At 68.1% G+C, this 57,671-nt stretch carries 51 protein-coding genes, 4 pseudogenes and 1 other annotated feature (2 of these 56 running past the window's edge); of the genes and pseudogenes, 38 read left to right on the top strand and 17 right to left on the bottom strand.

What is annotated here, in order from left to right; genetic code table 11:
• The 4 genes and pseudogenes from BLU62_RS18455 to BLU62_RS18440 all read left to right on the top strand — a co-directional run.
• Positions 1 to 228, top strand: partial view of a phosphoglyceromutase gene (locus BLU62_RS18455; RefSeq protein WP_074851220.1) — the 3' end only. It extends 519 nt beyond the left edge of the window; only the last 228 of its 747 coding nucleotides appear in the window; the start codon falls outside the window, past its left edge; its stop codon occupies positions 226 to 228.
• Between the two features lie 103 nt (positions 229 to 331).
• Positions 332 to 652, top strand: coding sequence for a GNAT family N-acetyltransferase (locus BLU62_RS18450; RefSeq protein ID WP_074851219.1), 321 nt, complete (start codon positions 332 to 334; stop codon positions 650 to 652).
• A 139-nt stretch (positions 653 to 791) separates the two neighbouring features.
• A complete protein-coding gene (locus BLU62_RS18445) occupies positions 792 to 2,144 on the top strand; it encodes a sensor histidine kinase (protein ID WP_074853010.1) in 1,353 nt (450 codons plus the stop codon).
• A gap of 3 nt (positions 2,145 to 2,147) precedes the next feature.
• Positions 2,148 to 2,833 (top strand): annotated as a pseudogene (locus BLU62_RS18440) (winged helix-turn-helix domain-containing protein).
• 33 nt (positions 2,834 to 2,866) lie between these two features.
• Here the strand turns inward: BLU62_RS18440 and BLU62_RS18435 are convergent.
• Positions 2,867 to 3,727: a DUF3109 family protein gene (locus tag BLU62_RS18435; RefSeq protein WP_074851218.1), complete on the bottom strand. Its 861-nt coding sequence runs from the start codon at positions 3,725 to 3,727 to the stop codon at positions 2,867 to 2,869.
• A gap of 55 nt (positions 3,728 to 3,782) precedes the next feature.
• Here BLU62_RS18435 and BLU62_RS18430 point away from each other — a divergent pair, with 55 nt between their 5' ends.
• The 10 genes from BLU62_RS18430 (at position 3,783) to BLU62_RS18380 (ending at position 14,085) form a co-directional block, all read left to right on the top strand.
• Complete coding sequence (locus BLU62_RS18430) at positions 3,783 to 4,760, top strand: Ppx/GppA family phosphatase (RefSeq protein ID WP_208863646.1); 978 nt, start codon at positions 3,783 to 3,785, stop codon at positions 4,758 to 4,760.
• A gap of 136 nt (positions 4,761 to 4,896) precedes the next feature.
• Positions 4,897 to 6,567: a hypothetical protein gene (locus BLU62_RS18425; RefSeq protein ID WP_074851216.1), complete on the top strand. Its 1,671-nt coding sequence runs from the start codon at positions 4,897 to 4,899 to the stop codon at positions 6,565 to 6,567.
• Positions 6,564 to 7,472, top strand: a complete 909-nt coding sequence (locus BLU62_RS18420) for a sugar phosphate isomerase/epimerase family protein (RefSeq protein WP_074851215.1) — start codon at positions 6,564 to 6,566, stop codon at positions 7,470 to 7,472. Before BLU62_RS18425 ends, BLU62_RS18420 begins: the two co-directional genes overlap by 4 nt.
• 67 nt (positions 7,473 to 7,539) lie before the next feature.
• Positions 7,540 to 8,415, top strand: a complete 876-nt coding sequence (locus tag BLU62_RS18415; RefSeq protein WP_074853009.1) for a thioesterase family protein — start codon at positions 7,540 to 7,542, stop codon at positions 8,413 to 8,415.
• Positions 8,416 to 8,421: 6 nt separating this feature from the next.
• Positions 8,422 to 9,282, top strand: a complete 861-nt coding sequence (gene proC / locus BLU62_RS18410) for a pyrroline-5-carboxylate reductase (protein ID WP_074851214.1) — start codon at positions 8,422 to 8,424, stop codon at positions 9,280 to 9,282.
• A 188-nt stretch (positions 9,283 to 9,470) separates the two neighbouring features.
• Positions 9,471 to 9,704: a helix-turn-helix domain-containing protein gene (locus tag BLU62_RS18405; protein WP_074851213.1), complete on the top strand. Its 234-nt coding sequence runs from the start codon at positions 9,471 to 9,473 to the stop codon at positions 9,702 to 9,704.
• Positions 9,705 to 10,016: 312 nt separating this feature from the next.
• Entirely contained in the window at positions 10,017 to 10,118 is a 102-nt protein-coding gene (locus BLU62_RS18395) for a 30S ribosomal protein bS22 (RefSeq protein ID WP_003402602.1), read from the top strand.
• Between the two features lie 200 nt (positions 10,119 to 10,318).
• Positions 10,319 to 11,371 (top strand): NAD-dependent epimerase/dehydratase family protein, encoded by a 1,053-nt coding sequence (locus BLU62_RS18390; protein WP_074851211.1) that lies wholly within the window; start codon positions 10,319 to 10,321, stop codon positions 11,369 to 11,371.
• A 337-nt stretch (positions 11,372 to 11,708) separates the two neighbouring features.
• A complete protein-coding gene (locus BLU62_RS18385; RefSeq protein WP_099047870.1) occupies positions 11,709 to 12,890 on the top strand; it encodes a lysophospholipid acyltransferase family protein in 1,182 nt (393 codons plus the stop codon).
• A gap of 31 nt (positions 12,891 to 12,921) precedes the next feature.
• Positions 12,922 to 14,085, top strand: a complete 1,164-nt coding sequence (locus BLU62_RS18380) for a zinc-binding dehydrogenase (protein WP_074851210.1) — start codon at positions 12,922 to 12,924, stop codon at positions 14,083 to 14,085.
• A 7-nt stretch (positions 14,086 to 14,092) separates the two neighbouring features.
• Here the strand turns inward: BLU62_RS18380 and BLU62_RS18375 are convergent.
• Together BLU62_RS18375 and BLU62_RS18370 are read right to left on the bottom strand one after the other, a co-directional pair.
• Positions 14,093 to 16,464, bottom strand: a pseudogene (locus tag BLU62_RS18375) (transketolase-like TK C-terminal-containing protein).
• Between the two features lie 66 nt (positions 16,465 to 16,530).
• Positions 16,531 to 17,610, bottom strand: coding sequence for an HAD family hydrolase (locus BLU62_RS18370; protein WP_310950725.1), 1,080 nt, complete (start codon positions 17,608 to 17,610; stop codon positions 16,531 to 16,533).
• Positions 17,611 to 17,937: 327 nt separating this feature from the next.
• Between BLU62_RS18370 and BLU62_RS18365 the strand changes: the two genes are divergently transcribed.
• The 9 genes and pseudogenes from BLU62_RS18365 (at position 17,938) to BLU62_RS18325 (ending at position 26,262) form a co-directional block, all read left to right on the top strand.
• Positions 17,938 to 18,192 (top strand): glutaredoxin family protein, encoded by a 255-nt coding sequence (locus BLU62_RS18365; protein ID WP_074851208.1) that lies wholly within the window; start codon positions 17,938 to 17,940, stop codon positions 18,190 to 18,192.
• A 152-nt stretch (positions 18,193 to 18,344) separates the two neighbouring features.
• A complete protein-coding gene (locus BLU62_RS18360) occupies positions 18,345 to 19,172 on the top strand; it encodes a redox-sensing transcriptional repressor Rex (RefSeq protein ID WP_074853007.1) in 828 nt (275 codons plus the stop codon).
• Positions 19,169 to 20,545 (top strand): glutamyl-tRNA reductase, encoded by a 1,377-nt coding sequence (locus BLU62_RS18355; protein WP_074851207.1) that lies wholly within the window; start codon positions 19,169 to 19,171, stop codon positions 20,543 to 20,545. The genes BLU62_RS18360 and BLU62_RS18355 overlap by 4 nt, the downstream gene beginning before the upstream one ends.
• A pseudogene (hemC, locus tag BLU62_RS18350) lies at positions 20,542 to 21,485 on the top strand (hydroxymethylbilane synthase). Before BLU62_RS18355 ends, hemC begins: the two are co-directional and overlap by 4 nt.
• 49 nt (positions 21,486 to 21,534) lie before the next feature.
• Positions 21,535 to 23,217, top strand: a complete 1,683-nt coding sequence (locus tag BLU62_RS18345; RefSeq protein ID WP_074851206.1) for a bifunctional uroporphyrinogen-III C-methyltransferase/uroporphyrinogen-III synthase — start codon at positions 21,535 to 21,537, stop codon at positions 23,215 to 23,217.
• Between the two features lie 111 nt (positions 23,218 to 23,328).
• Complete coding sequence (gene hemB / locus BLU62_RS18340) at positions 23,329 to 24,306, top strand: porphobilinogen synthase (RefSeq protein ID WP_074851205.1); 978 nt, start codon at positions 23,329 to 23,331, stop codon at positions 24,304 to 24,306.
• A 65-nt stretch (positions 24,307 to 24,371) separates the two neighbouring features.
• Entirely contained in the window at positions 24,372 to 25,196 is an 825-nt protein-coding gene (locus tag BLU62_RS18335) for a hypothetical protein (RefSeq protein ID WP_074851204.1), read from the top strand.
• Positions 25,193 to 25,636, top strand: a complete 444-nt coding sequence (locus BLU62_RS18330) for a hypothetical protein (RefSeq protein ID WP_074851203.1) — start codon at positions 25,193 to 25,195, stop codon at positions 25,634 to 25,636. The genes BLU62_RS18335 and BLU62_RS18330 overlap by 4 nt, the downstream gene beginning before the upstream one ends.
• Positions 25,633 to 26,262 (top strand): DUF3093 domain-containing protein, encoded by a 630-nt coding sequence (locus tag BLU62_RS18325; protein ID WP_074851202.1) that lies wholly within the window; start codon positions 25,633 to 25,635, stop codon positions 26,260 to 26,262. The genes BLU62_RS18330 and BLU62_RS18325 overlap by 4 nt, the downstream gene beginning before the upstream one ends.
• Here BLU62_RS18325 and BLU62_RS18320 read toward each other — a convergent pair.
• The 3 genes from BLU62_RS18320 to BLU62_RS18310 form a co-directional block, all read right to left on the bottom strand.
• Entirely contained in the window at positions 26,244 to 26,963 is a 720-nt protein-coding gene (locus tag BLU62_RS18320; protein WP_074853006.1) for a hypothetical protein, read from the bottom strand. The two genes, BLU62_RS18325 and BLU62_RS18320, sit on opposite strands and share 19 nt — an antisense overlap.
• Positions 26,964 to 27,053: 90 nt before the next feature.
• Positions 27,054 to 27,968, bottom strand: a complete 915-nt coding sequence (locus BLU62_RS18315; RefSeq protein WP_074853005.1) for a manganese catalase — start codon at positions 27,966 to 27,968, stop codon at positions 27,054 to 27,056.
• A gap of 327 nt (positions 27,969 to 28,295) precedes the next feature.
• Positions 28,296 to 30,362, bottom strand: a complete 2,067-nt coding sequence (locus BLU62_RS18310) for an acyl-CoA dehydrogenase family protein (protein ID WP_074851201.1) — start codon at positions 30,360 to 30,362, stop codon at positions 28,296 to 28,298.
• A 219-nt stretch (positions 30,363 to 30,581) separates the two neighbouring features.
• Between BLU62_RS18310 and BLU62_RS18305 the strand changes: the two genes are divergently transcribed.
• The 3 genes from BLU62_RS18305 to BLU62_RS18295 all read left to right on the top strand — a co-directional run bounded on the left by BLU62_RS18305 (position 30,582) and on the right by BLU62_RS18295 (position 34,502).
• Positions 30,582 to 32,261: an AMP-binding protein gene (locus BLU62_RS18305; RefSeq protein WP_074853004.1), complete on the top strand. Its 1,680-nt coding sequence runs from the start codon at positions 30,582 to 30,584 to the stop codon at positions 32,259 to 32,261.
• A 219-nt stretch (positions 32,262 to 32,480) separates the two neighbouring features.
• Positions 32,481 to 33,179 carry a TetR family transcriptional regulator gene (locus BLU62_RS18300; RefSeq protein WP_074851200.1) on the top strand — a complete coding sequence of 233 codons (699 nt, stop codon included), beginning with the start codon at positions 32,481 to 32,483 and terminating at the stop codon, positions 33,177 to 33,179.
• 159 nt (positions 33,180 to 33,338) lie between these two features.
• Complete coding sequence (locus BLU62_RS18295) at positions 33,339 to 34,502, top strand: acyl-CoA dehydrogenase (RefSeq protein WP_074851199.1); 1,164 nt, start codon at positions 33,339 to 33,341, stop codon at positions 34,500 to 34,502.
• A 166-nt stretch (positions 34,503 to 34,668) separates the two neighbouring features.
• Here the strand turns inward: BLU62_RS18295 and BLU62_RS18290 are convergent, their stop codons facing one another.
• Complete coding sequence (locus BLU62_RS18290; protein ID WP_074853003.1) at positions 34,669 to 35,691, bottom strand: 2Fe-2S iron-sulfur cluster-binding protein; 1,023 nt, start codon at positions 35,689 to 35,691, stop codon at positions 34,669 to 34,671.
• 5 nt (positions 35,692 to 35,696) lie between these two features.
• Positions 35,697 to 36,908, bottom strand: coding sequence for a cytochrome P450 (locus BLU62_RS18285; RefSeq protein WP_074851198.1), 1,212 nt, complete (start codon positions 36,906 to 36,908; stop codon positions 35,697 to 35,699).
• A 248-nt stretch (positions 36,909 to 37,156) separates the two neighbouring features.
• Here BLU62_RS18285 and BLU62_RS18280 point away from each other — a divergent pair, with 248 nt between their 5' ends.
• Positions 37,157 to 38,092: an AraC family transcriptional regulator gene (locus BLU62_RS18280; RefSeq protein ID WP_074851197.1), complete on the top strand. Its 936-nt coding sequence runs from the start codon at positions 37,157 to 37,159 to the stop codon at positions 38,090 to 38,092.
• Between the two features lie 101 nt (positions 38,093 to 38,193).
• On the opposite strand, the pseudogene BLU62_RS18275 reads toward BLU62_RS18280, so the two are convergent.
• The 6 genes and pseudogenes from BLU62_RS18275 to BLU62_RS18245 form a co-directional block, all read right to left on the bottom strand.
• A pseudogene (locus tag BLU62_RS18275) lies at positions 38,194 to 38,580 on the bottom strand (HNH endonuclease signature motif containing protein); the annotation flags it as partial.
• Between the two features lie 4 nt (positions 38,581 to 38,584).
• Positions 38,585 to 39,885 (bottom strand): IS3 family transposase gene (locus BLU62_RS18270; protein ID WP_099047869.1). Its coding sequence is split into 2 segments (ribosomal slippage): positions 38,585 to 39,612 and positions 39,612 to 39,885, totalling 1,302 coding nucleotides; the frame shifts between segments, so codons are not numbered across the junction.
• Positions 39,482 to 39,613, bottom strand: a sequence feature (AL1L pseudoknot). (Overlaps the previous gene by 132 nt.)
• Positions 39,886 to 39,935: 50 nt before the next feature.
• Positions 39,936 to 41,249, bottom strand: coding sequence for a DUF222 domain-containing protein (locus tag BLU62_RS18260; RefSeq protein ID WP_244278244.1), 1,314 nt, complete (start codon positions 41,247 to 41,249; stop codon positions 39,936 to 39,938).
• A 93-nt stretch (positions 41,250 to 41,342) separates the two neighbouring features.
• On the bottom strand, positions 41,343 to 42,776 hold the full coding sequence (locus BLU62_RS18255; protein WP_074851194.1) for a plasmid pRiA4b ORF-3 family protein: 1,434 nt from the start codon (positions 42,774 to 42,776) through the stop codon (positions 41,343 to 41,345).
• 119 nt (positions 42,777 to 42,895) lie between these two features.
• Positions 42,896 to 43,498, bottom strand: coding sequence for a YdcF family protein (locus BLU62_RS18250; protein ID WP_074851193.1), 603 nt, complete (start codon positions 43,496 to 43,498; stop codon positions 42,896 to 42,898).
• Between the two features lie 116 nt (positions 43,499 to 43,614).
• Positions 43,615 to 45,099 (bottom strand): NAD-dependent succinate-semialdehyde dehydrogenase, encoded by a 1,485-nt coding sequence (locus BLU62_RS18245; RefSeq protein ID WP_074851192.1) that lies wholly within the window; start codon positions 45,097 to 45,099, stop codon positions 43,615 to 43,617.
• 115 nt (positions 45,100 to 45,214) lie between these two features.
• On the opposite strand from BLU62_RS18245, the gene BLU62_RS18240 reads away from it, so the two are divergent.
• The 7 genes from BLU62_RS18240 to ccsB all read left to right on the top strand — a co-directional run bounded on the left by BLU62_RS18240 (position 45,215) and on the right by ccsB (position 52,471).
• On the top strand, positions 45,215 to 46,135 hold the full coding sequence (locus BLU62_RS18240; RefSeq protein WP_244278242.1) for an SGNH/GDSL hydrolase family protein: 921 nt from the start codon (positions 45,215 to 45,217) through the stop codon (positions 46,133 to 46,135).
• Between the two features lie 97 nt (positions 46,136 to 46,232).
• The gene (gene hemL, locus BLU62_RS18235) at positions 46,233 to 47,582 is read left to right on the top strand and encodes a glutamate-1-semialdehyde 2,1-aminomutase (RefSeq protein WP_074851191.1); all 1,350 of its coding nucleotides are present in this window, start codon (positions 46,233 to 46,235) and stop codon (positions 47,580 to 47,582) included.
• On the top strand, positions 47,582 to 48,208 hold the full coding sequence (locus tag BLU62_RS18230) for a histidine phosphatase family protein (protein WP_074851190.1): 627 nt from the start codon (positions 47,582 to 47,584) through the stop codon (positions 48,206 to 48,208). The genes hemL and BLU62_RS18230 overlap by 1 nt, the downstream gene beginning before the upstream one ends.
• A gap of 19 nt (positions 48,209 to 48,227) precedes the next feature.
• Positions 48,228 to 48,821 (top strand): TlpA family protein disulfide reductase, encoded by a 594-nt coding sequence (locus BLU62_RS18225; protein ID WP_074851189.1) that lies wholly within the window; start codon positions 48,228 to 48,230, stop codon positions 48,819 to 48,821.
• On the top strand, positions 48,821 to 49,684 hold the full coding sequence (locus BLU62_RS18220; RefSeq protein WP_074851188.1) for a cytochrome c biogenesis CcdA family protein: 864 nt from the start codon (positions 48,821 to 48,823) through the stop codon (positions 49,682 to 49,684). Before BLU62_RS18225 ends, BLU62_RS18220 begins: the two co-directional genes overlap by 1 nt.
• 13 nt (positions 49,685 to 49,697) lie before the next feature.
• Positions 49,698 to 51,428, top strand: a complete 1,731-nt coding sequence (resB, locus tag BLU62_RS18215) for a cytochrome c biogenesis protein ResB (protein ID WP_074851187.1) — start codon at positions 49,698 to 49,700, stop codon at positions 51,426 to 51,428.
• A 23-nt stretch (positions 51,429 to 51,451) separates the two neighbouring features.
• A complete protein-coding gene (gene ccsB / locus BLU62_RS18210) occupies positions 51,452 to 52,471 on the top strand; it encodes a c-type cytochrome biogenesis protein CcsB (protein WP_074851186.1) in 1,020 nt (339 codons plus the stop codon).
• A gap of 105 nt (positions 52,472 to 52,576) precedes the next feature.
• Here the strand turns inward: ccsB and BLU62_RS18205 are convergent, their stop codons facing one another.
• The 3 genes from BLU62_RS18205 to BLU62_RS18195 form a co-directional block, all read right to left on the bottom strand.
• A complete protein-coding gene (locus BLU62_RS18205) occupies positions 52,577 to 53,077 on the bottom strand; it encodes a helix-turn-helix domain-containing protein (protein ID WP_074853001.1) in 501 nt (166 codons plus the stop codon).
• A gap of 133 nt (positions 53,078 to 53,210) precedes the next feature.
• Entirely contained in the window at positions 53,211 to 53,426 is a 216-nt protein-coding gene (locus BLU62_RS18200; protein WP_074851185.1) for a hypothetical protein, read from the bottom strand.
• Between the two features lie 81 nt (positions 53,427 to 53,507).
• On the bottom strand, positions 53,508 to 53,729 hold the full coding sequence (locus tag BLU62_RS18195; RefSeq protein ID WP_006435233.1) for a BldC family transcriptional regulator: 222 nt from the start codon (positions 53,727 to 53,729) through the stop codon (positions 53,508 to 53,510).
• 188 nt (positions 53,730 to 53,917) lie between these two features.
• Here BLU62_RS18195 and BLU62_RS18190 point away from each other — a divergent pair, with 188 nt between their 5' ends.
• The 4 genes in view from BLU62_RS18190 to BLU62_RS18175 are tightly spaced (at most 39 nt apart) and all read left to right on the top strand, a layout consistent with a single transcriptional unit that may run on beyond the window.
• Positions 53,918 to 54,244, top strand: coding sequence for a DUF4229 domain-containing protein (locus tag BLU62_RS18190; RefSeq protein WP_074851184.1), 327 nt, complete (start codon positions 53,918 to 53,920; stop codon positions 54,242 to 54,244).
• A gap of 25 nt (positions 54,245 to 54,269) precedes the next feature.
• Entirely contained in the window at positions 54,270 to 55,391 is a 1,122-nt protein-coding gene (cds1, locus tag BLU62_RS18185) for an L-cysteine desulfhydrase Cds1 (RefSeq protein ID WP_074851183.1), read from the top strand.
• Positions 55,392 to 55,430: 39 nt separating this feature from the next.
• Complete coding sequence (locus BLU62_RS18180) at positions 55,431 to 56,123, top strand: ABC transporter ATP-binding protein (RefSeq protein WP_074853000.1); 693 nt, start codon at positions 55,431 to 55,433, stop codon at positions 56,121 to 56,123.
• On the top strand, positions 56,120 to 57,671 hold the 5' portion of the coding sequence (locus BLU62_RS18175) for an ABC transporter permease (protein ID WP_074851182.1). 998 nt of this gene lie beyond the right edge of the window; only the first 1,552 of its 2,550 coding nucleotides appear in the window; its start codon is at positions 56,120 to 56,122; its stop codon lies beyond the right edge, outside the window. The genes BLU62_RS18180 and BLU62_RS18175 overlap by 4 nt, the downstream gene beginning before the upstream one ends.

Raw genomic sequence — 57,671 nt, 5'->3', positions numbered from 1 at the left:
GGTAAGACCGTGCTCGTCGCGGCGCACGGCAACTCGCTCCGGGCGCTCGTCAAGTACCTCGACGACATCTCCGACGAGGACATCGCGGGGCTGAACATCCCCACCGGCAACCCGCTGCGCTACGACCTCGACGACAACCTCAAGCCGCTGAATCCGGGCGGCACCTACCTCGATCCCGAGGCGGCGGCGGCCGGTGCGGCCGCCGTGGCGGCGCAGGGCCAGAAGTAGGCCTCCTCGACCGACGCGCCCGCTGTCGGCGAATCGCCGGACGGCGGGCGCGTAACATAATCGTCATAGCTTCTTTGGTGTGACGCGCGCTACATTAGACGCTATGGCGGATGTGGGCACCTTGCGGATCGACCATTCACCTGCTCAGGAACGGTATGAGGCGATTCTCGTCTCTGATGCCTTCGGCGAGGACGAAGTGGTCGGGTACCTCGACTATGTCTCGGAGCCGTACCAGATCGTGCTGACCCACACCGTGGTCCGCGAGCACTACAGCGGGCACGGCTATGCGGGACAACTCGTTCGGTACGTCCTCGAGGACATCCGGGCCAGCGGCAAGCAGGTCGTCCCGGTGTGCTCGTACGTCCAGCGTTTCATCGCTCTCCACCCGGAGTTCGCCGACATGGCGGTCCCGGTCCCTCAGTGAGTCCGGCCGGCGGCGGCATCTGAACCTGCCGACGACCTTCCGCGGCGACCGCCGGCTCTTCGGCGAACGGCACGTGAACACCTGCCGAACAGCCGCGACATATGTGCGACCGGAGTTGGTTAATCCGTAAGCTGTGCTCGTGGCCGCCGCAATCTCAGCCGCGACGATCGCTTTCGTGCTCGCGCTCATCCTCGGAGTCATGCTGGGTCGTCGCTTCGGCGGCCTCGGGTGGCCCCGACGTTTCGCGCTCGGCTCCTGGCCCGCCCGGAGGCGGGTGTCCGCGGGCTCCGAGGTCCCGAGCGAGGCCGCGCTTCCCATCCCCACCGCCGACCGTGCGCTGGCGCCCAGGGCCGTGCCGGCGTCGGCCGAGGTGCGCGATTCCGACGTCCAGTCGACGACCCCCGACGGCCGGATGACCAAGGCCGGTCTGCTGAGCATGGTCGTCCGCAACTCGTCGACCGCCGTCGCCGTGGTCGACCAGTACCGGGACGTGGTGATGTTCAACCATCGGGCCGTCGAACTCGGCATGGTGCGCGAGATGCTGCTGGCCGACCCGGTCTGGGACGCGGTCAAGGACGTCCTCGACACCGACATCGAGCGGAACTTCGAGTTCAGTCCGCCCACGTCGAGCCTCGGCTTCGTCTCCACCGGGCGTACGCCGCGCCCCACCGTCGAACACGTGCGGTGCCTGGCCAAGGTGGTGGCACAGGACGATGAACGCTACGCGGTGGTCTACGGTCTCGACGACACCGAGCACAAGCGTCTCGAGGCCACCCGGCGCGACTTCGTCGCGAACGTCTCCCACGAGCTGAAGACCCCGGTCGGCGCCATCGGCCTGCTCGCCGAGGCGCTCCTCGAATCGGCTGACGACGCCGAGTCGGTCCAGCACTTCGGTCAGCGGGTGGTCGGGGAAACCAAACGCATGGGCAAGCTGGTGAGCGAACTGCTCGCGCTGTCCCGGCTGCAGGACGGCGACACCCCCGAGTTCACCCGCATCGACGTCGACGCGCTCATCGACGAAGCCCTCTCCGCGGCGACGATCACCGCCGAGGCGGCAGCGATCGAGTTGCGGTCCGACGAGCCGATCGGTGCGGCGATCAGCGGAGACCGACTCCTGCTGCTCACCGCTCTGAACAACCTGATCGCCAACGCCATCGCGTACTCGCCCGCCGACACCGTCGTCTCGATCAGCCGCCGCATCATCCGGATCGACGGCCGTCCCATGGTGGCGATCGCCGTGACCGACCGCGGCATCGGCATCGCACGCTCCGACCAGCAGCGTGTCTTCGAGCGGTTCTTCCGCGTCGACCAGGCGCGGTCGCGGCTGACCGGCGGTACCGGTCTGGGCCTCGCGATCGTCAAACACGTGGCCGCCAACCACGGCGGCACGATCAATCTGTGGAGCGAACCGGGTACGGGCTCCACCTTCACACTGTGCATCCCCGAGGACCTGTCCGACGTGGGCTGGTCCGCCGACGACGAAGGAATCTGAGAGTTGACCCACGTGCTGATCGTCGAGGACGAGGAATCGCTGGCCGATCCGCTGGCCTTCCTACTGCGCAAGGAGGGGTTCGAGGCCAGCATCGTCAACGACGGTGCGCAGGCCCTGCCCACCTTCGAGCGCGTCAGCCCCGACATCGTGCTCCTCGACCTGATGCTCCCGGGATGTCGGGTACGGAGATCTGCAAGGCGCTGCGCGCCCGGTCGAATGTGCCGGTGATCATGGTGACCGCCCGCGACACCGAGATCGACAAGGTCGTCGGACTGGAACTCGGTGCCGACGACTATGTGACCAAGCCGTATTCGGCGCGGGAACTCATCGCCCGCATCCGGGCGGTCCTGCGACGAGGGGCCGACCCCACCGAGGAGGACCTCGACCTCGCCGTCCTCGAGGCGGGACCGGTGCGGATGGACGTCGAACGGCACACGGTGGCGGTCAACGGTGAGCCGATCACGCTGCCGCTCAAGGAGTTCGATCTCCTCGAGTACCTCATGCGCAACGCCGGCCGCGTGCTGACCCGCGGGCAGTTGATCGATCGGGTCTGGGGCGTCGACTACGTCGGCGACACCAAGACCCTCGATGTGCACGTCAAGCGCCTGCGCTCCAAGATCGAGCCGGATTCGGCCAACCCGAAGCACCTCATCACCGTGCGCGGACTCGGGTACAAACTCGAGGCCTGAGCCGGGTGCGCGGGCTTTTCCCGCGCACCCCGGTCACTCCGGCGGTTGCAGTTCGTACTTGACGTCGGTTTCCCGACGGGCCGTCGCGGCCTGGGTGGCCGGGTGGATGGCGATGAGTCCCAATCCGTTTCGGCGTCGGCAGGCGGCGGCGAGGACCTCGTAGGCCTTGGCGCCCAGGAGCTCGGTCAGTTCGGGTGCGTAGGACTCCCAGACCTGGGTCGCGCCGACGTGGGCGTCGGGGGAGCCCGAGCAGTACCACTTCAGGTCATGGCCGCCCTCGCCCCAGCCGCGGCGGTCGAACTCGGTGATCGTGGTCTGTAGGACCTGGGTGCCGTCGGGACGTTCCACCCAGTCCTGTTCACGACGCACCGGCAGCTGCCAGCACACGTCGGGCTTCACGGTGAGCGGCTCGAGGCCCTTGCGCAGGGCCATCGAGTGCAGTGCACATCCCACACCGCCGGCGAAGCCCGGGCGGTTCAGAAAGATGCACGCGCCCTTGTGAAGTCGCGTCTTCAGGGCCGGTTCGTCGTCGAGGTCGCCCTCTTCGAGATAACCCTTGGGGCCGACCGGGTTTTTGCCCGATCCCTTCTTGTAGAACTGCCAGTCCTCCGGGGTGAGCATCGAGACGCCGTGGGCGAGACGTTTGCGATCGTCGGAATCGGACAGGTAGGCGCCGTGGCTGCAGCAGCCGTCGGTCTCGCGTCCGGGCAGGATGCCCTGGCAGGCCGGGGTGCCGAAGACGCACGTCCAGTGTGAGAGCAGCCAGGTGAGGTCGGCTCTGATGAGGTGTTCGGGATCGGCCGGATCGACGAATTCGTACCATTCACGCGGAAAGTCGAGTTCGACCTCCGGGGCGGGCGTGATTCGTGGCGCGGACGGCGAGATTGCGGTCACGACTACAACGGTAGCCCGGATCGTGCCGGCACGACGCCTGCATTACCGTTGACCCGTGCGCTTAGGAGTTCTGGATGTGGGCAGCAACACTGTTCACCTCCTGGTGGTGGATGCCCATCGCGGTGGTCACCCGACGCCCATGAGTTCGACCAAGGCGGTTCTGCGTCTGGCCGAACAGATCGACGCCGACGGTCGGATGAGCGACAAGGCGGTGTCGAAGCTGATCGACTCCGTCGACGAGTTCACCCACATCGCCGGTACCTCCGGCTGCGAGCAGATGATGGCGTTCGCCACGTCGGCCGTCCGGGACGCCACCAACTCCGACGATCTGCTCGACGAGGTCGAGAGGCGCACCGGAGTCCGGATCGCGGTGCTGTCCGGGCGCGACGAGGCACGGCTCACCTCGCTTGCCGTGCGCCGCTGGCGCGGGTGGAGCGCCGGCCGCATCCTCGCCCTCGACATCGGTGGCGGTTCCCTGGAGATGTCCAACGGCGTCGACGAGGAACCCGACGTCGCGTTGTCGCTGCCGCTCGGGGCCGGGCGACTGACGCGCGAATGGCTGCCCGACGACCCGCCGGACCGGCGCCGTATCGGCGTCCTCCGCGACTGGCTCGACGCGGAGTTGCGCGCCCCCGCGAAGGAACTGCTCGCGCCCGGCGCGCCCGACCTCTGCGTCGGCACCTCGAAGACCTTCCGGAGCCTCGCCCGCCTGACCGGGGCCGCACCGTCGAGCGCCGGACCCCGCGTCCGACGCGAACTGACGACGAGCGGACTCCGCCAGTTGATCTCGTTCATCTCCCGCATGACCCGCGCCGACCGTGCCGAGCTGGAAGGAGTCAGCGCTGATCGCGCCGGTCAGCTGGTCGCCGGGGCGCTCGTGGCCGAGGCGGCAATGCGGGCGCTCCAAGTCGATACACTGGAAATCTGTCCGTGGGCTCTTCGGGAGGGCGTCATCCTGCGTCGGCTCGACGCGGAACCAGCCGACTCGTTCGAGCCCGCACAGACGACTGGCGCTCGGGGCGGCGCCGGCTGATCCGTCTCTGCGACGCCGCACCACGGGCGCGCGGGGTGGGGGAGTCGGTCGACGGTGGTCCTCGAGCGCCGAGAGGTACCCAAAGCGGATGCGCTCGACCGGCATCCGGTGACGTTCCAGGACGGAGAGCCACTTCATGTCGAATGATTCGGAACCCGAATCTCGACCCATTTCGGTATCGGAACTGCTCGCCCGCTCGCAGGCGGCCGGCGGCACGACGCCCAGCCGGCGTGACGGTCGGGGTCGACGACGCGCGGGACGCGACGGTTCGGTCTCGGTCTCCGAGCTGACCGGCGAGATCCCGAAGATCACCGACGCGTCCGCGGCGCAGGCCGACGACGAGGCCCCTTCTGCGGACTCGAGTTCGTCGACGCAGGTCCCGGAGGTCAAGGCCGCGGAGGTCAAGGTCCCAGAGGCCAAGGCCCCAGAGGTGGAATCGGCCGAGGTCCCGGAAGCCGCGACGCCGGAGACCCCGAGCAGCCCGTTCCCGCGGTCGGGAAACCCCGTCGCACGTCGCGCCGCCGACGACCGCCCGGTCGCCGACCGGCCGCGCCCGGACCGGCCGTTCGCGCCCGGAGGTCCCAACGCGAGCGGGATGCCCGGCTATGGCGTCGCGCCGCCGGCCACCCGCGACTTCAGCTCGGACGCGGTCGCCCGGCGGATGAGTCCGCCGCGCGACTCGCAGCCCGTCGACGAGGAGTCGGCGAACGCGGTCACCGGCATCATCCCGGTCGTGGACGGGCCGGGTGACGGGACCGAAGAGGGTCTTGTCGTCGTCGAGTCCGACGACGTGGTGACCTACGACCTGACCGAGGTCGACTCCGCTTCCGAACCGCGTGAGCGTCGTGACGGTGCGTTCTCCGACGTCATGGACTTCGACGCCTACCGCAACTTCGCCGACGTTGAAGGCGACGCCGACACAAGTGCGCAGCCGGTCGGCGCGAACGGACCGAAGAAGGGCGCGAAGTCGCTCGGCGGTCTCGCACGCAAGCTGTTCGCCCGCACGGGTCGTGCTCGCGGCGCCGCGGCCGCAGGCGCTGCCGCCGCGGACGCGGGGAAGGACACCGGCGCCCCTGCCGCGACGGCCGCGCCCTCGGGTCGTGCGCGGGCAGCCGCGGCACGGGCACGCGATGACGACAACCCGACCGAGATCATCGCGCCGATCGAGTCCCCGGGGGATGAGGCCGCCGACATCTTCCCGGACGAGAGCGAGACCTGGCAGGCGTCGGCCCAGTGGTACGACACCGAGGCATGGTCGGCGCCGGCCGTCGACGAAGAGGACACCGAGGCCGGCGCCGTCGCCGAGCCGGGTGCGAACGACGAGACGGTCGACCTGGTCAAGCACGAGACCGTCGCGGTCGACGAGACCGCCGATCTCGACGAGAGCCTCGGCGACGACGGCCCCGCCGACGACACGGATGGATCGTCGGCGGAGACCGCCGGCATCGCATCGGTCGCGGCGGACGCCGAGCGCGGCGAGACCCAGAAGGCCGCGGTCGCCCGGGAGGACACCGAGACGCGCGAGTCCGGCGAGCCCGAAGAAGAACAGTCGCCGGTCACCGCCTGGCTCCTGCTGTTCGCTCAGGCCGTCGTGGGGCTGGCGGTCGGCGTCGGTCTGTTCTGGGGCTTCACCGAGCTGTGGCGCTGGAACCCGTACTTCGCGCTGGTCCTCGCGGTGCTGGTGATCTTCGGGATCGTCACGCTGTCCCACGTCGTGCGACGTACCAAGGATCTGGCGACGACGCTGCTCGCATTGGGCGTCGGCCTGCTGGTGACCATCGGTCCACTGGTGTTGCTGGCCACGTGACGCCGTCCGAGTCGCCTCCGCTCCCCAGGCCGGAGATACCCATCGGTCTGTCGACCGCCTCGGTCTACCCGCAGAACACCGAGGCGGCCTTCGCCTACGCGGCGGATCTCGGCTACGACGGAGTGGAGCTGATGGTCTGGGGCGACCCGGTCAGCCAGGACATCCGGCGCGTCGGCTATCTGTCCGACCACTATCAGGTGCCGGTCCTTTCGATCCACGCCCCGTGCCTGCTGATCTCCCAGCGCGTCTGGGGCCGGGACCCGGTGGTGAAACTGGCGCGCTCCGTGCAGGCGGCCGAGGATCTCGGCGCGCCGACCGTCGTGGTGCACCCGCCGTTCCGCTGGCAGCGCGGTTACGTGTCGGCCTTCGACGACCTCGTCGGAGAGCTCGAGGACGACAGCGGGGTCGCGATAGCCGTGGAGAACATGTTCCCGATGCGCGCGGACCGCTTCTTCGGATCACGTGAACCATCCGTGCGACGACTCCAGAAGCGGGGCGGTGGGCCCGGCCTCGCCGCGTCGGCGTTCGGCAAGTCGATCGACCCCACCGACGACGGATACGCGAACTACACCCTCGACCTCTCGCACACCGCGACGGCCGGGGTCGACGCTCTGGACCTGCTCGATCGCATGGGGGCGAACCTCAACCACCTGCATCTCGCCGACGGTCACGGCGCGGCGACCGACGAACACCTCATCCCCGGAGACGGCGGGCAGCCCTGTGCGGAGGTGTGTCGCCGGATCGCGGCGAGCGACTTCGCCGGGGCCGTCGTGCTGGAGGTCACCACCGGCAGTGCGCGCACCAAGCCCGAACGCAGTGCACTGCTGGCCCGTTCGCTAGATTTTGCGCGGCAGCACCTCAAGCGGGAGCTGCACCCCGAGAGTGCCGGCCGGCGCAACAAGTGACGCGGAGATCGTCACGTTGCGGTCCTTTTCGTCCGGCGCCGGGGTCGCCGAGACGAAAGCGGGGACCATGACCAGCAAGATCACCGAGGTGCAGCTGCTGACCGAGGTGGGCCGCGGTGGTCCCGACGCCATCACCCTGCGGGCGCACATCGACGAGACCTTCACGATCGGCCCCAAGGTGCACGGCGGCAGCCTGCAGATGGTCGTCGCCAAGGCGGCGCGCACCGCGCTCACCGCTCTCACACCTCCCCCAGGTCTGGACGGCGGTGACCCGAAACTCGCCGAGGCGACCGCCGCGATGATCCCGGTGGCCATCGCCAGCGACTACCTGACCGCACCCGACGCCGCTGATGTCGATCTCGCGATCTCCGTGCGCAAACGCGGCCGGACCGTGACGGTCCTGCAGGTCGACGCCGTGCAGCAGGGGCGCACGGTCGTGTCGTCGTCGGTGACGATGGCCCGCCCGGACACGGGGACCCCGCATCACTCCGGCCCGAACGCGCTCGACGGCACGCCCGCCGAACCGCCGTCGACCGGCATCACGCTGGACGGCTCGCCGATCGCCGAGGTCAACCATCTCGGTGCGGCGATCGACCTGGTCCTCGACGCGGAGACGTTCCCGATGGTCCGCGGTGAGACCGGTGAGCCGCTCGTGCGCGGGTGGATCCGCCCCAAGGGACTCGACCCCGACGAATACTTCTCGGTCCTGGTGTGCGACATCTCGCCGCCGGTGGTCTTCAACCTCGCGATGTTCGGCTGGGCACCGACCGTGCAGCTGACCACCTATGTGCGCCGGCATCCCGCGCCGGGGTGGCTGCGCTTCGCCGCGTTGAGTACCGAGGTCGGGCCCGGGATGTTCGAGGAGGATCATCTCGTGGTGGACTCGACCGGGACAGTTGTCGCCCAGTCCCGTCAATTGGCACTCATTCCCGCAGGAAGGTAGACATTCGTGACCGAACGCATCGCCATCATCGGTGGAGGCAAGATCGGGGAGGCCCTGCTGGCAGGCCTGATCGGCGCCGGAACCCCGACGAAGGACCTCGTCGTCGCGGAGAAGCTTGAATCCCGGGCGTCCGAGATCGCCGACGAGTACGGGGTCCTGGTGACCGACGTGAAGACGGCCGCGGAATCCGCTCAGTACGTGTTCCTGGCGATCAAGCCGGACGACGTCGACTCGATCCTCCGCATCCTCGCCTCGGCGGAGGACGAGTCCGAGACCGAGCGGGTGACGGTGACCCTGGTCGCCGGTATCCCGTTGGCTCGCTACGAGAGCGCGCTGCAGGCGGGTTCCCCGGTCATCCGGGTCATGCCCAACACCCCGATGCTGGTCAACGAGGCCATGTGCGCGGTGTCGGCCGGCCGCTACGTCGAGGAGGAGCAGCTCGACGCGGTCGTCGGCCTGCTCAAGACCGTGGGTCGGGTGGCCGTGGTGCCCGAGAAGCAGATGGACGCGGTCACGGCCGTGTCCGGGTCGGGGCCGGCCTATGTCTTCCTGCTCGCGGAGGCGATGATCGACGCGGGCGTCGGCCTGGGGCTGACCCGCGCGCAGGCCTCGGAGATGGCGGTACAGACGATTCGCGGCGCCGGGATCCTGCTCAGCGATTCGGGCATGTCGCCGGTCGATCTGCGGGCCGCGGTGACCTCGCCGGGCGGCACCACCGCCGAGGCGATCCGCGAATTCGAGGCGAACGGCCTCCGGCACGCCGTCTACCAGGCCACACGCGCCTGTGCGGCTGCCAGCGCACGCGGCGGACGTCGAGTGGAAGTCGAGGGTTTGGCGTCGGGACACGCGGTCTCCGACACCCCATGAGTAGTGGTCGATGGGCCGCTAAACCCCTGCATGTTGGGGTCGAGTCACAGAAATCCCAGAAAACCCGGTCCCTCACGTCGCTTTTTTCACATCTGCCACGCTAAGCTGCTTTAAGCACGTGCGTGTCTGATGTCCGCAGGAGGGGAAGCCTGCGGCCGCGACGCGTGCACCGGAGGTATGAGTGATCAATGGCACCTGCAGACACTCCTGGTGACAGGACAGCTTCGGTGAGCAATGCGACTTCTGCGTCGCAGTTCCTCACCGTCGCCGAGGTTGCGTCGCTGATGCGCGTTTCGAAGATGACCGTTTACCGACTCGTCCACAACGGCGAACTGCCTGCGGTTCGGGTTGGACGCTCGTTCCGTGTGCATGCGAAAGCGGTGCACGACTACCTGGAGACGTCGTACTTCGACGCCGGCTAGGTTCGGTCTCGGCCGACGCGCCGATCAGCAGTTCTACCCAGCACTCCCGAGGGCGGCCACGGCGTCGCCCCGGGAGTGCTGTGTTCTGACGGGGTCTCGCGCGTGTCGACCGGTGGTCGCGAGGGCGTTTTCGGCCCCCGCGATTTCTGATCCGACACCCCGCCCGGTAGGCTCAGTGGTCGCGTACCTGGATGTACCGGTGAGCTCCTCGAGCCGGATCGTCGACGCCAGTCGATGACCACTGACGAAGCCGATCGAGTGCAGGCCAGGGTCGGTCAAGTACATCAGTGTCAATCGTGAGGAAGCGCCCCGATGGGTTCAGTTATCAAGAAGCGCCGCAAGCGCATGTCGAAGAAGAAGCACCGCAAGCTGCTGCGTCGAACCCGGGTGCAGCGTCGTAAACTCGGCAAATAAGCACTCCTTTGGCACCAGGACCCGCCTCGGCGGGTCCTTTTGCTTTTCTCGGGCCCGCCTCGGCGGGTCCTTGTGCCGGCTGTTTGTCGCGAGGTCTTTTGTCACACGAATGATCGGGTTCCCGGGCCGTTCGTCACCGATCCCGGCGATCCCGGCACCTCGGCGGGCCGAAACGGGTCGATGCCGTTAGCCTCGACCCCATGGCCGAATCCTCCTCAGTGTTGCCCCGAGTCGTCCTGGTCACGGGGGCGTCGACTTTCCTGGGGGGGTACCTGGTCGCGCGGCTCGCGGCCAATCCTCAGATCGAGCGTGTGCTGGCCGTGGACTCACGGGTGCCGCGCAAGGACCTCCTGCGCCGCATGGGGCGGGCGGAATTCCTGCGGCTGGACATCCGGCGTCCCACGATCGCGAAGGCGTTGGTGTCGTACGGGGTCGACACCGTGGTGCACGCTGCCACGTCGATCGCCGACACCGCCCCGCACTCGGCGGCCATCAAGGAGTTCAACGTCGTCGGTGCGATGCAGGTCTGTGCGGCCTGTCAGCGGACGCCGTCGGTGAAGCGTCTCGTGCTGCGGTCCACGGCGATGGTCTACGGCGCCAGTGCGCGCGACCCATCGCACTTCTCCGAGGAGACACGCGCGCGCCGTGAGCCCAAGCGGGGCTATGGCCGAGACCTCCTGGACGTGGAGGGCTACGTCCGCGGTCTCGGGCGCCGGCGCCCGGACATCGACATCACGATCGTGCGCCCCCAGGCGATGCTCGGGCCGCGGATCACCACGCGTATGGGTTCTTACCTGTCGGCGCCGGTGGTGCCCACGGTAATCGGCTTCCAGCCGCGCCTGCAGTTCCTGCACGAGGAGGACGCGCTCGCGGCGATGGAGCACGTGACCCTCGCGGGGAAGCCGGGAACCTTCAATCTGTCGGGTGAGGGAGTCGTGACGCTGACCCAGGCGATCCGCCGGATCGGGCACATCGAACTGCCCGTCCCGAGCAGTCTTCTCGCGCCGATCGCCGGTGTCTTCCAGGATCTGCGTTCGGCGAAACTCCGATCGTCCCAGACCGAGTTCCTCACCTACGGTCGCGTTCTGGACACCACCAGGATGCGTACCGAGCTGGGTTTCGTGCCGCGGTACACGACCATGGAAACACTCGATGACTTCGTCGAACGCAGCGGCGTGACGCCGGTGATCGGGACGGACGCCTGGCGGGCGTTCGAGCAGCGTGTCGTGTCCGCCGCACATCAATTGCAGTGAACTGCGAGATGAGATTGATACGAGGAGTTCGGTCCGAGGTGCGCAACGTCACTGCAACCTCTAGACTTGGACGTCAGACCCACAACGCCGGCAGGAGCAGCCACGCCACCGCGCGCGACGGGTGAGGACTTCGGGAAAATGCTGACGATCACGCGGGGACGATCGCAGTTGCTTCCGGGTTCACCGTTTCATGTCATCCACAAACGCACCGTTGCGTCTGTGGATCCGGGGGGATGGCCTGTGACGGAACGATTGCCAGTAGTTCAGGCTCCCCCGGTTCAAGCGCCGAGCAGGGGGTTTACCGAGACACGGACGATCCTGGGGACAGGGACAAGGGGTGAGCGCCTTGGCAGGTAGCGGAGCGACAGATGCACGTACCGCGAAAGTCATTCAGCTCTATGCGTCACCGTCGGGGCCGGACTCAGTGGACCGCCGCGGTGCTCGTGATTCCGGGCGACGTCGGCATCCGAGCCAGCAGGCTTCGGGGCATCGAACGAGACACGGTGCCACGCAAGGCGATTCGTTTCTCGGTCATCCCAACACCGATGGTTTCGGTCGCCCGCCCGCGCGGGTGACCCCGATCAGCAACGAGATCGCCCTGTCGGACGAGGTACTCGGTGTGGAGCACCGTGGCCCGTCGAAGTCGAGTCCGCTGTTCAGCCTCGGTGGCATCCGGAACGCGGTCGCCGACACACTGACCTCCACCGCGGGCTTCATCCGCGAGCGGATGGCCGGCGAGTACGAAGTCGACGAGTTCGGATTCGATCCCCATTTCACCGAATCGGTGTGGTTTCCGGCAGTCCGGCAGGTCTACGAGAAGTGGTTCCGCGTCGAGGTGACCGGAATCGAGAACCTGCCCCTCGAGGGCGGTGCGCTGCTCGTCGCCAACCATGCCGGCACCATCCCGGTCGACGCGATCATCACCTCTCTGGCTGTCCGCGACAACCATCCCGACAATCGCTACGTGCGACTCCTGGCCGCCGACATGGCCTTCGACTCGCCGGGTATCAGCGAGGTCGCGCGGCGCATCGGCGCCACTGTGGCCTGCACCAACGACGCCGACCGACTGCTCCGTCAGGGGGAGCTCACCGCGGTCTGGCCCGAGGGCTTCAAGGGCATCGGCAAGCTGTACAAGGATCGCTACAAGCTGCAGCGGTTCGGCCGGGGCGGCTTCGTGACGACCGCGCTGCGCAACGCGGCGCCGATCATCCCCGTGTCGATCGTCGGCTCCGAGGAGATCTACCCGATGCTCGCCGACCTCAAGCCCCTCGCCAAGGTGCTCGGCCTGCCGTACTTCCCGATCACGCCGCTGTTCCCGTGGCTGGGTCCGCTGGGCATGGTGCCGTTGCCGTCGAAGTGGCACATCCACTTCGGCCGGCCGATCGAGACGGGCTCCTACGACGAGTCGTCGGCCGACGATCCGATGGTGGTCTTCGACCTGACCGACCATGTCCGCGAAGAAATCCAGCAGACCCTCTTCCGGATGCTGAGCCGTCGGGGGAGTGTCTACTTCGGCTGACGGCAGCCCCTGCGACTGATACTCATGAGACATGCGTGCAGTCGTGTGTCGAGCCGGTGAGCTGACCGTCCAGGACGTTCCCACTCCCGTACCGGAGACCGGGCAGGTGCTCCTGCGTGTCCTGCGGGCAGGTATCTGCGGTTCCGACCTCCACGCGCGCGTGCACTGCGATGCGACGGCAGACGTGTCCGAGGAGGTCGGCTACGACGCGTTCATGCGCTCCGGCCAGTCGGTGGTCATGGGCCACGAGTTCGCCGGCGAGGTGGTGTCCTACGGTCCCGGATGCCGTAAGCGGTGGGCGCCCGGGACGCCGGTGGTGTCGGTCCCGATGATCCGCCACGGCGGCGAGGCGCACCTGACCGGGCTGACGGCATCGGCGCCGGGTGCCTACGCACAGTTCGTATTGGTCTCCGAGGACATGACCTTCGAGATCCCCGACGGTCTGTCGGTCGACCACGCCGCTCTCACCGAACCCCTGGCCGTCGCCCATCACGCGGTACGCCGCGGCGAGGTCGGCCGGCGCGACGTCGCCGTGGTGATCGGGTGCGGACCCATCGGGCTCGCGGTCATCGCGATGCTCAAGGCGTCGGGCGTGCGCACCGTCATCGCGAGCGATCTGTCCGCGGGTCGTCGGGCCCTGGCCGGGCGGGTCGGCGCCGACATCGTGGTCGACCCGGCCGTGGAATCACCGTTCGACCGGTGCGCGCGAGAGGGCAGGTACGTCACCGCCGCCCAGGACCTGCTCGGCACCGCATTCGACGCGATGCGCACCCTGCGTCGAATCCCGTTGGCGCCGTGGCCTTCCCTGTTCCGGGTCGCCGACCGGCTCGGCGCGACGCCGACCGGTCCGGTGATCTTCGAATGCGTGGGCACCCCCGGCATGATCGAGCACGTCGTGTCGAACGCGCCGTTCCGCTCACGCGTCGTCGTGGTGGGTGTGTGCATGGAACCGGACACGTTCCGTCCGGCGATGGCGCTCAACAAGGAGATCGAGCTGCGATTCGTCTTCGTCTACGATCCGGCCGAATTCCACCAGACCCTGCAGATGATCGCCGCGGGCAAGGTCGACGTCGCGCCGATGATCACCGCCACCGTCGGACTAGAGGGGGTCGCGCCGGCGTTCGACGCTCTCGGGACGGCCGCTCATCATGCGAAGGTGCTGATCGACCCGATGAGCGAGATCTCCTCGCTCTGAACCGGTTTCAGGGGGCCAGGTCGAGAGCGGCGCGGACGATCGAGCCGGTGTCGATGCCGTGGTGGCGGTACACGTCCTCGAGTGAGCCGACCTGGCCGAACCGGCTGACGCCGAGTGCCGCACCCGGCACGTTGTTGATGCCCGTCAGGAAGGCGAGCGTGTGCGGGTGCCCGTCGAGGACCGTGACCATCGGCGCCGCGCGGCCGGGCGGGAAGACCTGGTCGAGAATCCACGTCGGGTCCTCGGCGAGCCCGCGGCGTGCCTGCATAGCCCGAAGATCAGCCCGGGACTCGTCACGCACACGACGTCGGCGGCCACACCCTGCTCGGCGAGACGGTCGGCGGCAGCGAGGGTCTCGGTGACGACCGCACCCATCCCGACCAGCGTCACCTGCGGGGATTCGGTGCGGCGTAACAAATATCCACCGGCGACCACCTGACGTCGGCGGCGTTCACGGGCGGCCGGGTCGTCGGGAACCGCGGCGAGTCGCTGGTCGACCGGGCGCGTGGAGAGGCGCAGATACGACGAGGTCCCGTCGGGGCGTCCGAGTCGTCCGATGCACGACAGGAGGGTCCACTCGACGTCGATCGCGAAGGCCGGTTCGTAGCCGACGCAACCGGGTTGCTCCAGACCGATCGACGGTGTCTTGATCGATTGGTGCGCGCCGCCTTCGGCTGCGAGGGTGACACCGGACGGGGTGCCCACGAGGATCGACTGTCCGCCCGCGTAGATGCCGTAGGACCAGGGCTCGAGCGTGCGTTCCACGAAAGGGTCGTAGAGCACGCCGATCGGGAACAGCGGCTCGCCCCAACGACTCCACGTCGCGCCGAGCTCGCCGATCAGTCCCGCCAGATTCGTCTCGGCGATACCGAGTTCCATGTGCTGGCCGGTCGGACGTTCCCGCCAGTGCATGATCGTCTCCGCGTCGTCGGCGAACCAGTCGCGGCGTTCGTCCGGCGACCACACCCCGACCTTGTTCAGCCAGCCGGCGAGATTGGTCGTCGAGCTGACGTCGGGGCTCACGGTGACCACCCGGGCCGATGCCTCGGGAGCCTCCCGGGACAGGGCGAGGAGCGTACGGCCCAGTGCCGCTTGGGTTGTCGAGGTTCCCGACGGTGTCTTCCCGGTGTCGGCCGGGACGGCGGGCGGTGTGGTGGGCGCGACGGGTTCGCGCCGGAGCCGCTCGGCGACCTGCGCGCACAACCGGGCCTCGGCGGTGCCCTCGTCGAACCGCCCCCACGGGTGCGCCGCATCCAGACCGAGAGACGCCGCGAGCTCGTCGTACTGTTCGACGGTGAGCAGCGACGAGTGGTTCTGCGGGTGGCCCTCGATCGGCAGGCCGTTGCCCTTGATGGTGTAGGCGAGGATGACGGTCGGGCGGGTGTCGTCGATCTGCTCGTAGGCGCCGATCAGGGCGTCGAGGTCGTGGCCGCCGAGATTGCGGATCGCCGCGAGGAGGGTCTCGTCGTCGACACCGGCGATCAGCGTCGCGACGGCATCCGCGTCCGATCCTGATCCGGGCAGTCGCTCACGGACCTCGTCGGCGTCGCACCGCAGGAGGCGCTGATACTCCGGGTTCGGCATGTCGAGGATGCGCGTACGGAGCGCGGTGCCGCCCGGCCGCTGGAACAGTTCCTCCAGCAGGCGGCCGAATTTCACCAGGATGACCTGCCATCCGGCGGCGGCGAACATGGCCTCCAGACGTCCGGCGGCGATGTTGGGGACGACGCGGTCCAGCGACTGCCGGTTGAGGTCGACGATCCAGACGATCTCGCCGAGTTCGGCCACGGAGGGGTCGAGGATCGCCTCCCAGACCGCGCCCTCGTCGAGTTCGGCGTCACCCACGAGCGAGTACTGCCGGGCGAGGACCGTGGGGGAACGGCGGTCGGCGGCAACCGCATCGGGGCCGCCGATCGTCGTGTCGAGATAGCGGCGGGCCACCGCGCCCCAGATCGGTGCGGTCGCACCGATTCCCACCGATCCGGTCGAATAGTCCACCGCATCGGGATCTTTGGTGCGGCTCGGATACGACTGCAGTCCGCCGAATTCCCGCAGCGTCGTCAGGTACGACTCGTCGAGCCCGCCGAGCAGATAGTTGATGCCGTGCAGGACCGGTGACGCATGCGGTTTCACCGAGACCCGGTCGCCCGGCCGCAACCGGGAGAACCACAGCGACGTCATGATCGACACCATCGAGGCACACGACGCCTGGTGTCCACCGACCTTGAGTCCCGACGGATTCGGCCGAACCCGGTTGGCGTGGTGGATCATCGACGTCGCGAGCCACAACACGCGCTGCTCGAGCCTGCGGAGCGTGTCGGGTGTCCCGGTCCCGGCTGCGCTGCTTCGGAGATCGGTGAGGTTCTCGTCGGTGGTCATGGGTGGTCCTCTCCGGGATGGGGGTCTCTCCGGGTGCGGTCACCGACGCCGTGACGAGGCGACGCCTCAGCGGTGACGTAGCAGCCGTGCGGCCGCCGCGGCACCGCCACCGGCGGCTCCCAGCACGATGGCGGTACCGGCACCGTACTTCGCCGCCTTGCGTGCTGTCCGGAAGTCGTACATCTCCCACCCGCGCACCTTCGCGACGTCGCGCAGGTCGGTGTCGGGGTTGATCGCGACCGCCTTGCCGACCAGCGACAGCATCGGGACGTCGTTGTGCGAATCCGAGTACGCGGTACAGCGTTTGAGGTTCAGGCCCTCACGGATGGCGAGTGCGCGCACCGCATGGGCCTTACCGGGTCCGTGCAGGATGTCGCCGACGAGTCGTCCGGTGAACACGCCGTCGACGCTCTCGGCGACCGTGCCCAACGCGCCGGTGAGCCCGAGCCGATCGGCGATGGTCTGCGCGAGTTCGACCGGCGTGGCGGTGACCAGCCAGACCTGCTGGCCGGCGTCGAGATGACGCTGGGCGAGAGCGCGCGTCCCGGGCCAGATCTTGTCCGCGATGTAGTCGTCGAAGATCTCCTCGCCGAGTTCGACGAGCTCGGAGGTCTGCCGGCCGGCGATGAACGACAACGCCTTCTCCCGGCCCTCGGCGACGTCGCGGGCGTTCTCCTTGCCGGTGATCCGGAACTTCGCCTGGGTCCACGCGAAATCCATGATGTCGCCGTAGGTGAAGTACTTCCTGGCCGCGAGGCCGCGGGCGAAGTGCACGATCGACGCGCCCTGGACCAAGGTGTTGTCGACATCGAAGAATGCGGCGGCGGTCAGGTCCCGAGGAGCCTCGCCCGGCTCGGCGTCGGATGGTTCGCGCAGCCGCAGCGAGTCGACGGCTGCCTTCGCGCTCGCCTCACCGGCGAGAGTCTGGCGGAGTTCGTGTGCGGTCTGGCGGAATCGGCCGGTCGCGGCGCTGGCGCGCTGGGAGATCCAGGTGGTGACCCGGTTGGACTCGTCGTCCTCGGCGAGATCGTGGAGTTCGTCGTCCTCGTCGAAGTCGTCGTCGAACTCGATGCGCGCGGCCTGGGTCTCCCAGTCGTCGCCGGTGTCGAGCGGGGTGGCACCGGAGCTCTCGGGCGCCGAGGGCACGGGGGAAGCGGGCGCGGAGACATCAGGCGCAGAGACATCAGGCGCAGAGACATCGGGCGCAGAGGCATCGGGCGCAGGGACCTCTGGCGAAGGGGTGTCGGGGGCAGCAGCCGACTCGTTGTCGGGTCGCTCGTCTCCCGGGCCCGGGGTGTTGCCCACCGCCCACCTCCCACGTCTGGCGCCAGCACTGCCTGCGCGGTCCAGCCTAGCGGCCGCACACGACGATCCGCGTCGACGCCAGGCCGGTCCCGGCGTGCCCGGGCGTAGCCCTCGTCACAGCGCCGGGGTCGCGGCGTCGGGGGAGTGCGGCGCTGCGAGGATGGGGTCATGACCGTGGAACTGCTGACCCGTGAGGGATGCCACATGTGCGCGACCGCTCGTCGCGACCTGACGCGGCTCTGTGACGAGCTGGGAGTGGAGTTCACCGAGGTCGACGTCGACCGGGCCGCGGCCGACGGTCGTCCCGAGATCCGTGCGGACTTCGGCGACCGGCTTCCCGTGGTGCTGCTCGACGGTGACGAGCACAGCTACTGGGAGGTCGACGAGCCGCGGCTGCGTGCCGACCTCGGGCGCCGGGGCTGACCGGCGAGTGGGCGTCGATCCGCCATCGCGCAGAAACTGTTGCGCTTAACACAGACCCCCGAATCGTGAGGGTCCATGTGAAGAGTTTCACAGGGGGTTATATCCTCGGTGCATCGTGGTGAGTGAGTGACCGAGGGGATGTGGAGGTGAGCGTGGGCGCCGATCGTTCGAAGCCCGGCGACGCCGACCCTCCCGCGTCGGCGTTGCCGCCGCCCGCTCCCGCGGTCGCCACGGCCATCCCCGCCCCCACCGTGGCCCGTCTGGCCACCTATCTGCACGTCCTGCGGTCGTTCAGCCAGCGGGGCATCCTGGTCGCCTCCAGCGGCGAACTGGCCACCGCGGCGGGCGTGAACCCCGCGATCCTCCGCAAGGACCTCTCCTACGTCGCCGCGAACGGCGTCCGGGGGGTCGGGTATGACGTCGGACGTCTCACCGCGCGCATCTCGATGACCTTGCACACCGACAGCATCCACACGGTCGCACTGGCCGGCGCCGGCCAGCTCGGACGCGCGCTGCTCGCGCACACCGGTTTCGGCCGCGGATTCCGGGTCGCCGCGATGTTCGACGCCGATCCGGCCCTTGCCGGCACATCGTTCGAGGTCGGCGGGCCGACGATAGCCCCGCTCACCGAGATCGCGTCGGTCTGCGCCCAGGTCGAGCCGGCCGTGGCGATCGGGGTCGTGGCCACGGCCGACGAGGCCGCCCGGAGTGCCTTCGAGGCCTTCGTCACCGCCGGGGTCCGCCAGGTGCTCAACGTCACGCCGGTGGCGCTCACGACGGAGGCGGATGTCGTCGTCAGACAAGTTGATCTAGCCTTGGAACTGCAAGTGTTGACGTTCCAGGCCTCTCGTGCCACGACGCAGGCCCCGCGGAACGAGCTCAAGATCTCCTCACGCAGCGACATCGGTGCGCCTCGCGAGGTGAAGGCGGCCGACGGGCGCCGCGGAAATGCAATGGGTGAAGAAACGGTGACAGCGTGAGTGTTCTGTTGTTCGGGGTGTCGCACCGCAGTGCGCCGGTCGAGGTGCTCGAGCGGTTGACGGTCTCCGACCACGACCGTCCGAAGCTGGTCGACGAGCTGCTGTCGTCGCGGTCGATCTCCGAGGCCATGGTCGTCTCGACCTGCAACCGCGTCGAGATCTACGCGGTCGTCGACGCCTTCCACCCGGCCCTCGAGGCGGTCGGCGAGGTCCTCGGCGACCACTCGGGGATGACCGTCAACGAGATGACGCGCCACGCCTACGTCCGCTACTCCGAGGCCGCCGTCGAGCATCTGTTCACCGTCGCCGCCGGGCTCGACTCGCTCGTCGTCGGCGAGCAACAGATCCTCGGCCAGATCCGCAACTCCTACCTGAGCGCGGACGCCAACGACTCGGCCGGACGCGTCCTGCACGAGCTCGCCCAGCAGGCACTCCGCGTGGGCAAGCGGGTCCACACCGAGACCGGCATCGACCGTGCCGGCGCATCGGTCGTGTCCGTGGCCCTGCATCGCGCCAAGGCGCTTCTCACCGATCCCGCGACCGGGGCGCACCGGCTGCGCACCGCGGTGGTGGTCGGCGCCGGTGCCATGGGCGGCCTCGCGACCGCCCAGCTGGCCCGTGAGGGCGTCACCGAGATGTCGGTGGTCAATCGCACGGTCGAGAACGCCCGCCACCTGGCCGACAACATCGCCGCCAACCACGGCATCACCGTGCACGGCGTGGGCCTCGACGAGCTGCCGGCCGCGATGGCCGCCGCCGACGTCGTGGTCAGCTGTACCGGCGCGGTCGGCTCCGTGGTGAGCGTGGGTGCGGTGCATTCGGCTCTCGCCGAGCGAAACCGCAACGGCGATTCCACCCCGATGGTGATCTGCGACCTCGGGCTCCCGCGCAACGTCGATCCGGCCGCGGCCCGCCTGCCCGGCGTGCACGTCGTCGACATCGAGGGTCTGCGCGGCGACTCCGAGACCCAGGCCGCCGAGAACGACACCCTCGCGGCGCGGTCGATCGTCGCCGGCGAGCTCGCCGAGTACCTGACCCATCAGCGCCAGGCCGAGGTCACGCCGACCGTCGCGGCCCTCCGTCAGCGCGCCGCGGACGTCGTCGAAGCCGAGATCCTGCGTCTCGAGACCCGGCTCCCGGACCTCGAGAACAACCAGCGCGACGAGGTCGCCAAGACCGTCCGCCGCGTCGTCGACAAGCTGTTGCACGCACCGACGGTGCGGGTGAAGCAGCTCGCGTCGACGCCCAACGGTGACCACTACGCGGAGGCTCTGCGCGAATTGTTCGAACTCAAACCCGGTGCGGCAGAGTCGGTTTCGGCGCCCGACCGACTGGGGACCACCGATCCGGCCGGCGAGCAGGGTGACCGATGACCGACTCTCGAACCGCGCCGATCCGAATCGGTACGCGGGGTTCTCTGCTGGCCACCACCCAGTCCCAGACCATCGCCGACGCACTCACCGCCGCCGGCCACCCGGCCGAACTGGTGATCATCAAGACCGCCGGTGACGCCTCGTCGGCGCCGGTGGCTGAGATCGGCGTCGGGGTCTTCACCACCGCCATCCGCGTCGCGCTCCGCAACGACGAGGTCGACGTCGCGGTGCACTCCTACAAGGACCTCCCCACGGCCCCGAGGACGACCTCACGATCGCGGCCGTCCCGACCCGGGTGGACCCGCGAGACGCGCTGGTCAGCCGGGACGATCTGGTGCTCGGCGAACTGCCGCCGGGATCGGTGGTCGGCACCTCGGCGCCCCGCCGGGCGGCACAGCTTAAGGCATTGGGTCTCGGTTTGGAAATCCGCCCCCTACGAGGCAACCTAGATTCTCGGTTGGGCAAAGTCGCCAGCGGCGAACTCGACGCAGTCGTGGTCGCCCGCGCCGGCCTCGTGCGCATCGGACGGACCGAAGTGGTCTCCGAAGCGCTCGATCCGGTCGTCATGCTGCCGGCTCCGGCGCAGGGTGCTCTCGCTGTGGAGTGCCGCTCAGACGATGCCGAACTGGTGAGAATACTCGCCGAGTTGGACGACAAGTCCACCCGGGCGGCCATCGATGCCGAACGGGCAGTACTCACGGCCCTCGAGGCCGGGTGTACTGCGCCGGTCGGAGCGATCGCCGAGGTGGTCGAATCGATCGACGAGGACGGGCGCATCTTCGCCGAACTGTCGCTTCGTGCGGCAGTGGCGGCCGAGGACGGATCCGACGTGATCCGCGCTTCGGCGGTGGGCCCGGTCGATCGAGCCGTCGAACTCGGTAAGGATCTCGCCGCCGAACTGCTGGAGCTGGGAGCGGGCGAAATCGTCAACTCTCCCTAGCAGAGAAAGAACTGCAGCCCTCGACGCGAGGGCAGGAGAGTGCGAACCCATGAGCCGTACGAAGAAGGCAAATCCCGGACGGATCCTGTTCGTGGGGTCGGGTCCAGGCGACCCAGACCTGCTCACCGTGCGGGCACGCACCGTGATCATCAACGCGACCACGGCGTACATCGATCCCGATGTCCCGGCCGCCGTGGTGTCGCTGATCGGCAGCGCACACCGCGAAGAACCCGCACCGAACACCCGCCGGTCGACCAAGAAGGCCGACAAGACGGCGGACGACAAAGTCGACGCCGATGGCACCGATGCGGCAGACACCGCCGCGGACGCGCCCGCTCCGGAGGCCGACAAGGCCGACGAGGAGTCGGTGGTGCGTCCGGCGCTCGGTGACCCGACCGAGGTCGCCAAGACCCTCGTGGCCGCCGCCCGCAACGGTGACGACGTGGTCCGCGTCGTCGCCGGTGATCCGCTGACCACCGATTCGGTGCTCGCCGAGGTCAACGCCGTGGCCCGACACTCGGTCACCTTTGAGGTGCTGCCGGGTCTGCCCGCCGCCTCGGTCGTCCCGAGCTACGCCGGCATGCCGCTGGGGTCGACGCACACCGAGGCCGACGTGCGCGGCGAGGTCGACTGGGCCGCCCTGGCCGCGGCTCCCGGCCCGCTGGTCCTGCACGCGACCTCCGGCCACCTGGCCGAGACGGCCAGCGCGCTGACCGAGCACGGGATGGCACCGCAGACGCCTGCGGCCATCACCATCAACGGCACCACATGCGCGCAGCGCACCATCGAGGCCACGCTCGCTACGCTCAACGAGCAGGGCAACGCCCTGACCGGTCCGCTGGTCGTGACGGTCGGCAAGGTCGTCGCCTCGCGTGGCAAGCTCTCGTGGTGGGAGTCGCGCTCCCTCTACGGCTGGACCGTGCTGGTGCCGCGCACCAAGGACCAGGCCGGCGACATGAGCGATCGCCTCGTCAGTCACGGCGCGATGCCCAAGGAAGTGCCCACGATCGCCGTCGAGCCGCCGCGCAGTCCCGCGCAGATGGAGCGCGCGGTCAAGGGGCTCGTCGACGGCCGCTACCAGTGGGTGGTGTTCACCTCCACAAACTCGGTCCGCGCCGTGTGGGAGAAGTTCGCCGAGTTCGGTCTCGACGCCCGCGCCTTCTCCGGCGTGAAGATCGCCTGCGTCGGCGAGGCCACCGCGGAGAAGGTCCGGTCCTTCGGCATCAACCCCGAACTCGTGCCGTCGGGTGAGCAGAGCTCGCTGGGGCTGCTCGACGAGTTCCCGCCGTACGACGACGTCTTCGACCCGGTGAACCGAATCCTGCTGCCGCGGGCCGACATCGCCACCGAGACGCTCTCCGAGGGTCTGCGTGACCGCGGCTGGGAGATCGACGACGTGACGGCGTACCGCACCGTGCGCGCCGCACCGCCGCCCGCCGAGACCCGCGAGATGATCAAGACCGGCGGCTTCGACGCGGTCTGCTTCACCTCGAGCTCGACGGTCCGGAACCTCGTCGGCATCGCCGGAAAGCCGCACGCGCGCACCATCGTTGCGTGCATCGGGCCCAAGACCGCCGAGACCGCAACGGAATTCGGGCTGCGCGTCGACGTGCAGCCGGAGAACGCCTCGGTCCTCGAGCTGGTCGACGCGCTCGCCGAGCACGCCGCCCGGCTCCGTGCCGAGGGCGCACTGCCCCCGCCGCGCAAGAAGTCCCGTCGATCGCGTTCGTGAGCTATCCGCTCCCTGAGGCGTGAGGAGCGACAGCCGCCGGGCTGGGTGAGCGACGAAGGAGTGAATCGAAGTCGACGAGCCTCGAAGGGCCCGTGAGACGAAGGAGACGACATGGCACCGCTGATCCGTCCGCGCCGGCTGCGCACCACCGCGGCGATGCGTCGGCTGGTCGCCGAGACCACCCTCGCGCCAAGGCAACTCGTGCTGCCGATGTTCGTCGCCGACGGCATCGACGAGCCGAAGCCGATCTCGTCGATGCCCGGCGTCGTGCAGCACACTCTTGCCTCGCTGCGCGCTGCCGCGGTCGAGGCGGTCGAGGCCGGCGTCGGTGGTCTGATGCTGTTCGGTGTGCCGCGCACGGAGGACAAGGACGCGACCGGTTCGGGTGCCGACGCCGACGACGGAATCCTCAATCGGGCGCTGCGCGCGCTGACCGACGACCTCGGTGACTCGACGGTCCTCATGGCCGACACCTGCCTGGACGAGTTCACCGATCACGGTCACTGCGGTGTGGTCGACGGCAGTGGCCGCGTCGACAACGATGCGACCCTGGACCGCTACGTCTCGATGTCGCTGGCGCAGGCCCGCGCCGGCGCACAGCTCCTCGGGCCGAGCGGGATGATGGACGGCCAGGTCGCCGCCATCCGTGAGGCTCTCGACGCCGAGGGCTTCACCGACACCGGGGTTCTGGCCTACTCCGCCAAGTACGCGTCGGCTTTCTACGGGCCGTTCCGCGAGGCGGTCGGCTCGTCGTTGCAGGGGGACCGCCGGACCTACCAGCAGGACGCGGCCAACCGGATCGAGTCGCTGCGGGAGGTGCGCCTCGATCTCGAGGAGGGTGCCGACATGGTGATGGTCAAGCCCGCGATGAGCTACCTCGACATCGTGCGCGACGTCGCCGAGATGAGCGACGTCCCCGTCGCCGCCTATCAGATCAGCGGGGAGTACGCGATGATCACGGCCGCCGCCGAGCGTGGCTGGATCGACCGGGACGCGGCGATCCTCGAATCGCTGACCTCGATCCGCCGTGCGGGTGCGTCGGTCATCCTGACCTACTGGGCCACCGAGGTCGCCGACCGGCTGTCCTGAGCCCGCTCGCACGGCCTCACCGGACGCGTGCGCGGGCCGCGGGCACATCCCACTAGGCTGGTGCCATGTCCGCACCGTTCGACCCGATGCGCGCCTCGTCAGAGCCCGACGCACGGCAGCGCCCGACGATCCCGGATTCGATCTCGATCGCCGTCGAACTGTGGGTGGTGGTCGTCGTCGGACAGATCGTCGCGCTGTTCGCGCAGACCGGCACCTTCGTCGACCTCGTCCGTGATCAGGTTCGCGACAACCCCCAGCAGGGTCTCTCCGCGGACCAGGTGCAGTTCATGACGTCGTCGGGCTTCGTCATCGGCCTGCTCGCGGCGATGTCGGTGTTCCTGACCGTGATCACGGCGCTGATCGTGTGGTTCACGCGGAAGGGCTACAACTGGGCCCGCATCGTGTTGGGCGCGATGGGTGTCTACATCGTCGTCAACCTGCTCTTCTCGCTCTTCGGGAGCACCGACCCGGCCTGGGCGACGGTCCCTCTGGTCATCAGCGGTGTCGCAGCGCTCGGCGCGACCGTGCTGCTGATGCGGGGCGACTCGGAGAAGTACTGCCGACGTATGGCGGAGGAGCGCAAGCCCCGGCCCGTGCCGCCGGCCGCACCGCCCTACCCGTACGGCCAGAATCCCTACGGCCAGAATCCCTACGGAACCGATCCCTACGGGCAGAACCCGTACGGCCAGAATCCGTACGGCCACAGCCCGTCTCCGGCACCGCATGAGCCGCCACCGAACCCGTACGGATCTGCGTCACAGCCGGGTACGCGGTCCGCCGGCACACCGTATGGTGACAGTTCATCCGGCGACGCGGCCCGTGGTGGAACCCCCGACCTCCGTAAGCCCGAGACCCCCGACCCCGACAGCGAAGGACCGAAGAAGCAGTGACAAGTCCCGACCCGGCGCAGCGTCCGAAACTCGTCGTCTGGGCCTACCGGTGCTGGGTGGCGTCGGGAGCGCTCCTGGCCCTGCTCGGAATCCTCGTGGTGGTCCTGTCCGCGGTCGACGACTCCGGGTCGATGTCCTCGGCGATGCTCGGCGTGCTCATCCTGATCGTGGGAGTCGCGTACATCCTCCTGGGCAGCAAGGCGTTCACCGGTGACGTTCGCTGGCGTTCCTCGCTGTCGGCGCTGACGCTCGTCGTCGTCGCCATGCTGCTGTTCCTCAGCGTCGGACTCGGATCGCCGTTGTTCGCCCTGGCGCTGCTGGCCGCGATCGTCGGATTGTTCGGTTCGCTGCTGGCCTACCGGCCGGACTCGGAGACCTGGTACACCGGCAAGGCGCCCGAACCCAAGAAGCAGCGCGCACCGCGCAAGAAGAAGCCGTGACCGACGAGGCCTCCGCACCTGCCGGCGACGACGATCCCGTCGAGCCGGTCGAGTCCGTCGAGCCGGTGGAAGCCGAGCCTGATCCGGGCGAGGTCCTGTTCTACGAACCCGGCGGCAGCAGGTGGGTGGTCCTCATCGGGCCGGTCCTCGTCCTCGCCGTCCTCGTCATGGAGATCCTCGGTCCCGGGCAGGTGCACTGGCCGGTCCTCATCATCTTCCTGGTGGTCCTGCTCGGCTTCTCTCTCGTGCAGGTGACCGCCGCGCGTCGGCACGTCAGCGTCGAACTCACCGAGACGACGCTGCGCCAGGGCGCGGTGACGACGCCGCTCGCCGACATCGAGAAGATCTACCCGCCCAACAATTCCCCGACGCCCGAGGACTGGGAGTCGGCGTCGGCACTCGGCGAACTGCACGGGGTGCCGCGGCGTCGGAAGGGTGTGGGAGTGCGGCTGACCTCCGGCCGGCTCGCGCAGGCCTGGGCCCGTGACGTCGACCGTTTCCGCAGCGAACTCACGCAGGCACACGCCGCCGTGCGGATGGGGCTACCGCCGGCCGGCAAGAAGAGCGAGCTGCGAAAGATCGAGCCGCGCACATCCGAGACGAAGGATCAGGACACCACCGAGTGACGGCCCTTCCTGCTGTCGCGGTACGCGCGCCGGCGCAGATCTCCCAGCCATGACGGCGCGAACTCGACGCCCTCGGGGCGGTGGAGGATCGGGTCGAAGTCGATGTCGAGCCCGGTCAGCACATGGTCGAGTTCGATCCGCACCAGGGGTACGAACCGTCCGAAGCCGGCTTCCAGGATGATGACCACGGGCCGCTTGGTGCGCAGGCAGGCGGCGAGATCCTCGACATCCAGACCGGACGGCCCGGTGGGCTCGACGATGCGGGCGCGGATCCAGTACAGCTCGCCGTCGTAGCGGTAGGGCGTGAGGCTCGAGACGGCCGTCGGCGCCCAGTGTGTCGTCGGGAGCGGAACGGGCAGTCGACCGGACAGCGGAGCAGGTCCGGCGAGCAGCAGGTCCCATGCGCCGGACACGGCGCCGTCGGTGCCGTTCACCGGGGTCGGGGCGCCGGCCGGGGCGTTGGTCGGGGCCGAGGCCGGAAAACGTACGGCAACGCCGACGATGTCGGGCAGACTGCCCGGGGTGCCGATGCCCTTCGACAGACGGACCGTGACCGGACCGGACCGGAACGGCAGCGGATGGTCGCCCGAGACCGACGCCCGGCCCCCGCACAGCAGGCCGTCGGGATGGAACACGCGCGCGTGCCGCAGTGCACCGAGCCAGCGGAACGGCGTGGTGATGAGATCGGGCAGGTCAGTCATGGCACCTCCGTAGATCGGGCGACACGCCATCGGCACGGCAGGCCGCGAACCCTCGGGGTCCGCGGCCTGCCGCACATGCGACGGGCGTCTCTATCCGGTGGGATCAGGATCGACGACGTCCTTGATCTTGCCCATGACACCCTTTTCAGTGCCGAACTTCGGCTTCTGCGGGGTCCCCACGGCGCCATCGTAGGTCGCGTAGAGCTTCGGATCCGGCGGCGGACCGGATTGGCGGTCGCCGAGGGGTTGCGGATCGGCGAGGAACTTGAACTCGTGCTTCCCGTCCGGGGTGGGACCGCTCGCCCAGCCGCCCTTGTCCGAGTCCGCACCGTCCGACAGATGCCACAGCGTGCTCGCGTGCTCGCTGTACTCCTCGTCGAAGAGATCATCGGGGGCGATGGTGCCCTCGAGACCGTCCGCCTTGAGTTCCTCGATGGCCTTGAGCCACAGGTTCTGATGGAGGGTGTCGCGGGCCAGGTTGAACCGCAGCATGTCCTGCACGCCCGGGTCGTCGGTCATGTGCCACAGTCGCGCGGTCTGGACGCGGCCCTGCGCCTCGGCGGTGACGTTCGCGTGGAAGTCGGCGAGCAGGTTGCCGCTGTGCACGATGTAGCCCGCGTTCCACGGCACGCCGTTGCTGTCGGCGAGGCGCGGACCGCCACCGGAGAAGACGGCCTGGGTCGGATCGCTGCCGCCGAGGACCGCGGCGACCACGGGATCGCCGAGCGCGTTGGCGGTCGAATCGGTGGCCGGCGCGCCCTCGAGGAGGCGGGCGACCATCGTGGCGATCATCTCCACGTGACCGATCTCCTCGGTCGCGATGTCCATGATCAGGTCCTTGTACTTGCCCTTCATGCGGCAGTTCCAGCCCTGCATGAGGTACTGCATCGTCACGGTCATCTCGCCGAAGGCGCCGCCGAGCAGCTCCTGCAGCTTGCGCGCGTAAACGGGGTCGGGCTTCTCGGGTTTGACGTCGAACTGCATGTAATCGGTGTGGCGGAACATGATTCCCCTGACGGTCGTGGTGGTGAGCGCCTGCACCGGAGGCGTCGAAGATGGCGACGACCGGTCCGCGGGCAGCGTTGATCGCAGTGACCGCACGGTGTTCGGCAGGCCACTGTCGTCGAGCGTGGGTTGTTCTCGGGACGATTCGCGTCAGTGAGGGCCTTTCAACGGCCCGGTGCGAAACCGTCCGGGTCACGTCGCGGCGGGTGTTTTCACAGCGGCGTCGGGGCCAGTGTGCCCGGGTTGCGACGTTTCAAACCCGGGCATCGAAAAAGCTGCGCCCGGCCTGTGCGGAGACAGGCCGGGCGCAGTGGTCGAATCGTCGGGTCAGCCGTTCACGAGCATCGGTGCGCGCAGCAGCTCCTCGGGGACGCCGAAGGCGTCGACCAGCGACCGTGCGTGCGGACGCAGTTCCTGGCAGAGCTCGTTGACGCCACGCCGAACCGCCTTGGCCCGCTCCACCGAGATGTGCCGGTGCATCATGAACCACGAGAGGTCGGCTTCGAGTGCGGAGTAGACGAAGAGGTCGCAGACCTTGCCCAACAGTTCTGCCGCAGAACGGGAATCGCAGTTCTCGATCGCTTCGACGAAGGCTTCGAGCACCACGCGCTCGATATGGGCCTGGCCGACCTTCAGCAGGTGGTCCTGCGCATTGTTGAACACGTCGAAGGCATCGTTGTCGTCGTCGAGGGCGCGGCGCAGACGCTGCGCGCAGGTGCGGACGAGGTGGTCCTCGCGGTTGCGGAACAGCCGGATCTGCGTGCTCCGGTCGGTGAGCGCCGACTTCTCGGTGTCCTCGTCGGAACTGTCGAGCAGCGTCTGCACGACCTGGCGGACGGCGGTCTTCTCGGCCACCACATCTCGGGCCATCCCGGCGATGAAGCGGACCCAGCCGCCGGCCGAAAGGCCTTGTACGTCCTCGGAATACGACGAGAGGAGTTCCTTGGCGATCAGCTGGGTCATGATCGTGTTGTCACCCTCGAAGGTGGTGAACACGTCGATGTCGCCGCGGATGATCGAGAGCTGGTTCTCGTCGAGATAGCCTGCGCCGCCGCAGGCCTCGCGACTGACGTTGATCGCGTGCGAGGCATGCCAGGTCGCATAGGCCTTGAGGCCCGCCGCCTGCCCTTCCAGCTGGCGTTGCCGTCCGGCGTCGGAGTCGTCGGGGGCAACGGACTGGACCTCGTGCAGTTCGGACACGATCTCGTTCTGGGCGAACGCGATCGCATAAGATTTGGCGATGAGCGGCAACAGCTTTCGCTGGTGGCCCAGGTAGTCCATCACGGTGATCTCGTCGGCGGCGTCGGGTGCCTCGAACTGTTTGCGGATCAGGCCGTAGCGAGTGGCCAGGGTCAGCGCCTTGCGGCCCGCGGCGCCCGCGGTGGCCGCCACGCTCACGCGGCCGCGGATCAAGGTGCCGAGCATCGTGAAGAAGCGCCGGTTGGTGTTCTCGATCGGCGAGCTGTAGGTGCCGTCGTCGGCGACATCGGCGTAACGGTTGAGGAGGTTCTCCGCCGGGACCCGCACGTTGTCGAACATGATGCGGCCGTTGTCGACACCGGCGAGGCCGCCCTTGTGGCCACAGTCGCTGGTCGTGATGCCCGGCAGGTCGTTGCCGTCCTCGTCGCGGATCGGCACCACGAAACAGTGCACACCGCGGCCCTCCGGCTCCTCGCCGGGACCGCCGGTGACGAGCTGGGCGAAGACCGCGGCGAAGCGGGCGTGCTCGGCCGCGCCGCCGATGTAGTCCTTGCGCGACGACGGGGTGGGGGAGTGGATCACGAACTCGCGGGCGTCGCGGTCGTAGGTGGCCGTGGTCTCGATGGCCTGCACGTTGGAACCGTGGCCGGTCTCGGTCATCGCGAAACAACCCAGGACGTCCAGATTGATGATGCCCGGCACGTACTTGTCGTGGTGGCGCTTGGTGCCGAGGTTCTCCACGGCTCCGCCGAACAGGCCCCACTGGACGCCGGCCTTGACCATCAGCGACAGATCCGCGTAGCCGAGCATCTCGATCGCGGTGATCGAGGCGCCGATGTCGCCGGTGCCGCCGTGGTCGGACGCGAAGCCGTCAGAGGCAAAGCCCTGCGACGCGAGTTCGCGCATCACCTCGAGGGTGTGTGCGCGAGCCTCCTCCAGCGTGCGCGAGGGGTCGGGCAGCAGGTCGGCACGGTTCGAGCTCGCACGAACCGTCTCCCGGGTGGCGCGCCAGCGTCCGTCGAGAACGAACCGGAGATTGTCGACGAGCAGCGCCCGCTCATCGGCGGGCAGGTCGTCGTCGGCGGAGACATCGACCGGTAGAACCGGATCGTCGACGGTGGGTTTCTCGGCGATCGGGGTGTGCCCAGATGAGGTGGGACTCGACGGGGTCGGACTCTCGGTGGGAGTTGCCATGGAACCACCGTACGTAGTGCGCAGGACTTCGTCCCATATTTTGTGTCGTCCGCTACGGGCTGGGAGCGTGCACCGATCCGGTCACGGTGTCCGCGTCGAACCCCCACTTCGGAGGGTGCAGGTATTTCGATGTGATCAGTACCCTAGATCGCCGTCGCACGTATGGGCCGTCACAAACCCCCGGTCCTTGTCACACGGTCGCGAGAACACGGAGGAATGATGTCGGTCTCCACCCCCGAGGTGTCCGCGACGGGCGCGGGCCCCTCGACCACGGAATGGGGCGGGGCCAACCGCTCCGAACTGAGTCCGCTGCGCTTCCTGGAGCGGTCGTCGGCAGTGTTTCCCGACCGTCCGGCGATCCTCTACGGGCAGCGGCGACACACCTATGCGGAGTTCGCCGACCACGTGCAGCGGCTCGCCCGCGTCCTCGCCACCGAGATCGAGCCCGGTGATCGCGTCGCCTACCTGGCCCCGAACATCCCCGAGATGCTGATCGCGCACTACGCGGTGCCGCTTGCCGGTGGCGTCCTCGTCGCCCTCAACTCGCGTCTCGCCGGACCCGAGCTGGTCTACATCCTCGAACACTCCGGCGCCAAGGCCCTCTACTTCGACGCGGAGTTCCGCGGCACCGTCGCCGCGATCATCGGTGAGATCCCGAAGGTCGAGACGGTCGTCGAGATCGCCGACCCCGAGTTCGGCGTGACGCCCGGCGCCGTCGCCGACGCCGGGATCGACGGACTCGTCTCCTACGACGACCACCTGGCCGCCGCCGACGATCTCGATCCGACGCCGATCCCGTGGACGGTCGACGACGAGAACACGATCATCTCGATCAACTACACGTCGGGAACCACCGGTAAACCCAAGGGCGTCATGTACACCCACCGCGGCGCGTACCTGAACTCCTTCGGTGAGACCTTCCACAACCAGTTCACCGGGTCGTCGCGCTACCTGTGGACGCTGCCGATGTTCCACTGCAACGGCTGGTGCACGCCGTGGGCGGTCACCCACGCCGGCGCCACCCACGTCTGTCTGCGCGCGGTGCGTGCGGACGCCATCTGGGACGCCATCGACGATCTCGGCGTCACGCACATGTGCGGTGCGCCGACCGTGTGCACCACCATCGTCGGCTCGCCCCGCGCGCACCGAGTGGACCGTCCGCTGCACATCACCACCGCCGGTGCGCCGCCGTCGCCGACCGTGATCGGCGCCCTCGAGGCGATCGGCGTGACCGCGGTCCACGTGTACGGCCTCACCGAGGTGTACGGCCCGTACACCATCTGCGAGTACCAAGATGCCTGGGCTGCACTGGAACCCGGAGATCGTGCGGCGAAGCTCTCCCGTCAGGGAGTGGGCATGGTGCAGGCCGAGACGGCCCGTGTGGTGGTCGCCGACCAGGTGCCGCTGGTCGATGTCCCGGCCGACGGCGAGACCATGGGCGAGATCGTGCTGCGCGGCAACAACGTGATGGCCGGTTACTTCCGCGACGAGGACGAAACGCGAAAGGCGTTCGCGGGCGGCTGGTTCCACACCGGCGATCTCGGTGTCATGCATCCCGACGGTTACATCCAGCTCCGCGACCGCGCCAAGGACATCATCATCTCCGGCGGCGAGAACATCTCGACCATCGAGGTCGAGCAGGCGCTGGTGAGCCACGACGCCGTCGTCGACGTCGCGGTCATCGGGGTTCCGGACGAGAAGTGGGGCGAGCGGCCGCGTGCCTACGTCCTGCTGCAGCCGGGTGCGACGCTGACCGGTGAGGAGCTCATCGAGCACGGCCGTCGCCTCCTCGCGGGCTACAAGGTGCCGCGCGACATCGTCTTCGCGCACGAACTCCCGCGCACCCCCACCGGCAAGGTCCTGAAAGGCGAGCTGCGTGAACGCGCCCGCGCCGACTAAGGCTTCGCGGCAACCAGATTCGTGTCGCGAAGCGGTCGCGGTCCGGGACCTCGCGGTCCGACGCACACGTCTCGGGGCGCGTCGCGGCTCCCGGGCGGACGCCGGTCTCGCCGTGAGTCCCCGCTCGACGGGTGCGTTCAGCCGCTGGGAACGACGCTCCGCCGGCAACTGATCCGGGTGGTGCGCCCGCGCGGGCGCTGATGTGGTGATACTTGACGCATGTCAGTTGCGGATGTCGACAGCGCGAGCTTCCGCATGCTCGTCGTCGCCGAGTCGATCCGGCTGTTCAGTGAGCACGGCTACGAGTCGACGACCGTCGAGCAGATCGCGTCGGCGGCCGGGATGTCGCGCCGGACGTTCTTCCGGCAGTTCGGGTCCAAGGAGGACGTGATCTTCGCCGATCACGAATCCCTGCTGGCGCAGGTCGACGACACCCTGGCCGGCTTCCAGGGTGATCCGTGGTCGGCGGTGTGCGCCGCCGCGGAGGTCGTGTTCAGCCACTTCCGGCGCGACCGCGACCTCGCCGTCCGGCGCGCACAGGTGGTCCAGGAGGTCCCGGCGCTGCGTGATCGCGAGCTCGTCACCACCTACCGCTACCAGGGCGCCTTCGAGGAGTTCCTGCGCCGACGCCTGCCCGACGAACCGCCGGTTCGCATCGTCGCCTACGTCGCGGCCATCACCGGCACGCACAACTACCTGCTCCGGCAGATGATCCGCGGTGACGCCGACGCCACGCTCGAGCGTCTGCGTCGTGAGCTCGCCCGGATCGCGGTGGCACTCGGTGCCCGAGGCTCGGAGGGCAGTGCCGTGGGCGATCCCGAGTCGCTGCAGCAGCAGGTCACCGTCGTGACCTATCCGGCCGGGACCTCGCCGGACGAGGTGGCCCGTCGTGTGGCCGATGAGCTGCGAAAACCCTGAGTATCTGGGGCAGGTTCGGGACAACGCCGGACCCGGCGAGGAGAATCGATGAGGTGGGTCGCATTCCCGCTGTGTCGCCGCGCGTTGACATGGCACTGAGTGCCGTGATGCACTGGTAGGTAACCACCAATTTGGCACCCCGTGCCGTGAGGAGTTGTCATGGGTTTCGGAAATCCCGACTTCGACGTCTTCCAGCTTCCGGAGGAGCACGTCGCGCTGCGTGAGGCGATCCGCGCGCTTTCCGAGAAGGAGATCGAGCCGCACGCCGCGGACGTCGACGAGAACTCGCGCTTCCCGCAGGAGGCCCTCGACGCTCTCGTGGCGTCGGGCTTCAACGCCATCCACGTCCCGGACGAGTTCGGCGGCCAGGGCGGCGACTCGATCGCGGCCTGCATCGTCATCGAAGAGGTCGCCCGTGTGTGCGCCTCGTCGTCGCTAATCCCCGCCGTCAACAAGCTCGGCACCATGGGCCTGATCCTCAACGGCTCGGATGAGCTCAAGAAGCAGGTGCTCCCCGGCATCGCCTCCGGCGAGGCCATGGCCTCCTACGCGCTGAGTGAGCGCGAGGCCGGTTCCGACGCCGCCGGCATGAAGACCCGCGCCCGCAAGGACGGCAACAACTGGGTCCTCAACGGCTCCAAGTGCTGGATCACCAACGGCGGCAAGTCGACCTGGTACACCGTCATGGCCGTGACCGACCCGGAGAAGAAGGCCAACGGCATCTCCGCGTTCATGGTTCACAAGGACGATCCCGGCTTCACCGTCGGCCCGCTGGAGAAGAAGCTCGGCATCAAGGGTTCGCCCACCGCCGAGCTGTACTTCGAGGACTGCACCATCCCGCTCGACCGCATCATCGGCGACGAGGGCACCGGCTTCAAGACGGCTCTGCAGACCCTCGACCACACCCGTCCGACCATCGGCGCACAGGCCGTCGGCATCGCACAGGGTGCGCTCGACAAGGCCATCGAATACGTCAAGGACCGCAAGCAGTTCGGCAAGCCGATCAGCTCGTTCCAGGGCGTCGAGTTCATGATCGCCGACATGGCGATGAAGGTCGAGGCCGCGCGCCTCATGGTCTACACCTCGGCCGCTCGCGCCGAGCGCGGCGAGAAGAACCTGGGCTTCATCAGCTCGGCGTCGAAGTGCTTCGCCTCCGACGTCGCCATGGAGGTCACCACCGACGCCGTCCAGCTCTTCGGTGGCGCCGGTTACACCCGCGACTTCCCGGTCGAGCGCATGATGCGCGACGCCAAGATCACCCAGATCTACGAGGGCACCAACCAGATCCAGCGCGTCGTCATGAGTCGCGCGCTGCTGCGCTGATCGCCTCCACCGCTTAGCGGATTCGCCCCGTCGACTTCGGTCGGCGGGGCGTTTTCGTTCCCGCGGTGTCCGTTTCCCTCCCGCTTGGCAGATCCAATAAGCGGGAGGGAAACGACCGGGCGGGAAGGAAACGGCCGGGCGGGAGGGGAGCCCGCACACCTCAGGCTCACGCCGGAACGAGACCGACTGCGGGGGTGTACTTTTCCCGCCGGATACGACGCGGCGACATGCGTCGGCGCTTGAGTGCCTTGACTCCGGCCTCCACCATCGCCGGTGGTCCGCAGAGGTAGGCGGCGTGATTGCGGCAGGAGGAGATGTCCTCCATCATCGCGTCACCGACGTATCCGGTTCGCCCGGACCATTGTTCGCGACTGAGGCAAGGGATGTACCGGACCCCGGGGTGGGTGGCCGCGAGTCCCTCCCAGAAGTCGACGTCGTAGAGCTCGGCCCGGCTGCGGACACCGTGGTAGACGTGGATCTCCCGGTCGGGGTCGGCTTCGAGAGCCGCGCGGGCGATCGCCTTCAGCGGGGCCAGACCCGTTCCGCCGGCCAGCAGGATCAGGCCCTCGGACTCGTCCGGCTCGTAGCAGAAGTCTCCCCACGGTCCGGACATCGTGACGGGATCGCCGACGTCCAGAGACTCGAAGATCCACCCCTCCGTCGCCAACCCGCCGGGCTGTCGCCGGATGTGGAACTCGAGCTTGTCCGGCTCGCTGGGCGGATTGGCCATCGAATACGGCCGTGTCACAGCGGTTCCCGGCACCGTCAGCTCGACGTACTGTCCGGCGGTGAAGTCGAGCGGCTCGTCGAGAAGCACCGTCACCGACACGGTGTCATCGGCGATCTCCGTCACGGCCCCAACTGTTCCGGCGACGTCGCGCAGAACATGTCGTGCCGAGCCCGGTTCCTCGGCCGGCGGGTCGATGACGACGTCGGAGACCGGTGTCGTCTGGCAGGACAGCACGAAACCCTGTTCCTGCTCGGCGATCGACAGCACCGAGTCCGGGGCCGGTGGGTGGTCGACGGTTCCGCGCACGACGCGCACCTTGCAGGTGCCGCAGGTTCCCTGGTTGCACGAGTTCGGGACCCACACTCCGTTGCGCAGGAACGCGTCGAGCATCTTCTGGTCCGGTCCGCACTGCACCGACGACTTCCCGGCCTCGACCGTGAAGGTGTCCGAGCTGCTCATGATGATCACACCTCCCAGGTCGTGTGCAGCGACGTCGGGCCGCGGAAACCCCAACCCCAGAACTCGACGTCGGAGCCGGTGTCGCGCTCGAGGTTCGGGATTGCCTCGAGCAGTTCCTCCAGCCCGATGCGGCAGACCTGATTGGCGAAGTAGATACCGGCACACGCGTGGTTGCCGGCGCCGAATGCCAGGTGCGGCAGCGGGGGCCGGGTGATGTCGTACTCCGAAGGGGCGTCGTAGACGGCGTGGTCGTGGTTGGCCGAGCCATAGGACATCAGCACCACCGATCCCTCGGGAAGTTCGACGCCGGCCACCTCCACGTCCTTCGTGCTGATGCGGGCGGTCGCCGACCAGATCGGCGAGGTCCACCGCATGCCCTCCGAGATGGCGCGGGGGATCAGGGCGGGCTCGTCGATGACCTGCTCGAGCTGGTCCGGTCGCGTGAACAGTCCGACGAGCGTCGAGCCCATCGCGTGCCCGGGCTCCTGCATCGCGCCGAGGAGATAGACGTAGAGGGTCGGGTAGATGTACTCGCGGTCGCGGGTCTGCCCCTCGGGCATACCGTCGTGCAGCCAGTGGGAGATGGCGCTGTCGTCGGGATTGACGATCCAGTTGTCGATCAGGGGGTCGACGATGGAGCGGATCTCCTCCTTGGCGGCGTCGGCCTCGACGAATCCCTCGGGATTGGTGAATTCGCCGTTCTCGTCGACGCCCGCGTTGGTGAACGAGACCGACAGCTTGTGGAACCAGTCGCGCAGCTTGTCCGAGCTGACCGACTGGAGGCCGAGAAGGTCGCCGAGAGCGCGGACGCTGACCGGCTCGCAGTACCGGGCGATGAGTTCGGCCCGCCCGGTGTCCTCGAATTCGCTCAGGTAGCGGCGCGCGATCGGGCGGACCAGATCGTCGATCCAGCGGTCGACCTCCTGTGGCTGCAGGGCGGGATCGACCATCGACCGGAGGTCGTCGTGAACCGGCCCGTTGACACCGATCACGGCGGGGTGACCGAAGGTGCGTCCGCCGGCCTTGGTGATGACGGCTTCGAAGTCGGGGCTGGTCGCGATGGCGCGGCAGATCTCGGCCGTGGTGGCGACGTAGGAGCCGAGCACCGGCACGTACGCCAGCGGAGCCTCTGCGCGCAACCGCTCGTAGACCGGGTACGGATTGCGCTCGAGCTCGGTCATCGTGATGTCGTCGATCCAGGAGATGGTGCTGGTCATCGGTCGTCCTCACCTCGGTTGATGGTTGATCGGCGAGCTGTCGCCGGGGAGTTGCGAGAGCAGACGTTAGGGACGGATCGACCCCGGGGCGATACGCGATGCGCGGGATCGATACCGATTGCGCGACGGTTGTGATGCACGTCTCAAAGGCCCCTGGCGAGTGGGTTGCTGCACAGGGTTGAATCACAGGTGCCGCACCGGGGGTGCGGCGGGATCGGCGCTCGAGCGGGATTGGAGGTCGAGAGGACATGTCGACGCAGCGCACCACCAAGATCAGCGATTGGGAGGCGGCACACCGGGCCGTCGAACAGGTGTACTTCCCGCATGAGCTGACTGCGCTCTCGTCGCCCGACCAACTCGAACTCAACCTGCAGACCGTCGACCTCGGGCCGGTCACCATCGGCCGGCTGAACTGGGGGACCGATGTCTCCATAGCCTGCGACTATCCCGACGCCTACGAGATCAACATCCCCGTCAGCGGTGTCCTCGAGTCTCGTGCCGGGTCGGTTCGCACGACGTCGGAGGCCGGTCAGGCCACGGTGTTCACCGCCGACCGGCCGTCGCTCATCACCCGATGGTCCGCCGACTGCCAGGTCGTCGGGGTGAAGTTCGACGCCGAGTACCTCGAACGCGAGGCCGACCGGGTCCGCGCGGCTCCGCTGCGGTCGCAACTGCTGCTCCCACACCAGCTCGACCTCACCGGACCCGACGAACAGTCGTGGTTCGCGCTCGTCCGTGCGCTCTCGGCGCAACTGCGGGAGCCGGCCGACCTACTCGCCAATCCGCTCGTCGGACCGCAATTGGCGAGCGCGGTCAGCAGTGCCTTCATCCTCGCAGTCTCGCCCGAAGAGGCTGGGACAGGCCTGCGGCCGCGCATGGTGAAGCGGGTGCTCGATGCCCTGCACGACGATCCTGCTCGCGACTGGCGTCTGGCCGACATGGCCGAGATCGGTGGGTCGAGTCTCCGGAGACTGCAGGAGGGCTTCGCCGAGCATGTCGGTGCCACGCCCACCCAGGTGCTGCGCGACATCCGTCTGAGTCGGGCGCGCGCCGACCTGCTCTCCCCGGATGACACCGGAACCGTCGCCGAAGTCGCTGCCCGATGGGGCTTTTCCAGCGCGAGCCGGTTCGCGGCCGCCTACCGGAAGAGGTACGGGATTGCGCCCTCGGAGCATCGGCGGTAGTGGGGAGTTGCGCCTCCCATCGAGAATCACGTTCCCGCGGAGGCAATAGCCCCGTCGGCGTCGCGAATCCGGCCGTCAACCGCCCACTCACTTGTTCTGTGTCAGAACGGTGGTGGGTTGTTGGTGTCCCATTCGGCTTGTTGCCGACGGTGGGTGTCGGTGCGGTGTGCGCGCTCGTCGGTGAGTCGTTGCCGAGCCGGATGATCGGGTGGCTGGGTCTTCAACGACGCGAACAGGTCTCGCCCGGTGTACGGGTTGCCCAGGTACGTGTGGCCGGTGGGGGCTTCGAACCACACGGCGAGGTACTCGTCCTGGGAGTCGCGCCACCTGCCAAAGGTTTTGATGCGGTGGTGGAACCGGCACAACGGTTTGAGGTTGTGTTGGAGGGTCTTTCCGCCGCGGTCGGGGTGGCGGTGGTCGTATGGATGGGTGTGGTCGAGGTCGACGGTCCACACCGGTTGGTTGCAGCCGGGGAACGTGCAACACAATGAATCACCCTAGGTTTTGTGCCGCCTCCAATGTGGGCTGGTCCTCGGGGCCGAGGCCAGCGTAGTGGAGCGTTTCGAACTCGGTCGGGGGAATCTGGCCAATACTCGAGTGCAACCTGCTGTTGTTGTACCAGTCGACCCAACCAGCGGTCGCGAACTCGACGTCGGAGATCGTCCGGTACGGGCCGGAGTGGAAGATCGTGGTCCGGATGCACTCGGTCTTGTACAAGCCGTTCACCGACTCGGCCAGCGCGTTGTCGTAGGCGTCCCCGACCGATCCGATCGACGCTGCGATGTCTTCGAGTCGCAGACGCTCAGTCAGTGTAACCGATGTGTACTGACTTCCGGCATCCGAATGATGAATAAGCTCAGCAGCTTTCACCGGATGCCCTTCCCGATTGCGCTGCCACAGTGCCATCCGAAGCGGGACTGTCACCAACTCCACCGACTTCGATGTCGAGGCGTGCCATGCCACGATTCGACGGGAGAACACGTCGATGATGAACACCACATACACCCACCCAGCCCAGGTCCGGCAGTAGGTGAAATCGGTCACCCACACCCGGTTCGGTTCGGCAGCACTGAACTGTCGGTTCAACAGATCCTCCGCGCGGACACCATCAGCGGATCTGACGGTCGTTCGGACTCCCTTCGACCGTCGAATTCCTTGGTGGCCTAACACTTTCATCGCTCGATCAACGGCGCCATAGAACACCCCAGGCAGAGTTGTGCGATGCAGATGGGCGCGCATCTTCACCCGCCCGTAGAGGCCCTCGGGAGTCATCTTCCGCCGGCCGTCGTCACCGGTGCGCCAGACGACAGTGCGCACCGCATCGACGACGTGGGCATCAGAGACCGTCCATGCGGCAGGCGTGCGTGATCGCCATGCCCGGTAGGTTCGTGCGGCAATCTGGCAGCCCTGCCCACGCAGGACCCGGCAGATCGACTCGACCGCAAACCCGTTGGCGCGCATCTGATCTATGAACGCCACGATCATCGGTTGCGGGGGTCGAGTTCCCCCGCGAAGAAAGTTGTCGCTGCTTTCAGAATGGCAACGTCTTCTCGTAACTGCTTGTTCTCGGCCTTGAGGCGCTTGATCTCGGCGGACTCCTTCGTAGTGGTCCCGGAGCGGGCGCCGGCATCGATCTGGGCTTGTACGGCCCATCGACGTACCGTCTCTCCGCCGACACCGACCTGCTTGGCGATCGCTTCGGCCGCGGCAGTCAACGACGTGTACTCGCCGCCGTGGGCCTCCAGCAACCGCAAGGCCCTCGAACGGACCTCCGGGTCGATTTTCTTAGGCATGTGCTCATCCTTCCTGACTCAGAAGGAAGCGGTATCAAACCTGGGGTGATTCACAATTCGCCGGCGCGGACCAGTGCCTGCAGCTTCTTGCTCGGCACGTAGGTGCTGGCGGCCGCCGCGGCCCGGGTGTCGGCGTCGGCCGGGTCTGTGCGCGCCCCGGTGGTGATGAAGGTGTGGGCGGCATCGGCGAAGAGTCGGCGCATGGTGTGGGCGTCGATCAGTCCGTGGCCGTCGAGCATGCCGGGATCGTTGTCGAGCCCGATCAGCGTCGTCAGGTTGCCCACGATGTGATAGGTCGGTCGGGGTGCGCGGCAACTGGTGCAGGTGCATGTGCAGTCGCCGGTCAGCTCCGGGGCCGGCTCGTTGTCGTCGGGTTCGGTTGCGGCGGTGTCGGTTACGCCCGGTACAGCAACGGGGGTGGGCTCGGGTTCGGGTGTTTCCGCGTCGGCGGGTTCGGGGGTGTCGAGGTTCTGCTCGGCCGGCGGGGGTGCACAGTCGGGGCACTGGCAGTCCAGGGTTTGCTTGCCGTGGGCGAGGGCGAGTAGGGCGTCGGCACGGCGCTGGGGCATGGTGCGCGGGTCGCCGGTGTGCACGCCGGTGGCCATGGCGGTCAGCTGGGCGTTGAGGGCGGCGGCATCGGTGTGGGGGAAGTGTCCGGTGATGCGCGACTGGCCGGGCTGGTGGCGGTCGGGTCGGATGTTGACTCCGCGGTCCCGGGTGGCCTGGTCGTTGCGGCGCTTGACCGCTTCCGGTGCCTGCCTGTGCACGATCTGGTCGACCAGTGCGGTGAACCGGGTGGTGGACATGGGGTCGCGCGCCAGGATTGCCTCGGCCAACGCGGCGTCCACCATGGGCATGGTGGCATCGTCGACGAAGTCGGTGCGATTGAGTGCGATCATGAACCGGCGCAGATCGATCCGTCCGCATGCCAGGGTGGTGCCGGTCAGCGGAAGCCGGTACCGCATGGCGTCCCCGGTGCGGATGAGGTCGCGGGCTTCCGCAGCGGTGATGGTCAGCGCGGCACCGAGTTCGGCGGTGGCTTGTTCGAATCCGTTGGGCCCGAACTGTTCATACGGGTCCGCACCGGAAACTGCTTGTGCTGTCCTGTCGAGGAATTCGTCGATGGAACCTGCCTCGCCGGAGTAAATCTCACTGCGGCGCAGTAGGTATTCTTCTTCGCGTTGTTCATGGAGCAGGCTGGCGGCGATCAGTGTGCGGCTGGTGTTGGCGGCGTTCATCGATGCCGAGTAGGCGGCGGTGCTGATGAGTGCTTCGGGCGAGAGGCCGGCGAGTGATCCGAACACGTCGACACCCTCGTCGGGGAGATCCCCGCCGGGGTCGATGGTGCCGAACTCGAACGCCATGACACCACCATACGAAAGGGGTCTGACAAAACCGTCGGCACAATTCCGACGGATCGTCAGGCGCCAGAACTACTTTCGGTAGTAGACACTGGGTCACCGGTGTCGGATGGCGCGTCGCGCGATCTCGATGGCCGTCGGGCTCAGCGTCACCCCTCGGAGTCCCCGTTCCGGGGGCGAGACGGCTTCGAAGAACTCGTAGATTCCGTTGTCGAGGTCATAGAGGTCGTACTTCTGGATCGGGCGCCCGTCCGTGCCCTGCCAGCGATACGCGGTGAGCAGCGCGCCGATCGTCGTGAGTGGCATCTCGTCGCCGGGATCGGAGGCGGCGGCGAAGAAGAGCATCAGCAGGCTCGCGTCCTCGGTGAAACCATCCATCTGCTGGTTCAGTAGCCGGTCGGCGAGATGGTCGGCCAGTTTCTGCGGATCGTCGGCGAGCTTCGTTCCGACTCGCGTCGGCAGTAGGCGGCCTTTGTACTTGCGTAACAGCCCCATCCGAAGGAGGGACTCACGGAAGTACAGCACCGGCGTGCTCTGGACTTCTCGGTTCTTGGCGCCGATGAAGTACTTCATCGTCGGTAACACCTTCGACGCCGCGACCACGTCGGCCGGTTTCAGATAGCCGGCCGACGTGAGTGTGAATCCTTCATCGCGTGCGCGGCGCAGGAACCACAGGTACGGGTTCAGGTCGGCCTCGAGTTGCTCGCCCGTCCCCGTTGTTGATGGACTCGCCAGCCGCCCTGCGCTCGCCGTCAGGGCTCCGGACTCGTCGAACGGTTGAATCCGGTACAGCAGGTGGCCGAGCCGTGCATCGATCCCGGCATCGACGAGCGAGAGGATGGGATCGCTGAGTGCGGCGTTCACCTCGTCGATGTCGAAATGCGCGGGGTCGTCGACGATCTCGGCGAGTGACTTCGCGTCGGTGATCCCGCCGCAGTCCTCCGGCGGCGCAGCACGCCGACCGTCGACGCACCGGGCCCACGGCGTGTCCTCCGATGCCTCGCGGACGCTTTCGACCAGCAATGTCAGTTCCCAGCTGTCGCCGTAGTCGTAGACGTAGCGCAGGGCGTCGCCTCGTTCGTGGAGCGTCTCGTCGAGGCGAACCTCGGCGACGGGTGTGCCCACCTCCTCGCCTTCCTGAGCGTCGAACGGGCACAGGAACAATTCACTCCTGCGGTCGAATGGGCTGCCGCCCAGGGCAAAACGATAGAGGTGGTAGTCCAGCCATCCGAACGCCGCTTGAATGATCCGGTGCAGATCTTCGAGAGAAACATCCGAGCGGACGTCGAGACGGCGCCAGATGGGAGGTTGCGCCTCGTCGAGATCTACGCGGATGCGGAACACCACGGTCTCGGCGAGCGGTTCCTTGCGATGACGAACCGACGGAGGCCGCTCGAACCTGTCCGCGGCAGTTCTGCTGAGCTGGTTCAGCAGCGCGGGGAGTTCGTTCGGTTGCCGCGCGGCAAGCATCGCCTCGAACTGGCGGCGCAGTCCTTCGGCATCGGGCGATTCGTGGCCAGGATCGTGCATGCTGCCCAGCGTAGGCCAGGCCCCGTTTCCGGCGGTGTCCGTTTCCCTCCCGTCTATTGAGCTCAATAAGCGGGAGGGAAACGGTCGGGCGGGAGGGGGACCGCCCCGCGGGGAAGCGTTTACGCGTACGCCGGCCGGAACGTCAGCCGGGCGCCCTGGGCCTTGGCGGCGTCGCGGAAGTTCTTCATCGCGCGTTCCATGTGGAAGCCGTTGGTGACGATGAGCGCACCGGATGCGCCCATCCCCTTGAGCATCCGCACGGTGTTCTGGGCGTTCTGCACCGTGGAGGTGGACGCGCCCTCGTTGACCATCTGCCACACGGGGATTCCGCGGCGGATCAGGCCGACGTTCATGAACTGGGCCTCGGAGATCGGCAACCAGTGGGTGTCACCGCCGGAGACGATGATCCGGTTGAACGGATGCTGCTTGGCGAGTTTGGCCGCGACGTTGAGTCGCTGGGTCATGATCTGGGGCGTCTGTCCCAACTGGCCGAACTTCGCACCCAGGACGACGATGTATCGGGCCCCCGGGTTCTCCCAGAGGAACACGCTGTTCGGTGTGCCCAGCTCCGAGCTGCCGAAATCAACGCTGCCGAAATCCAGACTGGTGGCGGCTGATTCGATCTTCGCAGTACTGGTGTCCCCGGAGGTGGCGACAGCAACGCCGGCCGTCGTCACCGCCGCGGTCACGGCGATCGCTGACATCATTCTTCTCAGACGCATGCCCTCGAAGTGTACGGACGAGTACCGTCGTGCAGGTGTCGGAACGGTAACACCTGCATCACCAGTCACATACGTAACAGGTCAAACGGGCGTCGAAGTACCACTCGACCGCCTGATCAGGTCAGCGCGATGTACTTCACCGAGAGGTACTCGTCGATTCCCTCGCTGCCGCCCTCGCGGCCGATGCCCGACTGCTTGATCCCGCCGAATGGTGCTGCGGCATCGGAGATCACGCCGCGGTTCACGCCGACCATGCCCGAATCCAGGCGGCTCGCGACGCGCATGCATCGCTCCAGGTCGCGGCTGTAGAAATACGACGCCAGGCCGTACTCGGTGGAGTTGGCGGCCGCGACGGCGTCGTCCTCGGCGTCGAAGGTGCTGATCACCGCGACCGGGCCGAAGATCTCCTCCCGGGTGACCGGGGCGTATGGGTCGACGTTGTCGAGAACGGTTGCCGGGTAGAAGAATCCGCGACCCTCGGGTCGTTCCCCGCCGAGTCGTACCCGTGCGCCGTCGCTCACGGCCTGCTCGACGGCGGCCGCGACCTTGTCGCGCTGATCGGCGTTGACCAGCGGCCCGAGCGTGACGCCCTCGTTGTAGCCCGGTCCCATCTCGACCTCGGACATCCTCGCCACGAGCTTCGTCGTGAACTCCTCGACGACACCGGACTGCACCAGAAAGCGATTCGCCGCAGTGCAGGCCTCGCCGCCGTTGCGCATCTTGGCCGCGAACGCGCCCTCGACCGCGGCATCGACGTCGGCGTCGTCGAACACCAGGAACGGTGCGTTGCCGCCGAGTTCCATCGAGGTGCGCTGCACTCGCTCGGCCGCTTGCCCGAGCAGGTTGCGCCCCACCGGCGTCGAGCCGGTGAAACTGATCTTCCTGATCCGGTCGTCGGTGATCAGCGCAGTGGACACCTCGCCGCTCGAACTCGTCGGCAGAACCGACAGCACGCCGGGCGGAAGCCCGGCCTCGGCGAAGGCCTCGGCCAGGGCCAGCATCGTCAGCGGCGTCTCGCGCGGGGGCTTGACGATCATGACGTTCCCGGCGGCCAGCGCCGGACCGATCTTGCGCGTACCCATCGCGAGCGGGAAATTCCACGGCGTGATCGCCAGACACGGCCCGACCGGCTGATGCGCGACGAGGATGCGTCCGTTCCCGGCCGGGGCCTGGGTGAACCGGCCGCCGATACGGACCGCTTCCTCGGCGAACCAGCGCAGGAACTCGTTGCCGTACATGGTCTCCGCGAGGCTGTCGGGGAGTGCGCGGCCGAGTTCGAGCGTCATCAGCATCGCGATGTCGTCGGCACGGTCGGTGAGCAACTCGAAGGTGCGGCGGAGGATCTCGCCCCGCTCGCGGGCCGGGGTCGCGGCCCAGTCATCGGCCGCGGCCACCGCATGGTCGAGGGCCGACCGGGCATCGGCGACGCCGGCGTCGGCGACCGAGGTCAGCGGTTCCTCGGTGGCCGGGTCGTACACCTCGAAGGTGGCGCCGTCGGCGGCCGGCGTCGAACGACCGTTGATCCACAGGCCGGTCGGCACCCCGTCGAGAATCGCCTGGGGGTCTAGTACATCCCTCTCACTGACATCACCGGAGCTCATGCGCCTCTCACATCCTCGTCCGTTCGGGTTGCGGCCTGGGCGTTCGCACGCCGTTTTCACGCTACCGGCCGAACGGTGGTTGCCGACCGCCTTCGCGCGGACGCACGATGGATTGGTGGACGCACGACACCGACGTGGTCGGCCCAGCGCAGCGATACGTGTTCTCGGACTCCTCGCGGTGGCCGCGACCCTCGCGACGGGATGTTCGAGTGACGACGCCGCGGGCAGTACCGGCCCGGCCCCGACACCCGCCGCGACACAGACGACCGACCCCGGCCGCACGCACTACGTCAACCTCGGCGACAGCTTCGGCGCCGGCACCGGGGTCCGGCCGCTGGTGGAGGACTCGCCGATCTGGTGCCAGCGTTCGTCGAAGAACTTCGCGCACATCGTCGCCGCGGAGGAGAAGTACGAGCTGATCGACGTCAGCTGCGCCGGCGCCGAGACCGCCGACTTCCGGACGTCCCAGCAGGAAGGGGTGCCGCCGCAGCTCGACGCGCTCGACGCGAACGCCGACATCGTGACGGTGATGATCGGCGGCAACGACAAGAACACGTACGGCCGGACGATCGAGCTGTGCAGCCGGGCGGCCGACACGAATCCACTCGGGGCTCCCTGCACCGACAGATACGGACAGTCCCTGATCGCACCGGTCGCCACGGACATCTATCCGGCGATCCGCGGGGCACTGCGCGACGTGAAGGCCAAGGCGCCGGACGCGAAGGTGCTGCTCGTCGGCTATCCGTGGCTGATGCCGCCGACCGTCGGGTGCTACCCCGAGATGAAACTCGCCGTCGGCGATGTCCCGATGATCCGCGAACTCCAGACCGCGCTGAACGACTACGGCCGACGCGCCGCCGCGGACGAGGGGGTCGGGTTCGTCGACATGCTGCCGGTGTCCGTGGGACACGACGCCTGCGCAGGCCCACCGCGCTGGATCGAGCCGATGACGGCGCAAGGGCCCGCTCGGATCCACCCCAACGAGCGGGGCCAGGAGGCGATCGCCGAACAGGTCCGCAAAGCGCTCGCGAACTGAGCCGAAACGCACCCTTCCCGACACCCCGCGTGACGCGGAGCACCCTCTCACCAGCGGCGATTTGGGTCACTCGGTGCCATTTGGAACACTGTAGGCCGTGACCCCTTCCGCTGATGGCCCCATCGTCGAGCATTCCGACAACTCTGCTGCGCTGTTCGCCCGCGCGGCCGAGGCCATCCCGGGTGGCGTGAACTCTCCGGTCCGCGCCTTCTCCGCGGTCGGCGGAACCCCGCGCTTCATCTCCAGCGCCCGGGGCTGCCGCCTGACCGACGCCGACGGCAACACCTACGTCGACCTCGTCAGCTCGTGGGGACCGATGATCCTGGGCCACGCGCATCCGGCCGTCGTCGAGGCCGTGCAGCGTGCCGCCGCCGGCGGTTTGTCGTTCGGCGCGCCGACCGAGCCCGAGATCGAGCTGGCCGAGGAGATCATCGGCCGCGTCGACCCCGTGCAGCGCGTTCGACTGGTGAACTCGGGCACCGAGGCCACCATGTCGGCGATCCGGCTCGCGCGCGGATTCACCGGCCGCTCCAAGATCGTCAAGTTCGCCGGCTGCTACCACGGTCACGTCGACGCGCTGCTCGCCGCCGCCGGCTCGGGTCTGGCGACGCTGGGCCTGCCGACGAGCCCGGGCGTCACCGGTGCCTCGGCCCACGACACCCTGGTCCTGCCCTACAACGACCTGAAGGCCGTCGCGAAGGCCTTCGAGGAGCACGGCGACGACATCGCCGCGGTGATCACCGAAGCGGCCGCCGGCAACATGGGCGCAGTCGCTCCGGTCGACGGTTTCAACGCGGGCCTCCGCGAGATCACGAGCCGCCACGGCGCGCTGCTGATCATGGACGAGGTGATGACCGGCTTCCGCGTGAGCCCGAGCGGCTGGTACGGCCTCGAAGGCGTCGCGGGCGACCTCTACACCTTCGGCAAGGTCATGAGCGGCGGCCTGCCCGCCGCGGCGTTCGGCGGCCGCGCCTACGTCATGGAACGCCTCGCGCCGACCGGCCCGGTCTACCAGGCGGGCACCCTCTCGGGGAACCCGGTCGCGGTGGCCGCCGGCCTCGCGACCCTGCGCAACGCCGATCACGAGGTCTACAACAAGCTCGACGCCAACGCCGACCGTCTCGCCGGTCTGCTCACCGAGTCGCTCACCGCGGCCGGTGTGAGCCACCGCGTGCAGAAGGCCGGCAACCTGCTGAGTGTGTTCTTCACCTCGGCCCCGGAGATCCCGATCTTCGACTACGCGGGTGTGAACGCCACCGAGACCTGGCGATTCGCCCCGTTCTTCCACGCGCTGCTCGAACGAGGGGTGTACGCGCCGCCGAGTGCCTTCGAGGCATGGTTTGTGTCCGCCGCGCTCGACGAGGATGCTTTCTCGCAGATCGCCGACGCGCTGCCCGCCGCAGCGCAGGCAGCCGCTACCGCAGCCACCCCGGGGGACAACGCCTGATGCACACGATCGTCCACATGATGCGCCACGGAGAGGTCGACAATCCGGAGGGCATCCTCTACGGCCGCCTGCCCGGTTTCCGGCTCTCCGGCGCCGGCCGTGCGCAGGCCCAGACGGTCGCCGACGCCCTCGCCGACCACGACATCAAGGCCGTCTTCGCCTCCCCGCTGCAGCGGGCGCAGGAAACCGCGACCCCGATCGCGTCGGCCCACGGCCTGTCCATCCAGACCAACGACGACCTCATCGAGGCCGACAACGTCTTCGAGGGCCTCAAGGTCTCCGTCGGCGACGGCGCACTGAGCAAGCCGCGGCACTGGCCCAAGCTGCGCGACCCGTTCACACCGTCGTGGGGTGAGCCCTACATCCAGCTGGCACACCGCATGCTGGCCGCGGCCAACAAGGCCCGCGACGCCGCGCGCGGTCACGAGGCCATCTGCGTCAGCCACCAGCTGCCGGTCTACACGCTGCGTCGCTTCCTCGAAGGCCAGCGACTCTGGCACGACCCGCGTCGTCGGCAGTGCTCGCTGGCCTCGCTGACCAGTCTCATCTACGACGACGACGCCCTCGTCGACATCATCTACTCCGAGCCGGCCGGTGCATCCGACCCGCTGGCCACCGGTGCGTGAAACCAGAGGTAAAGACGTAGTGCGTAAGTTCCTCCTGCCGGCAGTGCTGTCGGCCCTGATCCTGCTGATCAGCGGCTGCAGCACCGGTGACGACGCGGTCGCGCAGGGGAACACCTTCCAGTTCGTCTCGCCCGGCGGACAGACCGTCATCACCTACGAACCCGCCGACCGCAAGCCGATCGCCGGCCTCGAGGGCGAGGACCTGGTCAGCGGCCAACCGCTGTCGCTGTCCGACGCGCGGTTCGCCGACAAGGTCGTGGTCATCAATGTCTGGGGTTCGTGGTGCGGCCCGTGCCGCGGCGAGGCCGACGACCTCGAACGCGTCTACGAGGACAACCGCGACGACGGCGTCGAGTTCCTCGGCATCAACCTGCGTGACGACCGGAACTCCGCGAAGGACTTCGTGATCGACCGCAACGTCGGGTTCCCGTCGATCTACGACTTCCCGGGACTGTCCCTGGCGGCGCTGACCACCCCGACCTCGGTGGTCCCGACGACGATCGTCCTCGACCGACAGCACCGCCCGGCCGCGGTCTTCCTCAAGGCCGTCTCCGACAAGGAGCTCGACGCGGTCGTCAAGCGGGTCGCTGCGGAACCGGCGGGTACGGCCTGATGTCCCACCCCGGCACGACCGACCTGACCACGACCGTCCTCGCCTCGTCGATCGGCGACACCTTCGCCGACACGGTGACCAGTGGGCCGCTGTTGCTCGCGTTCGCGGCCTGCCTGCTCGCGGGTCTCGTGTCTTTCGCTTCGCCCTGTGTGGTGCCGCTCGTCCCCGGTTACCTCTCGTACCTGGCGGGACTCGTCGGTGCCGAGGCGCCGGCGGTGAAAGTCGGCGAAGGTTCGAAGAGCGGCCGATCCCGCGTCGCGCTGGCCGCCGGACTGTTCGTGCTCGGTTTCACCGTCGTGTTCGTCGCGGCCACCGCGACGGTGCTCGGCGTCACCAGCACCTTCGTCCTCAACCGTGAACTGCTGCAACGCATCGGCGGCGTGGTCACCATCGCCATGGGCCTCGTGTTCATCGGTCTTGTCCCGATGCTGCAGCGAGACATACGTTTTGCCCCGGAGCGCGTGATGCTCAACGTGAATCGGCCGGGGCCCCGCGTTCTCAATGTCCTCGGCGCACCGCTGCTCGGCGCGGTCTTCGCGCTCGGCTGGACGCCGTGCCTCGGGCCGACCCTGGCCTCGGTGATCGCGACCGTCAGCGGTACCGAGGGGGCGACCGCGGCCAAGGGCGTGACCCTGATCGTCGCCTACTGCCTGGGCCTCGGCCTGCCGTTCGTCGTGCTGGCGTTCTCCTCGGCGTGGGCACTGCGCAGCCTCGGCTGGCTGCGCCGCAACGCCCGCACCATCCAGATCATCGGCGGCATCCTGCTCATCGGCGTGGGCGTCGCACTGCTGACCGGCTGGTGGGACCAGTTCATCGTGTGGGTCCAGGTCCGCTTCGTCACCGACACCCAACTACCGATCTGAGCGTGTTACAGCCATGACCGACGTCTCCGACCGTCCCCAGGTGGACACCCCCGAACCCGGTGCGCCGAAGCCGCACTGGGCCCGACGACGGGTGCTCTGGCCGCTGCGCAACCTGTGGCGTTCGCTGACGTCGATGCGCACCGCGCTGCTGCTGCTGTTCCTGCTGGCACTCGCGGCGATCCCCGGGGCGCTCCTCCCGCAGCGCGACCTGAACGAGACCAAGACGCTCGAGTACATCGCCGAACGCGGCTCGCTCGGCACCTGGATGGACCGGCTGCAACTGTTCGACGTCTTCTCCAGCGTCTGGTTCACCGCGATCTACGTGCTGCTGTTCGTCTCGCTGGTCGGCTGTCTCACGCCGCGCATGATCGAGCACTTCCACAGCCTGCGCGCCAAACCCGTTGCCACGCCGCGCAATCTGTCGCGGCTCCCGCGGCACGTCACGCACACCGTCGACGGCACTCCCGACGAGATCGCCGACCGGATCAACGGCCGGCTCCGCGGCTGGCGGCGCGACGTCGTCGTCCGCGAACCGAGCAAGGCCTACCCCGACGGCTGTGTCGAGATCTCCGCGGAGAAGGGCTACCTCCGGGAGTTCGGGAACCTCGTCTTTCACTTCGCGCTGCTCGCGCTGCTGGTGTCGATCGCGGCCGGCAAGATGTTCGGCTACGAGGGCACGCGAATCCTGGTCGCGGACGGTGAGCAGGGCATGTGCAACACCTCGACCGCCGTCTACGACTCGTTCCGTGCCGGCAACCTCGTGGACGGCACCGACCTGTCGCCGTTCTGCTTCCGCGTCGACGACTTCTCCGCGACGTTCCTGCCCAGCGGGCAGCCGGACATGTACGACGCGACGATCCGCTACGCCGAGGGCACCAAGGTCGGTTCCCCGGATACGTGGACCAGCACCTCGGTCCGGGTCAACGAGCCGCTGCGCGTCGCGGGCGACCGCGTCTACGTGCTGGGCAACGGCTTCGCCCCGACATTCACCGTGACCTTCCCCAACGGGGAGAAGCGCGCCCAGACCGTCCCGTTCGTCCCGGACGAACTGCAGACGATGCTGTCGTCGGGGGCGGTGCGCTACGACACCCCGGCCGGTCTGTACCCCGACGCCGACGAGCGACGGAAGAACCAGATCGCGCTCGAGGGTCTGTTCGCGCCGACCGCGCTCTACCACGGGACCCTGCTGACGTCGCTGTCCCCGGAGCCCGACGATCCGGCCGTCGCCATCCGCATCTACAAGGGCGACACCGGTCTCGACACCGGCAAACCGCAGAACGTCTACTCGCTCGACCAGGACCTCGTCGACCAGGGCCGACTCCAGCGACAGGCGCAGGTGAACCTCGGCGTCGGCCAGAGCCACACCACCGCCGACGGCACCACCGTCACCTTCGACGGGTACAAGCGGTGGGTGTCGGTGCAGGTCTCCCACGACCCGGCGCAGATCTGGGTGCTGGTCAGCTCCATCGTGATGCTCGGCGGACTGCTGGTTTCCCTGCTCATCCGCCGCCGCCGCATCTGGGCTCGACTCGTCCCGGCATCGGTCACCGCCGGACAGGACGGCAGCCGCGATCCGGTCGGCTCTGTTCCGCCCGACGGAAAACGACGTACTGTAGTAGAGATTGCCGGTCTGGCGCGTACCGACCAGGCCGGCTGGGGAGAGGGTTTCGAAGACCAGGCGGCGGCCCTCGTCGTCGATGACGCAGACGCAACCACCTCGCGGCGCACGACCCGGCGGCTCTAGGCCACCGGCGAAAGGAACCTCTGATGAACAACGGCACCGTTCAGGTCGACGAGACGCTGGCTCGCTATTCCGACCTGCTGTACGGCACCGCGATCACCGTGTACGTGGTGGCGGCCTTCTTGTTCTTCGGCGCGCTGGCGGCGGTTCGCGGTCGCAGGCTCGAGGAGCGGGAACTCGTCGCCGCGGGTTCGGCCGCATCGGGTTCGGACGCTGTGCGAGTGCCGGGCCGCGTCGCGGGGCCCCCGAAGCGGACGTTCGGGGACAAGCTCGGCAACATGGGCCTCCCGGTCGTGTATGTCGGCCTGATCGCCCACCTGGCGTCGATCGTCCTGCGCGCCATCGCCACCGATCGCGCCCCATGGGGCAACATGTACGAGTTCGTCTCGATGACGTGTGCGGCCGGTGTGCTCGCGGCACTGATCATCCTGCGCAAACCCGAACACCGCGCGCTGCTGTCGTTCGTGCTGCTGCCGGTCATCCTGCTGATGTTCATCGCCGGTCGCTGGCTCTACACCCAGGCCGCGCCGGTGGTCCCGGCGCTCAAGTCGTACTGGCTGACCGTGCACGTGTCGATCATCTCGGTGTCCTCGGGCATCCTCATGGTCTCGGGCGTCGCGAGCATCCTCTACCTGATGAAGATGCGCTGGGCGTCGAACCCCTCCGCGGACGTCTCCTCCTCGGCACGGCCCGGCCTGGGCGGCGCGGTGCGGCGCATCCTCGACCACATCCCGGCGGCCGAGAACCTGGACCGCCTCGCCTACAAGACGGTCGTCGTCGGCTTCCCGCTGTTCGGTCTCGGCGTGATCTGCGGCGCCATCTGGGCCGAGGCCGCATGGGGCCGGTTCTGGGGTTGGGACCCCAAGGAGACGGTGTCGTTCATCGCGTGGGTGATCTACGCGGCCTACCTGCACGCCCGCGCGACCGCCGGTTGGCGCAACACCGCCGCGGCCTGGATCAATGTCGCCGGCTTCGTCGCGATGCTGTTCAACCTGTTCATCATCAACCTGGTGGTGTCCGGCCTGCACTCGTACGCGGGTCTCTGACCCTTAGAGACTTGCGTGTCGGGCCTGTACTCCTAGGTGGAGGGGGCTTCGACGCGGCGCCTCGCGTTGCTCGGTGCCGGCTCAGCCGGCGGGGGTGGTGCCGGCTCAGCCGGCGGGGGTGGTGTCGGCGCTCTGGGCCTGCTCGTCACTCTCCGGTGCCTCGGCCTGTTTCGCGAGGGCCTGCGACTTCACGAGCTTGAGCAGGTCGATGAGCGCGTCGATGGTGTCCGGGCACAGTGAGCCGAGGTCGATTCCGGCCAGGTGGCTGCCGGTGACCTCGAGCATCTCGACATAGTTCTGCTGCTGTTTGACGCGCTCGAGATCCTCGTCGGGATTGGACAGGAAGTACGTGACGCTGACGTCGAAGGCGCGTGAGATGGCCTCGACGGTGCGGAACGAGGGAGTACGTGCCTTGCCGGTGCGGAGCTGCGAGATGTACGCATCCGACAGCGAGTAACCGAGCCGGTTCGCCTTCTCGGCGATCTTCTTGCCGGTGTAGCGGATCCCGTTCTCGTCACGGCTGTGCTCGAAGAGGTAACCGATCTTGTCGGCGAAGCTCAGGTCGTCATCGGTCGACGCCCCTTGCGGAGATCGTCCCGGGTTCAACGGCGCCTTCTCTCGGATCATCCATCGTGGAGTCGAATGAGGAGGACACTACCCTACCCTCGGGTATGTTCCCGCAAGACTTTATGAATCGCGTCTCAGGTTTTCGTATATGGCCGAGTCGAAGGGTCGCGCTTCAGAGTTCGTCGCCCTCTTTGCCGTTCGGCCCGCGGGTGCGATTGTCCAGGTCACGAAGGAAATCGGCGTCGTCGTCGGGACCGACCGGCCCGCGGGGGCGACCCCGATGGCCACCGGAAGGGGAGGCGTTGCCGCCGTCGGATTGCGGTCCGAACGCACGCCACATGAGAAACCCGATGGCGAGCAGACCGAGAACGGCGAACAGATAAGTCATGACAACCTCCCGTCACCCAGCGTACGTCAGTTCACCCGGCGGTCGGTCAGGTCGCTCAACGAGGTCGCGGCGGCGTCGGGACTAATGGGTCCGACGGTTCAGCAGTGCAACCACGTCTTCTTCGCGGAAGCGTCGGTGGCCGCCCGGGGTGCGGATGGAGCCGAGGATGCCCGAGCTGGCCCAGCGTGCGACGGTCTTGGGATTCACGTTGAACATTGCCGCCACCTGGCCGGGGGTCAGGGTGTGTTGGCTGGCGAGTCCCGGGGTGATGTAGGTGGACGCGGTGGTTTCGATGCTGGTCACGTTTCCCCCTGAAACGATGGTGCCCTGTCGGTGCGCCGCGGTTTGGCGGATCGGCCCGGCACGTGATGGACGCGTACTCCATGAATACACGCAAATCGCCCAGGTACTCGAACCTTCAGCGGCAGGTAAAGAGCGGGCAAAGGCCCACGACCTGCAGGTCCTTTGAAAGGGGCAAGTACTCTGAGGGGGTGAGTGAAGCGCAAGACCCTGCCCCCGGTACCCCTCCGCCCAGCGGCCGCCCCGCGACCCTGGCGATCGCCCTGTTCGGCTACACGGCCGCGCGCATGCTGCTCGTCGTCGTCATCGCGGCCGTCATCCTGTTCGGCGGCAAGCTCGTGGGTGTGGATGTCCCGTTCCTCGTCGCCGCGGTCTTCGGCGTGCTGATCGCCCTCCCACTGGGCATGTACCTGTTCAAGTCGCTGCGACTGAAGGTCAACAGCGAGATCTCGGCGATCGAGGCCGACCGTCGTGCACGCCATGACGACCTCCAGTCGCGTCTGCGCGGGGACAAGTGAGGTCGTTCCGAATGGGACACCTCGCGTGAGGCCGACACGGGTCGTCGACCATCGGGAAGACCGCGCCTGGGCGCAGAACGCCGTCCGGCTGATCGAGGCCGACGCCCGCCGAAGTGCCGACACGCATCTGCTCCGGGTCCCGCTGCCCGCGTGGTCGCGATGGTCCGGACCCGACGGCGAGGCCGGCGTCGACCTTTACCTGAAGGACGAGTCGACGCATCCGACGGGATCGCTCAAGCACCGTCTGGCGCGATCGCTGTTCCTCTACGCGATCTGCAACGGATGGGTCACCGAGGGCACACCCGTCATCGAGGCGTCGTCGGGCTCGACAGCGGTGAGTGAGGCCTACTTCGCGGAGCTGATCGGTGTGCCGTTCATCGCGGTGATGACGTCGAGCACGTCGCCGGCGAAGACCGCGCTGATCGAACACCACGGTGGCCGTTGCCATTTCGTCGAGCATCCGGGCGAGGTGTACACCGAGGCGTTGCGCCTGGAGGCCGAGCTGGGCGGGCACTTCATCGACCAGTTCACGATGGCCGAACGTGCCACCGACTGGCGCGGCAACAACAACATCGCCGAGTCGATCTTCGCGCAGATGGCCGACGAGGAGCACCCCATCCCGACCTGGATCGTGGTGGGCGCCGGCACCGGCGGCACCTCGGCGACGCTCGGTCGCTACGTGCGGTACCGGCGGCACGACACCTGGCTCGCGGTCGTCGACCCGGAGAACTCGGTGTTCCTGCCGGCATACGAGACCGCCGACGGAACACTCACCGGCGAAGTGGGTTCGCGCATCGAGGGAATCGGCCGGCCGCGCGTCGAACCGTCGTTCATCTCGCAGGTGATCGACCGGATGATCGGCGTTCCCGACGAGGCGTCCATCGCCACCACGCACCGGATCTCGGACATGCTGGGACGCCGCGTCGGCGGGTCCACCGGCACCAACATGTGGGGTGCGTTCTCGCTCGTCGCCGAGATGGTCGCGGAACGGCGGGCCGGTAGCATCGTGACGCTGCTGTGCGATCCGGGCGACCGCTACGTCAACACCTACTTCGACGAGAAGTGGCTCGCCGCACAGTCTTTCGAACTCGAGCCGGCGAACGCGATCCTCGACGAGTTCCTGGCGACGGGTCGCTGGACGGCGTGATCCTTAGGTCGCACTAACTCGGTGGGCTACCATCCGGGGGTGCCGACCGAAACCGTGCGTCCACTCGTCGAGGCCGTCGACCTGGTGCGTGAGTACCAGATGGGTGAGGAACGTGTCCGCGCCCTCGACGGCCTGAATCTGAACATCGACGGAGGGCAGTTCGCGTCCATCGTCGGCCCGTCCGGTGCGGGCAAGTCCACGCTGCTGCACATCCTGGGTGCACTCGACACCCCGACGTCGGGCCGGATCTCCATCGACGGCGTCGATCTCGGCGAACTCGACGACACCGCGGCGTCGGCGTTCCGGCGTCATCGCGTCGGATTCGTCTTCCAGTTCTTCAATCTCGTGCCGACGATGTCGGCGTGGGAGAACGTCGCGCTGCCACGGCTGCTCGACAACCAGTCGTTACGCAGGGCCAAGCCTCGCGCCGTCGAACTCCTCGAGCAGGTGGGCCTCGGCGACCGGGTCGACCATCGGCCGTCGGAGCTGTCGGGCGGACAGATGCAGCGCGTCGCCATCGCACGATCGCTGATCATGGACCCGACGATCCTGCTCGCCGACGAACCCACCGGCAACCTCGATTCCAAGACCGGGGAAGCGGTGCTGGAGTTGCTCGCCGACGTCGCGCACGCCGCGCCGGACCGGCTGGTGGTCATGGTGACCCACGACCCGAAGGCCGCGGCCTTCGCCGACACGACGATCACGGTGCGCGACGGAAAGATCGCGGAGTGAGATCGAGGAGGCATGTCGAAGCCCTGCTGGCCGGCTTCACCCGCATCCGCCTGCTCAACATCCGCGAGATCCGCACCCACCGCCTGCGGCTGTTCACCTCGCTCGCGGTGGTGATCGTCTCGTCGGCGCTGCTCATCGCGGTCCTGGGAACCTTCGGTTCGACGTCGGAGTCGGTGCGCGCGTTCAACAATGCGATCTCCGGCTCGGCCGATCTCGAGGTCGCGGCCATCGCCGACAGCGGCGTCGACCAATCCCTGGCCGGGGAAATCCGCCGTGACGTCGACGGCGCGAAGGCCGTCGTGCCGATGATTCGCGGCTCGGTTGTGGTCGACGACTCGTCGATCCCGCTGATCGGTTCGGATCAGCGCGTCGTCTCGTTGTCGGGGGGTCTGCGGTCCGCCGTGCAGCAGGAGAATTCCGGGGCGATCGACTTCGACAAGCTGCGGTCCGGCGTCTTCGTCGGTCCGGGACTCGGTCTCGACGTCGGGCAGAAGGTGACGGTCAACGGCATCGACGTCGAGGTCCTGGAGGTCGTCGACAACGAGCAGGCCGCCGGACTCAACAACGGCCGCTTCATGTTCGCCTACCTCGACCTCGCGCAGCGACTCGTCGGCCTGGAGGGCCGGCTGGATTCGATCCTCATCGTCACCGAGCCCGGCGTCGGCGTCGCATCGGTGCGGAAGCAAGTCGAGGAGATCGTCGGCGGCCGTGCGGTTGTCGTCGATCCGGACTTCCGCGCCAAGCAGGCCGAGGTCGCGAGCTCGGTGACACGCGATGCGACGCTGCTCGTCTCGCTGGTCTCGTTGGTGATCGCCGCGTTCCTGGTCTTCAACACGATGAACATGGCGGTGGCGTCGCGACGCGGGTCGCTCGCGATGATCCGGGCGCTGGGCGCCAAGCGATCCCACCTCGTCGGCGACATGCTGGGTGAGGCCGCGCTGATGGGTCTCGTCGGAGGCCTGATCGGTATCCCGTTCGGAATCCTCGCCGGCCGCGCCGTGATCGCGAGCCTGCCCGATCCGCCGCCCGACACCGTGGGCACGGTCATCAACTATCACCTGCCGTCGTACGCGCCGGTGGTCGCGGTCCTCGCGTGTGTGATCGCCTGTGTCGCGGCCACATCGCTGGCGGCGCGATCGGTGTTCTCGGTGTCGCCGGTGGAGGCGATGGCGCCGGTCGAGGTGTCCGACGCGTCGAAGCGTCGCGGCCCGGTGGTCGTGATCGCGGCCGTCGTGGGTGTCGCCGGGTTGATCGCGTCGTGGGTGATCGTCGCGACGGTGCCCGGCCGGCCGGCGATCCTGGCCGGTGTCGTGTATCTCGTGGGTGCGCTGCTTGTTTGTTTCGCGTTGTCGAATCCGTTGACGTGGCTCGTGGTTCGGGTCGCCCGCTGGTTCCGCGGGCCGGGTCAGCTGGCGTCGGTCAACACCGAACGTGCGCCGCGTCGGGCGTGGGCGACGCTCATGACCGTGGCCGTCGCGATCGCGGTGGGTATGGGGACCTCAGGTGCCCTGGACAACCTGGTGTCGTCGATGTCGAAATCACTGGACG

The organism is Gordonia westfalica (assembly GCF_900105725.1).
Lineage (GTDB): Bacteria > Actinomycetota > Actinomycetes > Mycobacteriales > Mycobacteriaceae > Gordonia > Gordonia westfalica.
The sequence above is the reverse complement of the archived record's forward strand: the minus strand, read 5'-3'. Positions and strand labels throughout refer to the sequence as shown.

What these genes read in the sequence shown, in the direction of transcription:
- BLU62_RS18450 (WP_074851219.1), top strand. Translation starts at nt 332, where the DNA reads ATGGCGGATGTGGGCACCTTGCGGATCGACCATTCACCTGCTCAGGAA.
- BLU62_RS18425 (WP_074851216.1), top strand. Translation starts at nt 4,897, where the DNA reads ATGTCGAATGATTCGGAACCCGAATCTCGACCCATTTCGGTATCGGAA.
- BLU62_RS18415 (WP_074853009.1), top strand. Translation starts at nt 7,540, where the DNA reads ATGACCAGCAAGATCACCGAGGTGCAGCTGCTGACCGAGGTGGGCCGC.
- BLU62_RS18405 (WP_074851213.1), top strand. Translation starts at nt 9,471, where the DNA reads ATGGCACCTGCAGACACTCCTGGTGACAGGACAGCTTCGGTGAGCAAT.
- BLU62_RS18395 (WP_003402602.1), top strand. Translation starts at nt 10,017, where the DNA reads ATGGGTTCAGTTATCAAGAAGCGCCGCAAGCGCATGTCGAAGAAGAAG.
- BLU62_RS18390 (WP_074851211.1), top strand. Translation starts at nt 10,319, where the DNA reads ATGGCCGAATCCTCCTCAGTGTTGCCCCGAGTCGTCCTGGTCACGGGG.
- BLU62_RS18380 (WP_074851210.1), top strand. Translation starts at nt 12,922, where the DNA reads ATGCGTGCAGTCGTGTGTCGAGCCGGTGAGCTGACCGTCCAGGACGTT.
- BLU62_RS18365 (WP_074851208.1), top strand. Translation starts at nt 17,938, where the DNA reads ATGACCGTGGAACTGCTGACCCGTGAGGGATGCCACATGTGCGCGACC.
- BLU62_RS18345 (WP_074851206.1), top strand. Translation starts at nt 21,535, where the DNA reads ATGAGCCGTACGAAGAAGGCAAATCCCGGACGGATCCTGTTCGTGGGG.
- hemB (WP_074851205.1), top strand. Translation starts at nt 23,329, where the DNA reads ATGGCACCGCTGATCCGTCCGCGCCGGCTGCGCACCACCGCGGCGATG.
- BLU62_RS18335 (WP_074851204.1), top strand. Translation starts at nt 24,372, where the DNA reads ATGTCCGCACCGTTCGACCCGATGCGCGCCTCGTCAGAGCCCGACGCA.
- BLU62_RS18320 (WP_074853006.1), bottom strand. Translation starts at nt 26,963, where the DNA reads ATGACTGACCTGCCCGATCTCATCACCACGCCGTTCCGCTGGCTCGGT.
- BLU62_RS18315 (WP_074853005.1), bottom strand. Translation starts at nt 27,968, where the DNA reads ATGTTCCGCCACACCGATTACATGCAGTTCGACGTCAAACCCGAGAAG.
- BLU62_RS18310 (WP_074851201.1), bottom strand. Translation starts at nt 30,362, where the DNA reads ATGGCAACTCCCACCGAGAGTCCGACCCCGTCGAGTCCCACCTCATCT.
- BLU62_RS18305 (WP_074853004.1), top strand. Translation starts at nt 30,582, where the DNA reads ATGTCGGTCTCCACCCCCGAGGTGTCCGCGACGGGCGCGGGCCCCTCG.
- BLU62_RS18300 (WP_074851200.1), top strand. Translation starts at nt 32,481, where the DNA reads ATGTCAGTTGCGGATGTCGACAGCGCGAGCTTCCGCATGCTCGTCGTC.
- BLU62_RS18295 (WP_074851199.1), top strand. Translation starts at nt 33,339, where the DNA reads ATGGGTTTCGGAAATCCCGACTTCGACGTCTTCCAGCTTCCGGAGGAG.
- BLU62_RS18290 (WP_074853003.1), bottom strand. Translation starts at nt 35,691, where the DNA reads ATGAGCAGCTCGGACACCTTCACGGTCGAGGCCGGGAAGTCGTCGGTG.
- BLU62_RS18285 (WP_074851198.1), bottom strand. Translation starts at nt 36,908, where the DNA reads ATGACCAGCACCATCTCCTGGATCGACGACATCACGATGACCGAGCTC.
- BLU62_RS18280 (WP_074851197.1), top strand. Translation starts at nt 37,157, where the DNA reads ATGTCGACGCAGCGCACCACCAAGATCAGCGATTGGGAGGCGGCACAC.
- BLU62_RS18260 (WP_244278244.1), bottom strand. Translation starts at nt 41,249, where the DNA reads ATGGCGTTCGAGTTCGGCACCATCGACCCCGGCGGGGATCTCCCCGAC.
- BLU62_RS18255 (WP_074851194.1), bottom strand. Translation starts at nt 42,776, where the DNA reads ATGCACGATCCTGGCCACGAATCGCCCGATGCCGAAGGACTGCGCCGC.
- BLU62_RS18250 (WP_074851193.1), bottom strand. Translation starts at nt 43,498, where the DNA reads ATGCGTCTGAGAAGAATGATGTCAGCGATCGCCGTGACCGCGGCGGTG.
- BLU62_RS18245 (WP_074851192.1), bottom strand. Translation starts at nt 45,099, where the DNA reads ATGAGCTCCGGTGATGTCAGTGAGAGGGATGTACTAGACCCCCAGGCG.
- BLU62_RS18230 (WP_074851190.1), top strand. Translation starts at nt 47,582, where the DNA reads ATGCACACGATCGTCCACATGATGCGCCACGGAGAGGTCGACAATCCG.
- BLU62_RS18220 (WP_074851188.1), top strand. Translation starts at nt 48,821, where the DNA reads ATGTCCCACCCCGGCACGACCGACCTGACCACGACCGTCCTCGCCTCG.
- resB (WP_074851187.1), top strand. Translation starts at nt 49,698, where the DNA reads ATGACCGACGTCTCCGACCGTCCCCAGGTGGACACCCCCGAACCCGGT.
- ccsB (WP_074851186.1), top strand. Translation starts at nt 51,452, where the DNA reads ATGAACAACGGCACCGTTCAGGTCGACGAGACGCTGGCTCGCTATTCC.
- BLU62_RS18200 (WP_074851185.1), bottom strand. Translation starts at nt 53,426, where the DNA reads ATGACTTATCTGTTCGCCGTTCTCGGTCTGCTCGCCATCGGGTTTCTC.